This window comes from Chromobacterium sp. Panama (assembly GCF_003052555.1).
GTDB lineage: Bacteria > Pseudomonadota > Gammaproteobacteria > Burkholderiales > Chromobacteriaceae > Chromobacterium.
In genome coordinates this window covers 3,591,036-3,647,614 of sequence record NZ_QARX01000001.1, presented here as the reverse complement: position 1 = coordinate 3,647,614, position 56,579 = coordinate 3,591,036, and the positions used below count along the sequence as shown (strand labels likewise).

The window sequence follows — 56,579 nt, the reverse complement described above, 5'->3', positions numbered from 1 at the left end:
CGGCGTCGATTCCCATCGGCGTCGGCTCGCTGCTGGGCGCGCTGGTCTTCTATCTGTGGGGCAAGCCCATCACCGGCGGCGCCATCCTGGGCGCGATGCTGCTGGGCACGCTGTTCCCGGTGGCGATTGCCTGAGGAGGCGGCGATGGATGATTTGCTGATCAAGGACGCTTTGCTGGCCGACGGCTCGGTAATGGACATTGCGGTCCGCCACGGCAAGATCGCCGGGCTGGGGCGGCTGGACGGCCCGGCCCGGCGCACGCTGCGGCTGGACGGACGCTGGCGGCTTAGCGCCGGCTGGATAGACGGCCATGTGCATTGCAACCCGGCCTCGCCGATTTATCACGATGAGCCGGATCAGGTGGGCGTGGCCGGCGGGGTCACCACGGTGGTGGACGCCGGCAGCGTAGGGGCCGACGACGTCGCCGCCTTCCGCGAGCTGGCCGGCGCTTGCCGCACCGATGTGCGCGCCTTGCTGAACATCTCGCGCATCGGCCTCGTCACCCAGCATGAATTGGCCAATCTGGACGACGTCGACGTGGCGCTGGCCGGCGCGGCCATCCGCGCGCATCGCGATTTCATCGTCGGCATCAAGGCGCGGCTCAGCGGCAGCGTGGTCGGCGCCAACGGCGTCGCGCCGCTGGCGCGGGCCAAGGAGATACAGCGGCGCTTCGGGCCGCTGCCCTTGATGGTGCATATCGGCAACACCCCGCCGTCGCTGGACGAGATCGCCGAATGGCTGGAGCCGGGCGATATCGTCACCCACTGCTTCAACGGCAAGCCCAACCGCATCCTGGACGCCGCTGGCGTGCTGCGCGCCTCGGTGCGGGCGGCGATCGAGCGCGGCGTGCTGCTGGACGTCGGCCACGGCAGCGCCAGCTTCAGTTTCCGCGTGGCGCGAGAAGCCATGGCGCTGGGCCTGTACCCGGACACCATCAGCTCGGACATCTATTGCCGCAACCGCGTGGCCGGGCCGGTGTTCGGCCTGGCGGCGGTGATGTCCAAATTCCTGAGCCTGGGCATGCCGCTGGAGAGGGTGCTGGACTGCGTGACCCGGCGGCCGGCGGAAGCGCTGGGACTGGGCGGCAAAGGCCGGCTGGAAGCGGGCGCGGACGCCGATCTGACCATCTTCGACATTGAAACCGCGCCGCGGCCGCAGAGCGATAGCGACGGCGACACGTTGACCGGCGTGCGGCACCTGACGCCGCTGGCGGCGGTGGCGGGCGGCGTCTTGCTGCCCACCGAACAAGGAAAGGCTTGTCATGTCTTCGATCTATGAGCAGTACCAGCTTAAGCCGGTGATCAACGCTTCCGGCCGCATGACCCTGCTCGGCGTGTCCACGCCGGCGCCGGAAGTGAGGGCGGCGATGGCCCAAGGCCTGGAGCGCTATTTCGAGATGAAGGATCTGGTGGACAAGACCGGCGACTATATCGCCCGGCTGCTGGAGGTAGAGGCCGCGACGGTGGTGTCCTGCGCCGCCGCCGGCATCGCCCAGTCCGTGGCCGCCGTCATCGTCCGCGACGACCCGCGCCTGCTGGTGAATCTGCACGCGCAGCCGGTGGCCGGACCGCGTGAGATCGTGCTGCCCAAGGGGCACAACGTCAATTTCGGCGCGCCGGTGGGCGCCATGGTGGCGCTGGGCGGCGGCCAGGTGGTGGAGGCCGGCTGGGGCAATGAGTGCTCGGCCGCGCAATTGGAGGCGGCGGTCGGCCCCGGCACGGCGGCTATTTTGTATATCAAGTCCCACCACGCCTTGCAGAAAAGCGTGCTCGGCGTGGCCGAGGCCGCCGAGGTGGCGCGCCGCCGGAAGGTGCCGCTGATCGTCGACGCGGCGGCGGAGGAGGACTTGCGCGAGTATTACCGGCTGGGCGCGGACCTGGTGATCTACAGCGGGGCCAAGGCGATAGAGGGGCCGACCAGCGGCCTGGTGCTGGGCCGCCGCCAGTATGTGGAATGGGTCAAGCTGCAAAGCCAGGGCATAGGCCGGGCGATGAAGGTGGGCAAGGAGGGCATTCTGGGCCTGACGTGCGCGATAGAACGCTATCTGAAGCAGGACAAGGAAAGCGGGGCGGCGATGGCGGAGCGGCTGCGGCCCTTCATCGCCGGGCTGAACCAACTGGCCGGCGTCAGCGCGCGCCTGGTCTGGGACGCCGCCGGCCGCGACATCGCCCGCGCCGAGATCGCTTTCGACGCCAGCGCCACCGGCGTCAGCGCGGTGGCCGCCGCCGCCGCGCTGAAACAGGGCGAGATCGCCATTTATTTCCGGGAATACCGGGCCAACGAGGGCAAGCTGGAGGTGGACGCGCGCAGCGTGGACGCCGCTCAGCTGGAACAGATCGGCACGCGCATCCGCCGCTTGCTGACGGGAGAGAAGGCATGAAACTGGAACCCCATTTTTATCAGGACCGCGTTTGCTTGAATGTACTGGCTGGAAGCAAGCACAATGCCCGTCAGATTCATCAGGCGGCGGAAGGCCATGTGCTGGTGGGCGTGCTGTCGAAGAACTACGCCGACGTGGACAGCGCGGTGGCGGACATGCGTGAGTACGCGGCCTTGATAGACAACGCCTTGTCGGTGGGGCTGGGCGCCGGCGATCCGCGCCAGTCCGACATGGTCAGCGCCATTGCCGGCCAAGTGCAGCCGCAGCACGTCAATCAGGTGTTCACCGGCGTGGGCGCCAGCCGCGCGCTGCTGGGCCAGGCGCGTACCGTGGTCAACGGCCTGGTGTCGCCCAGCGGCATTCCGGGCCTGGTCAAGGTGTCCACGGGTCCGCTCAGCGCCGGCGCGCCGGTCTGCGCCGCGCCGGTGGACACCGCCATCGCCATGCTCAAGGATATGGGCGGCAGTTCGATCAAGTACTTCCCCATGGGCGGGCTGGATTGCCGCGACGAATACCTGGCGGTGGCGGAGGCCTGCGCGCGGCATGATTTCTGGCTGGAACCCACCGGCGGCATCACGCTGGAGAATTTCAGCGAGATCGTCCGCCTGGCGCTGGAGGCCGGCGTGCCCAAGGTGATACCGCATGTGTACAGTTCCATCATCGACGCCAGCGGCGAAACCCGGCCCGGCGACGTGGAGCGGCTGTTGTCGATGGTGAAAGCCTTGTTGTAGACGCGTCCGGGGAGGCCGGGCGCGGATGGGTTTAAGAAGGAGGCTCATGGTCAAATTCCCCTATCAACGGCTGGCCCAGGCCTTTGCCGCCCTGCAGGCGGAAGCGCTGCCGCAGGAAGAGCTGGCGCGCCGGCTGGCGGTGTCCACCCGCACCGTGCGCAACGACATCGACGCGCTCAACGCCATTCTGGCCGAGCACGGCGCGCGCTTCGTGCTCAAGCGCGGCGAGGGCTACCGGCTGCAGGCCGACGACCCGGAACGCTTCCAGCAGGTGCGGCCGCAGGCCGGCTCCGGCCGCGCCATTCCGCGTCAGGCCGGCGAGCGGGTGCATTATCTGCTGGCGCAGTTCCTCGGCTCCGCCTACGCCTTGAAGCTGCAGGATCTGGCCGACGCCTGGTGCGTCAGCCGCGCTACCTTGCAGACGGACATGGCCGAGGTGCGCGAGCGCCTGGCCGGCTACGGCCTGAGCATAGAGGCCAAGCCGCATTACGGCATGAAGCTGCTGGGCGCGGAATCCTCCATCCGCGTCTGCCTCAGCGATCTCTTGGCGCAGCTGGCGGCGGAGCGGGCGGACCATCCCTTGTTGAGCGCGGACCCGGTGCTGGCCGACGCGCTGGCGACGGTGCGCGCCGGCCTGCCCGGCTGCCTGAGCCGCGCCGGCGTCCGCCTCAGCGACGACGGCGCCCAGTTCCTGAGCTTTTATTGCGCGGTGGCGGCCAAGCGCATCGTCGACGGTTTTCCCTTGCAGGATTTCTCCTGTGAGGAAGCGCCGCCGGCGGCGGCCCAGGCCGCGACGCACATCGCCGGCCTGCTGCGGCGCATGAGCGGGGTGGAGATCGCCGCCGCCGAGCAAGCCTTCCTCTGCGTCAACATCGCCGCGCGCAGCCTGAGCGGCATATTGCCCAGCGCGATCAACGCCGACGACGCCGATGCGCTGGTCCGCTACATCCTCGACTACATCAACCGCCATTACCGCTACGATCTGCGCGCCGACCGGCAATTGCGCGACGATCTGGTCACCCACGTCAAAACCATGATCACCCGGGTGCGTTACCAGATCACGCTGGCCAATCCGGTGCTGGCTGACATCAAGCAGCATTACGCGCTGGCCTACGACTTCACGCTGGCGGCGGTGTCGAGTTGGGCCAAGCACTCGCCGTACCGGATCTCGGAGAACGAGATCGGCTATCTGGTGCTGCACATCGGCGTGGGGCTGGAGCGCCATTACCAGATCGGTTATCTGCGTCGGCCGCAGGCCCTGCTGGTGTGCGACGGCGGCAACGCCACGCTGCGCACGCTGGAGGCGGTGCTGCGGCGTCGCTTTCCGCAGCTGGAGGTGTGCGCCGCCTTGTCCTGTCAGGAGTACGAGGCGCTGGAGCATGTGGGCGCGGATTTCGTGGTGTCCACGGTGAGGCTGGAGGACAAGCGCAAGCCGGTGGCGCTGCTGTCGCCGTTTCCGTCGGATTACCAGCTGGAGCAATTGGCGCGGCTGGTGGCGGTGGACCGCACCCGGCCCTATATGCTGGAGCGCTATTTTTCCGCCCAGCATTTCTGGGTGGCGGAGCAGGGGCTGAGCCAGCAGGCGCTGTTCGAGCGCGTTTGCGGGCGGCTGCGCGAGGAGGGCTATGTCGACGCCGATTTCCTGCCTTCGGTGCGCGAGCGCGAGGACATCCTCAGCACCATGCTGGGCGACGGCATCGCCTTGCCGCACTCGCTGGGCTTGCTGGCGCGCAAGACCACGGTGTGCACCATCATCGCGCCTCACGGCATTGCCTGGGGGGAGGGCGGCGTGGCGCGGGTGATCTTCCTGCTGGCGATCAGCAAGACCGAGTACGAGGAAGCGATGGCGATCTATGAGCTCTTCGTTTCCTTCATGCGTCAGCGCGCCGGCGCCCGGCTGGTGGAGAGCCGCAGTTTCGAAGCGTTTCTGCGCAATGCCTTGCTATGTCTGCCCGACGCCTGAGCCAGGCGGGGCCGGCGTTTTCCTCGCTGTCAATCCATATTGTTTGGTTTATGTTTTTGTTGCGATTTGTATTGAATCCCGTTGTTTTTGTGCACTGCAAGGGGCGGAGTTCCAGCTTTTTTGTAACAGTTTGAAACTGTATATAGGTTCGAGTATTTACTTCATGCTTTCGTTCTAGATCACGCCATGTCTGCGCTTTGGCTCTATTTTCGTCATTGATCTGTAACAAGCTCTCTGGATTTACCCCGCGAGCGGCCGTTAACCTGGATCAAATTTGCCCTTGAAAGTTGGGGGCGAACTGTTTTTAATAGCGCCGCCTGGCTTCACAACCGGGATGCTCCCGCCGCTTTCTGCGCCGTCCAGGGCTTGCTTGCCCGCCGGAAGACGCGTCTCCGCCCGAGGGTTCGCCGGCTGTCAGCGTTGTGATGTCCCAGCAGGGGAAGGCCGCTTGTCGCCGTTTTCCTGTCGCGTCATCCACCCGGGGCGATTCGCGTCGCCCCTGTCGATTGATCATGCCGACCTTTCGATTTTGATCAGCTCGCGCTGCGAGTTCCGCATTGCTTTTTATTATGCCAATAGCATTTGCATGGCCGTCGGCCGCGCAAGGGCTTGCCGTTGCCGTCCGGTCATGAGCCGGGCCTGGATTACCGCCGCCGGGGCCGATGGCGCGCAGCCTTACGCGCCCGGGCGAGATAACAAGAATGTTCAACCCGTAAAGTCGTAAATGATGAGAAACCAAAGACCCTCACGCCTGTGGCGGGGACTTGCTGTAGCTTCGGCGCTGCTGCTCGCCGGGTGTCAAGGCGGAATCCTTGACCCCAAGGGCCCCGTGGCGGCGGAGCAGAAGTCCCTGATCATCACGGCAACCGCGCTGATGCTGCTGGTGGTCATCCCGGTGATCCTGATGACCTTCTTCTTCGCCTGGAAGTACCGCGCCAGCAATAAGGACGCCGTCTATGAGCCGAAATGGTCGCATTCGACCAAGATCGAGCTGGTGGTCTGGCTGATTCCCTGCATCATCATCGCCTTCCTCGCCGTGCTGACCTGGGAAACCACCCACAAGCTGGACCCGTACCGCCCGCTGGATTCCGACCAGAAGCCGATCGAGGTGCAGGTGGTGGCGTTGAATTGGAAATGGTTGTTCATCTATCCGGAGCAGCAGATCGCCACGATCAACGAGCTGGCCTTCCCCAGCAATGTGCCGGTGAACTTCAAGATCACTTCCGACGCGGCGATGAACTCCTTCTTCATCCCGCAATTGGGCGGCCAGATTTACGCGATGGCCGGCATGCAGACCCAGTTGCATCTGCTGGCGCATGAGCCGGGCGTGTACAAGGGCTTCTCCGCCAACTACAGCGGCGCCGGTTTCTCCGGCATGAAGTTCAACGCCGTCGCCACCAAGACGCCGGCGGAGTTCGAAGCCTGGGTCGCCAAGGTCAAGGCCTCCGGCAAGACGCTGGACGTGAACGGCTACCGCGGCCTGGTGCTGCCCAGCGAAAAGAACCCGGTGGCCTATTACGGCGCCGTCACCCCCTATCTGTTCCAGGGCGTGCTGCACAAATACATGACCGGCCGCACCTCGCTGGCCGCCACCGAGGCCGACGTGAAGCTGGCCGCTCTGGCCAAGAGCCTGTGCGAACCGCTGACGGTGAAGGAGTAATCAAGACATGCTGTTAGGCAAACTTACGCTGGACGCCATCCCCTTCCACGAGCCCATTGTGATGGGCGCGCTGGGCGGCGTCGGCCTGATCGGGCTGATGCTGGTGGCCCTGATCTCCAAAATGGGCAAATGGGGCTATCTGTGGCATGAGTGGCTGACTTCGGTCGACCACAAGAAGATCGGCGTGATGTACATCATCGTCGCCATGATCATGCTGCTGCGCGGCTTCGCCGACGCGCTGATGATGCGCGCGCAATTGGCCATCGCCACCGGAGGCAGCCACGGCGTGCTGCCGCCGGATCACTACGATCAGATCTTCACCGCCCACGGCGTGATCATGATTATCTTCATGGCGATGCCGTTCATGACGGGCCTGATGAACATCGTGGTGCCGCTGCAGATCGGCGCGCGCGACGTGGCCTTCCCCTTCCTGAACTCGCTGAGCTTCTGGCTGCTGGTGGCGGCGGTGATTCTGGTCAACCTGTCGCTGGGCGTGGGCAACTTCGCCCGCACCGGCTGGGTGGCCTATCCGCCCTTGGCCGGCATCGCCTTCAGTCCGGACGTGGGGGTGGATTACTACACCTGGGCCTTGCAGATATCAGGGATAGGGACGACGCTGACGGCGATCAACTTCCTGGTCACCGTGATCAAGATGCGCGCCCCCGGCATGAAGCTGATGGACATGCCCATCTTCACCTGGACCTGCACCTGGGCCAATGTGCTGATCGCCAGCTCCTTCCCCATCCTGACCGGCGCGCTGGCGATGTTGAGCCTGGACCGCTACCTGGACTTCCATTTCTTCACCGCGGAAGCCGGCGGCAACGCGATGATGTATCTGAACCTGTTCTGGGCCTGGGGCCATCCGGAGGTGTACATCCTGGTGCTGCCCGCCTTCGGCATTTTCTCCGAGGTGGTGTCCACCTTCACCGGCAAGCGCCTGTTCGGCCATAAGTCCATGATCTACGCCAGCGGCGCGATCTCCATCCTGGGCTTCATGGTGTGGCTGCATCACTTCTTCACCATGGGTTCCGGCGCCAGCGTCAACGCTTTCTTCGGCATCGCCACCATGATCATTTCGATCCCGACCGGGGTGAAACTGTTCAACTGGCTGTTCACCATTTACCGCGGCCGCCTGCGTTTTGAAACCCCCATCCTGTGGACGCTGGGCTTCATGGTCACCTTCTCCATCGGCGGCATGACCGGCGTGTTGATGGCGGTGCCGGGCGCGGACTTCGTGCTGCACAACAGCCTGTTCCTGATCGCCCACTTCCACAACACCATCATCGGCGGCGCGGTGTTCGGCTATCTGGCCGGCGTGACCTTCTGGTTCCCGAAAGTGTTCGGCTTCAAGCTGAACCCGAAACTGGGCAAGGCCTCGTTCTGGTTCTGGCAGATCGGCTTCATGTTCGCCTTCATGCCGCTGTATGTGCTGGGCTTCCTCGGCATGACCCGCCGCCTGAACTACACCACCAACCCGGAATGGGAGCCGTGGCTGTACCTGGCGCTGTTCGGCGCGCTCTTGATCGCCTGCGGCATCGCCTGCCAGTTGCTGCAGATCGTGGTCAGCATCCGCGACCGCAAGAAGCTGGCCGACGTCAGCGGCGACCCGTGGAACGGCCATACCCTGGAGTGGTCCACCTCGTCCCCGGCGCCGTTCTACAACTTCGCCAAGCTGCCGGTGGTGCATGACATCGACGCCTTCACCGATATGAAGGAAAAGGGCGTGGCTTACGCGGTGCCCAAGTCCTACGAGCCCATCCACATGCCGAAGAACACCGCGATGGGTGTCTATATCGGCGGCTTCACCACGGTGTTGGGCTTCGCCCTGATCTGGCATATCTGGTGGCTGGCCATCGTCGGCCTGGTGGGTATCGTCGGCTGCATGCTGGCGCGCGCCTACGACAACGATCTGGACTACTACGTGCAGCCGGAGGAAGTGGAGGCCATCGAGCGCGAGCGTTTCGAAAAACTGGGCATCGATGTGGACAACTACACCGAGCGCGACCCGGCCCAGCCGCACAAGGCGGCGCGTCCGACCACCACCGCGTAACAGGTTGAATCCGACATGACGACTTATGTAAAAGACGCGCACGAAGCGCACGACGACCACGAGCACCACGACAGCGGTTCGCAAACCGTGTTGGGCTTCTGGTTCTACCTGATGACCGACTGCATCCTGTTCGCCAGCGCGTTCGCGGCTTACGCCGTGCTGTTCCGCAATGTGGCGGAAGGCGTGTCCGGCAAGGAGATCTTCGATCTGCAATACGTGCTGGTGGAGACCGCGGCGCTGCTGCTGTCTTCCATCACCTACGGCTTTGCGATGATCGCCGGTCAGAAGGGCAATAAATCCGCGGTGCTGGGCTGGCTGGGCATGACCTTCCTGTTCGGCGCCGCCTTCATCGGCCTGGAAATCAACGAATTCCACCACCTGATCTCCGAGGGCCACGGCCCGCAGGTCAGCGCCTTCCTGTCGGCCTTCTTCGGCCTGGTGGGCCTGCACGGCCTGCACGTGACCGCCGGCCTGATCTGGATGGCGGTGATGATGATGGAAGTGGCCAAGACCGGCCTGACCGGCCGCGCGATGACGCGTCTGAACTGCCTGTCGCTGTTCTGGCACTTCCTCGACATCGTGTGGATCTGCGTGTTCACCGTCGTCTACCTGAAAGGAGCCATGGGATGAGCCAGGCACATCAACACGCCGCCCACGGCAGCGTGAAAAGCTATCTGATCGGCTTCCTGCTGTCGGTGGCGCTCACCGCCATTCCGTTCTGGATGGTGATGGGCGGCGCCTTCACGCCGCAGGCGACGGCGATCGGCATCTTCGCGCTGGCGGTGGTGCAGATCGTGGTGCATCTGAAGTATTTCCTGCATCTGGACTTCAGCAAGGAGGGCAAGCTCAATACCTTCTCCTTCCTGTTCACCGGCATGGTCATCGTGCTGCTGGTCGGGCTGTCGATCTGGATCATCTACACCGCCGACGCGCTGATGATGCGCTGAGGCGGGTTTGAGAGAGACCGTCTTGACATTCAAGCGCTATCTGCAGGTGACCAAGCCGGGCATCATCTTCGGCAACCTGATCTCGGCCGTCGGCGGTTTTCTGCTGGCGGCCCAGGGCAGGGTTGACTGGAGCTTGCTGCTGGCCACCCTGGCCGGCCTCTCGCTGGTGGTGGCGTCCGGCTGCGCGATCAACAACTGCATAGACCGGGACATCGACGCCAAGATGGCCCGCACCCGCAAGCGGGTGCTGGTCACCGGCGCGATGAGCGCGCGGGCGGCGTTGGCCCATGGCCTGCTGCTCGGCCTGGCCGGCTTCTACGCGCTGTGGCGTTGGACCAATCCGCTGGCCTTCGGCTGCGTGCTGTTCGGCTTCGTCATCTATGTGGGGGTGTACAGCCTCTATATGAAGCGCCATTCGGTGTACGGCACCCTGGTGGGCAGCTTGTCCGGCGCGGTGCCGCCGGTGGCCGGCTATTGCGCGGTGACCGGCCGTTTCGACGCCGGCGCGGCCATCCTGCTGCTGATGTTCTGTCTGTGGCAGATGCCGCATTCCTACGCCATCGCCATCTTCCGTCTGCAGGATTACCAGGCGGCGGGGATTCCGGTGCTGCCGGTGGTCAAGGGCATTTCCAGCGCCAAGCGCCAGATCGTGCTCTACATCCTGGCCTTCGGCGCCGCCACCGCGATGCTGGCCTTCGGCGGCTACGCCGGCTACGGCTATCTGGCGGTGGCCGGGGCCACCAGCCTGTGGTGGCTGAAGATGGCCTTGTCCGGCTACAAGCGCAGCATCGACGACCGCGTCTGGGCGCGTCAGCTGTTCTTCTTCTCCATCGTCACCATCACCGCGTTGTCGGTGATGATGGCGGTGGATTTCCGGCAGCCGGAACGCCAACAGCTGGCCGGTTTGAGCGCGTCCGCGCAGTCCTGAACGGAAGCAAGCCAAGACAAAGCGCGGGTCGCGGCCCGCGCTTTTTTCATGGCTGAGCGGCTAGAGGCCGATCAAACGTCGTCGGCCGCGACGCTGACCAGCAGCTGGTCGGCGGCGACGATGTCGCCCACCCGGCAATGCAGCGCGCTGACGACGCCGGCGCGCGGCGCGTAGATGCGGTTTTCCATCTTCATCGCCTCGACCACGGCCAGCACCTGATTGGCCTCCACCCGCTCATTGACCGCCACCGGCAGCGCCACCACCGTGCCCGGCATCGGCGAGGCCACCCGCTGGCCGGCCTCGGCGTCCGCCTCGGCGGCTTCCGGCTGCTCCGCCTGCAAGCGCAGCCGATGGCCGGCCACCGTCAACTCCATGTCGTCGCCGCAGGGCAGGGCGCTCCATTGCCGCCCGTCCACCTCGCCGCGCCACAGCTCGCCGTCGCGGCGCAGTTCCACGCGCAGGCTCCGCTCTCCCACCGCCGCGCGGACCTGGGCGCCTGAGCGTTCCAGCAGCCGGGCCTGCCAGCGCGAGGCGCCGGCGCGATAGCTCAGCCGGCCCAAGGGCGCGTCCGGGTCCAGCGCGGCGCGGTCGTGCGGGCCGATGCCGCCCTGCCAGGGCGAGGACGATTCGACGCAGGCCAGGGTCAGTTCGACGGCGGCGGCGCAGGCGACGGCCTCGGCCAGCGGCGCGGCTTCCGGCGCGGCGGCGAGCTGGTCGACCAGATGGGTGTCCAGCTGGCCGGCCCGCACCCGCGGCTCGCGCAGCAGCCGCTCGATGAAGCCCAGATTGGTGCTCAGGCCCGGCAGCGCGGTGTCGCGCGCGGCGGCTTGCAGCGCGTCCAAGGCCGCGGCGCGGCTGCCGCCGTGGGCGATCAGCTTGGCCAGCATCGGGTCGTAGAAAGCCGGCACCTCGCCGCCGTCGCTGTCGAAGGCCGCGTCCACGCGGCAGCCTTGCGGCCAGCGCGCCAGCAGCGCCTTGCCCGGCATGGGCGCGAACTCGCGCAGCGGGTCTTCGGCGTAGACCCGGCATTCGATGGCGTGGCCGTCGGCGCGGATCTCCTCCTGGCGCAGCGGCAGGGCTTCGCCGGCGGCGACGCGCAACTGCCATTCCACCAGATCCAGTCCGGTGACGGCCTCGGTGACCGGGTGCTCCACCTGCAAGCGGGTGTTCACCTCAAGGAAATAGAACTGGCCGTCTGGCGCCAGGATGAATTCAAAAGTGCCGGCGTTTTGGTAGCCGATGGCCGCCGCGCCGCGCACCGCGGTGTCCAGCAGCGCGGCGCGGGTGGCGGCCGGCATCGCGCAGGCCGGCGCCTCCTCGATGATTTTCTGGTGGCGGCGCTGCAAGGAGCATTCGCGTTCGAACAGATGCGCCACATTGCCGTGTCGGTCGCCGAACACCTGCACTTCCAGATGGCGCGGCCGCGCGATATAGCGCTCCACCAGCAGCCGGCCGTCGCCGAAGCTGGAGCGGCCGACGCGCACCGCGGCGTCCACCGCCTCGCGCAGCGCGGCTTCTTCCCACACCACTTGCATGCCCTTGCCGCCGCCGCCGGCCACCGGCTTGAGGATGACCGGATAGCCGATCTCGGCGCAGCTCTCCAGAATCAGTCCGTAGGACTCGGTGGCTTCCGCCGAGCCCGGCGTCACCGGCACGCCCGCCGCCGCCATCAATTGGCGCGCGCGCGCCTTGTCGCCCATCTGGGCGATGGTGTCGGCGTCGGGGCCGATGAAGACCAGGCCGGCGGCGGTCACCGCGCGGGCGAAGTCGGCGTTTTCCGACAGGAAGCCGTAACCGGGATGGATGGCCTCGCAACCGCTGTCCAGCGCCGCGGCGATGATGGCCTCGCCGTTCAGATAGCTGGCGCTGGACGGGGCCTCGCCTATCCAGCGCCGCTCCGCGGCCCCTTCCAGGTGCGCGGCACCGGCGTCGGCCGTGGAGTAGACTGCGACATGCTCGATGCCGAGCCGCCGGCAGCTGCGGGCGATGCGGCGCGCGATCTCGCCGCGGTTGGCGATCAAAATTCGTTTGAACATGGTGTTTACATCCTGAATACGCCGAAGCGGGTGTCTTGGACCGGGGCGGCGGCGGCCAGCGCCAGGCTGAGCGCCAGCCATTCTCGGGTCTGGGCCGGGTCGACGATGGCGTCCACCCACATGCGGGCCGCCACGTACAGCGCCTGGCCCTGGCGCTCGTAGGCGTCGCGGATCGGCCGCTTGAAGTTTTCCTCTTCTTCCGGCGTCCAGGCCTTGCCCTGTTTTTCCAATTGCTCGGCGCGGATCAGCGCCAGCACCGTCGCCGCCTGTTCGCCGCCCACCACCGTGGTCTTGGCGTTGGGCCACATCGCCATCAACTGCGGGCCGATGGCGCGGCCGCACATGGCCAGATTGCCGGCGCCGTAGCTGCCGCCGATCAGGATGCTGAACTTGGGCACGCGGGCGCAGGAGGCGGCGTTGACCATCTTGGCCCCGTGTTTGGCGATGCCGCCGGCCTCGTATTCCGCGCCCACCATGAAACCGTTGATATTGTGCAGGAACAGCAGCGGAATGCCGCGTTGGGCGCAGAGTTCGATGAAGTTGGCCGCTTTTTGCGCGCTTTCCGAGAACAGCACGCCGTCGTTGATCAGCACGCCCACCGGATAGCCGCCGATGTGGCCGGTGCCGCACAGAATGGTGGCGCCGAAACGGGCGCGGTATTCGGCGAAGGCGGAGTCGTCCAGCAGCCGGGCCAGGATTTCCCGCGCCGGAATATGCTCGCGCGGGTTGGCGCTGACGATGCCGGCCAGTTCCGCCGGATCGTAACGCGGCGGCCGCGGCGCTTGCGGCGGCGCGTACTGCCGGCCGCGGCCGCGGCGCGCGACGATGTCCCGCATCAGCCGCAGCGCGTGTTCGTCGCTGAGCGCGTAGTGATCCGCCACCCCGCTGTCGCGGGCGTGCACATCGGCGCCGCCCAGGGTTTCCGCGTCCACGATCACCCCGGTGGCGGCGCGCACCAGTTGCGGGCCGCCCAGGAAGATGGAGCCGTTGCCGCGCACGATGATGGTTTCGTCGCTCATCGCCGGGATGTAGGCGCCGCCGGCGGTGCAAGAGCCGAGCACCGCCGAGATCTGCGGCAGGCCCAGCGCCGACATCTCGGCGATATTGCGGAAGATGCGGCCGAAGTGCTGCTCGTCCGGGAAGATGTCTTCCTGCAAGGGCAGGTAGACTCCGCCGGAATCCACCAGATAGAGGCAGGGCAGGCCTTGCTCTCGGGCGATCTGCTGGGTGCGCAGATGCTTGCGCAGCGTCAGCGGGTAATAAGTGCCGCCCTTGACCGAGGCGTCGTTGGCGAACACCGCCACCGCGTGGCCGGCGACGATGCCGATGCCGGTGACGATGCCGGCGCAGGGCACCGCGTGCTCGTACACGTCGTGGGCGGCCAACTGGCCGATCTCCAGAAAGGGCGTGCCGGGGTCCAGCAGCAGGGATAGGCGTTCGCGCGGGGACAGCTTGCCCTTGGCCGCTTGCTTGGCGCGCGCCTCCGGACCGCCGCCTTGCAAGGCGGCGTCGCGGGCGGCGGCGATGCGCTCGCGCAGCTGGCGGTAGGCTTCGGCGTTGCGTTCAAACGTCTCGCCGGAGGCGGGAACGCGGGATTCGATACGGGACATGGAAGAGCTTCCTCGATTCAGGCGGCGCGCGCGCGCACCTTGAACAGCACTTGCGACAGGGTCAACAGGCCCAGGGCGGCCACCGCCAGCGTCCAGGCGCCGTCGTGATGCAGCAGCACCGAGACGGTGGCGGCGATGCCGGCCAGCCCCTGCTGCAGGAAGCCGCACAGCGCCATCGCGTGCGCGCCGTGCTCCTTGGCGTCGCTGACGGCGGTGGCCATGCTGTTGGGGAACAGCACCGCCTGGCCGAAAATGGTCAGGCAGTAGAGGCCGATGAACAGCCACAGGCCGGGCAGGCGCTCCAGCAGGCCCAAGTGCCAGCCCAGCAGCATGGCCAGCGTGGCCGCGGCCAGCAGCGCCGCGCCGGCGCGCATCAGGCGCAGCCCGCCCACGCGGGCCACCAGGCGGTTCACCACCATGGCGCCGCTGAAATAGGACAGGCCGATCAACAGTCCGACGTTGCCGAAGCCGGCCACCGCCAGGCCGAAGTGCTCCTGAAACACGAAGGGGCTGACCTCTTGCAAGGTCACCGTGGTGGCGAAGCCCAGGCCGCCGGCGCAGGCCGGCCACAGAAAGCCGGGCCGGCGCAGAATGCGCCAGTACGGGCTGGGGCCGGAGGCCGCGGCGGCCGGGCGGCCGGCTTGCAGCGGCAGGCCCATGGTCAGCAGCGCCGCCACGGCGCCGGTGACCGCCATCAAGGCGAAGCCGGCTTCCCAATGACTGTATTTGCCGATCAGGCCGCCGATGAACTGGCCGCCGCCCAGCGCGGTGATGAAGGCGATGGAGAGCACGGACAATTTGCGCGCCAGATCGTCGCCGCGCCAGTGATCGCGCACGATGATGCGGGCGATGATGGCCGCGCCGCCGCCGGCGATGCCCTGCGCCACGCGCAGCGTCAGCAGCTCCGCGGCGTTGGACACGAAGGCGAGCAGCAGGCTGCAGACCACGAACAGCGCCAGCGAAATCAGCAGCGGTCCGCGCCGGCCCCAGCGGTCGGCCGCCGAGCCCCAGAACAGCACCGGCAAGGCCGCGCCCACCACATAGCCGGAAATCGACATCTCCACCAGGCTCTGGCTCATCGCCAGCTCCCGCATCACCGCCGGCAGCGAGGGCAGATACACGGTGGTGGCCATCTGCGCCATGAACACGATCAGGCAGGCCAGCGCCATCAGCCGGCCGGCCGGCTGCGCCAGCGCCGCGGGCGGCGCGGTCAGGGTTTTCTCATTCATGGGCGGCTCGCAACTGATTGAGGCAGGCGGCGAAGCGTTCGATCTCCTGCGTGGTCATATTGGCGCGGATCATGATGCGCAGGCCGGCGCGGCCCTTGGCGATCACCGGGAAGAAGATGGGCGAGGTGTAGAAACCGTCTTCCAGCAAGCTCTTGGCGTAGAAGATGGTGTTTTCCTCAGAGCCGATGGAGACGAAGCGGATGGGTAGCGGCTCGCCGCTATTGTCCGAGGCCACATGCTGGTCGAACAGGCGGATATTGTCCTGCAGCCGTTGTTGCAGACGCGGCAGCTCCTCGGAGCGGTGAATGGCCGCCGACTGGATGATGGCGCCCAGGCCGGCGGTGTTGATGCGTTGCGACCAGGTCACCGGCCCGCCGAAGCGGGTGGCCAGCTTGCGGCGCTGGGCGTCGTGGCGCGGGCCCAGGAAGATGGCGCCGCCGGACGCGCCGAAGCCCTTGTTCAGCGAGGTGACGATCAAGGTGCGCTCATTGATGCCGCCCATGGTTTCCAGCACCAGGCCGCGGCCGTGGCGGCCCAGCGTGGACAGGCCGTGGGCTTCGTCGAAGAACAGGAACAAACCGTATTTGTCCTGCAACGCCAGCAGCTCCGGCACCGGAGCCATGCCGCCGGTGCTGTAGACCCCGTCGGCGACATAGGCCACGCGCGCATGAGTCTTGCACAGGTCTTCCAGCGCGTTCAGATCGTTGTGGCGTATGGTCTGGATCTCGGCCTCGTCGGCGCAGATCGGCTTCATCATGTTCAGGCAGAAGTGGGCGTTCTTGTCGAACACCATCAAGGGCGGCACGTCTTCGGTCAGCGCGCCGGAGGCCAGCAGGGGCAGGGCGGCCGCGGCGGCGGCGGCGCAGGACGGCACGGTCAGCGTTTCCGCGTCCACCAGCTCCGCCAGCGCGTCCTCCGCCTGCTGCAGAATGTCGAACTGCACCCGGATGCGCGAAATCGAGGTGTTCAACGAGCCGGTGTTCAATACCGCGTCCGCCGCCGCCTGCAGGATGTCCGGGTGCGAGTCCAGGCCCAGATAGGAATAGGACGACATATTGACGAAGCGCTTGCCGTTGGCCACCGCCTCATGGCGGCCGTCGCCCAGGTTGCGGGTGACGATATTGGCCAGGCCGGCCTGGGTGGTGATGTCCCAGAAGCTGTTGCTCAACTGGATGGCTTTTTTGATATTGGCGTGTTGATGCATGTTTCCCCCCTCGTATGGTTTGACGGCGGCCGTCAAGGCCGCCTCGTCCGGCCTATACCCGTTCCAGAATCAGCGCCAGGCCCTGTCCCACGCCCACGCACATGGTGCACAGCGCGTAGCGCTTGCCGCCGGCCTGCAGCTGCGCGGCGGCGGTCAGCGCCAGCCGGCTGCCGCTCATGCCCAGCGGGTGGCCCAGCGCGATGGCGCCGCCCTTGGGGTTCACGCGTTCGCAATCGTCGGGCAGGCCCAGCGCGCGGGTGACCGCCAGCGCCTGGGCGGCGAAGGCCTCGTTCAGTTCGATGACGTCGATGTCCTCGATGCCGAGGCCGGCCTGGCGCAGCGCCTTGCGGCTGGCCTCGATCGGGCCCGCGCCCATGATGCGCGGCGCGATGCCGGAGCTGGCCGAGGCCAGCACCCGCGCGCGCGGACGCAGGCCGTGGCGTTGCGCCGCCGCGGCCGAGGCGATGATCATCGCCGCCGCGCCGTCGTTGACGCCGGAGGCGTTGCCGGCGGTGATGCTGGACTCCGGGCCGAACAGCGCCTTGAGCTTGGCCAGATCCTCCAGAGAGGTCTGGCGCGGATGCTCGTCGCGGCTGACGATCAGCGGGTCCTGCTTGCGGCGCGGGATCGTCACCGGGATGATCTCCTCGGCGAAGAAGCCGGTTTCCAGCGCGGCGAAGTAACGCTGCTGGCTGCGCAGCGCGAAGGCGTCCTGATCCTGGCGGCTGACGCCGAATTCGCGCGCCACGTTCTCCGCCGTGGCCGGCATGGTGTCCACGCCGTATTGTTTCTCCATCGCCGGATTGACGAAGCGCCAGCCTATGGTGGTGTCGTAGATCTGCATGTCGCGGCCGAAGGCTTTGTCCGACTTCGGCATCACGAAGGGCGCGCGCGACATGGACTCCACGCCGCCGGCGATCAGCAGCTCGGCCTCGCCGGACTTGACGGCGCGCGCCGCCAGCGCCACCGCGTCCAGGCCGGACGCGCACAGGCGGTTCACGGTCAGGCCCGGGACGCTCTCCGGATAGCCGGCCAGCAGCAGGCTCATGCGGGCCACGTTGCGGTTGTCCTCGCCGGCCTGGTTGGCGCAGCCCAGGATCACTTCGTCTATCGCCGCCGGGTCCAGGCCCGGATTGCGCTCCAGCAGCGCGCGCAGCGGCGCCGCGGCCAGATCGTCGGCGCGCACGCCGGACAAGGCGCCGCCGAAGCGGCCGATGGGGGTGCGCACGGCGTCGCAGATGAAAGCGTCGGTCATCGCGGTCTCCTCTCAGCTCAAGCTGGTTTGCGGTTGCAACAGCGCGGACAGCAAATCGCGCGCGGCGTCGATCTCGTCGGCGCAAACGTGGTGGGGCATGTCCGGGTAAACGCGGAAATCCACCTCGGCGCCGGCGCGGCGGAAGGCCTCGGCGCTGCGTTCAATGCGCTCCAGCGGCATCCAGCTGTCGCTGTCGCTGGTGCCGAAGAAGGCCGGGAAATCCAGCGCCGCGGACGGCGCGCCCCAGGCCGCCTCGTCGGGGCCGAACAGGCCGCCGGAGAAGGCGATCAGCCCGCCTATCGGGCGTGGGCGGCGATAGATGAATTCGGCGGCCAGGCAAGCGCCCTGGGAGAAGCCCATCAGCACGATCCGGCTGTCGGCGAAGCCGTAGCCGCGCAGTTCCTCGATGGTGGCCTCGACGCAGTCCAGCGCCTGGTCCAGCGAGGGCTGATTGCTCTCCAGCGGCGCCATGAAGCTGTGCGGATACCAGGTGCGGTCCTTGGCGATGGGCAGAATGTAGGCGACGTCGGCCAGGTCGATGGCCTCGCCGTTCTTGTAGGCGTCCTGGGCGCTCTGGCGGCGGCCGTGCAGCAGCACCACGGCGAGCTTGGCCTGGTTCAGCGGCGCGCCGTAGATTTCCAGGCCGTGTTCTTTATGCGGATTGGGATCGATTGTGCTCATGTAGTGTGTCCTTTAGTGGATGCCCAGAATTTGCTTGGCTTCGGCGGGGGAGGCGATCTCGCGGCCGACTTCGCCGGCCAGGCGCGCCAGGCGCTCCACCAATTGGGCGTTGTCTCGGGCCAGTTCGCCGTAGCGGTAATAGACGTTGTCTTCCAGGCCGGTGCGCACATGGCCGCCCAGCAGCAGGGTGTGCAGATTGATCGCCAGCTGGTGTTTGCCTATGCCCAGCGCCGACCACACGCTGTCCTGCGGAATGCTTTCGACGAAATGCAGCAGGTTTTTGCAGGTGGCGGCCGCGCCGCCCTGTATGCCCATGGCGAAGCTGAAGCACAGCGGGCCGCTCAGATAGCCGTCTTCCTGCAGTTTCAGCGCCTCGCCGATGATGCCCTGGTGATAGACCTCGATCTCCGGCTTGGCGCGGTATTCGCGGATGTCCAGCGCCAGCGCGCGGGCCAGCTCCGGCGGATTGATGAAGGGCTTGCTGCCGTGGTTGACCGAGCCGCAGTTGAAGGAGGCGATGTCCGGACGGAAGGACAGATGGTTCCAGGCTTCCTTCTTCTCCAGTTGCGGCGGCAGATTGAGGCCGGAGGTGCTCAGATTGATCAGGATGTCGCAGCGCTCGCGGATGCGGCGGACGATATCGCCGTAGATGTCCGCGTCGTAGCTGGGCGTGCCGTCCGGGTTGCGGGCGTGGATGTGGACCACCGAAGCGCCGGCGTTCCAGCATTCATAGGCGGCCTGGGCGATTTCTTCCGGCGAAAACGGTACGCCGGGATGTTTCTGCCGGCTGGTGATGCCGCCGTTGACGGCGGCGGTGATGATGAGTTTTTGCATGGTGGGAACGCTCATGTGAATGAAAGAGGAAAAAGCTGCGGTGTTCAGATCTTGTCGCCGACGGGCGCGGTTTGCGGCTGCGCGGCGGCGTCCGGGCGCTTGGACACCAGATAAATGCCGACGCCGATCAGCACGCCGCCGATCAGCTCATGCAGCGACAGCGAATAGCCGAAGGCGGCGAAGGAAATCAGGGTGGCGAATAGCGGGGACAGAAACAGGAAACCGCTGGTGCGCACCGCGCCGCCCAGGTCCAGCGCCATGAACCACAGCGCCATCGCGCCGGTGGTGGCCGGCAGCGCCAGCCACAGGAAGGCGGCCAGCACCCGCTCGCTGTGAGGCAGTGTCGGGACTTCGCCGCCGGCCCAGGCCAGCAGCGCCAGGCAGGCCGAACCCACCAGCATCTGCCAGAAGGTCAGCGCCCAGACGTTGATCACGATGCGGCTGCCCTTGATCACCAGCGTGGACGCCGCCCAGCAGGCCGCGCCGCACAGCACCAGCGCGTCGCCGGCGCCGAAGCCGTCCAGCTTGTTCAGGCCGATGCAGACGGCGACGCCGAAGAAGGCCAGGACCAGGCCGACGGCGGCCAGAGGGTGGATTTTTTCCTTCAGCGCCAGCCGCGACATCAAGGCCACGATCAGCGGGGTGCAGGCCATCAGAATGGCGGCCTTGGCCGGGGTGGTGCTGCGCAGCCCGATATTGAGAAAGCCCATCGATCCGGCGGTCTGCAACAGGCCGATCAAGGCCAGCACGCCCCAGGGGCGAGGGCGGACGAAGGCGCGCGGATAGCGGAAGCGCTGCCACAGCAGAATGGGCACGATGCCGGCGGCGGCGGCGGTGAAACGCGCCACCGCGGCCCACAAGGGCGGCATTTCCGACAACACGATCTTGGAGGTGGGAAAGGTGGAGCCGAACAAAAAGGTGGCGGCCAGAATCAGCAGCCAATAGCGTTTGGCGTCGTAGTTGGGATGGGACATGGTCACCTGGCCAGACGGCGGTTTCAATAGCCATTTATCATATTGAAACGGTTTGGTTCAGGCTTCTTGCAAGCGGACAATTGCTGCTTCAAAACGGACAATTATGCTGCGCTGCGGCAAAGCCGTGTCGGCGCGCGGGTCCGCGGGGCGGAAAAGAGGCGGTTCAAAGCCTCGCTCTTGCCGGCTGGGCTTTGAACCGCGGATGGGATCAGGAGAAGTACTGGCTGGGGGCCGCGTTCATGATGCGGCGGAACATGGAGGAAAACGCGCCGGGCGTTTCATAACCCAGATCGGAGGCGATCAGGGTCACCGGCTCGCCGGCGCCCAGCCGCGGCAGGGCCGAGATCGCGCACACTTGCTGACGCCAGTACAGATAAGACACGCCCAGCTCCTGCTGGAACAGCCGCGCCAGCGTGCGGCTGGACGCGCCCACCAGTTCCGCCCATTCGTTAAGCCCGCGCCGGTCGCCGGGATTGGCCAGAATCGCCGAGCACACCCGCTGCAAACGCTGATCGCTCAGCGGCGGCAGCGGCAAGGCCGTTTCCCCCGACCATTCGATTTCGTCGATCAGCACGTCCAGCAAGCGGCCTTCTTTTTGATCGGCATGGGGAATGCCGCGCGTGCGCATCAGGCGGATGATGAGTTCCCGCATCAGCGGCGAAATGGCGATGGCTTTGGAGTGGCGCGGCAATTGCGCCAGATAGTGCGGGGACTGGATGTACAGGGTGCGCAGCGACACCGTGCCGCGGGCGCGCATGCTGTGCTCCACCGCGGGCGGCATCCAGACGCCGCGCTGCGGCGGCACCAGCCACAGACCGTCGGCGGTGGACAGTTCCATCACGCCGGAAACGGCGAAAATCAGCTGGCCTTCGCGGTGTTGGTGGCGGCCGACTTGATGACCGCTGGGAAAGTCCTTGGACATGCTCCACGCGGCGAAGTCCGGTAGGACGGCGTTGGATTCTATGGCCATGCGCTTGCTTTCTTATTTGAGGGTAGCCCGGTTCCGAGCGGCTTGCGGCCCTGTTGTGCGGGCGTCTTCAGCCGTCGGTTCAGGCTCATGATACTGCAGCGCACAAAATATTCATACAGTATAAATTGTGTCTATTTCAATGCGAATGCCTTGGGGCGGCGGAGCCGCCCGCCGCAGGGACAAAAGAAAACACCGCGGCCGGAGGGCCGCGGTGCGCAGGAGGAGGGGTAAGAAGAGCGATGCTTCGTCAGAAGCTCAGCCCAAAACCGCGCGCGTAGCGCAGCGCGCCCGGCTGGCCGTTTTCGTCCAGCGCGTGGATGGCCACCGGCAGCTTGCCACCGGGCGGATTCGCGCCCAGCATCACGTCCACCAGCGCCGGCATGGACGGCCCGCGCAGGCCGTTCTCATAGCCGTAGTAGGCGTAGGTGGCCAGCGTGGCGTCGGCCAGATCGTCGTAATTGATCACGTCGTAAGGCGCGCGCAGGGTCACGTGTATCAGCTTCTTGCCTTGCCGCTTGGCGTATTCCATCGCATTGCGCATTTGCTGCGCCTCGCTGAGCGGCGGCGCGGACAGGCTGCGGGCGAAGCGGGTCCGCAGCGCGGGCAGGTCTTCCGCCACATTGAAGACCAGGGAACCGTTGCCGGCGGCCGGCGCCGGCTCGGCTTGCAGGCTGCGCTTCATCCGCGGCGCGATGGCCGGCGCGTTGGGGTCGCCGTTGCGTTCCACCGGGCTGACGCCGGTGGCCAGGGTGCCGATGACGACCACGTCGGCCTGATCGATCGCCTGTTTCTGCGCCTCCCACGGCGTGGCGCTCAATTTGGCGCCGCTGACCTGGCGATAGCCCTTTTCATCGAAGCGGCGACGCATCGCCTCGGCCTGTTCGCCCCAGGGCGTCAGGATGAAGATGCGCTGGCTGGGCGAGCGCAGCGGCAGCGCCGCGCCCTGATTGCGCAGCAGGGTGATGGATTGCCGGGTGATTTTAGCTTCCACCGCGCGATGCTCCGCGCCGCCTATGGTGCTCAGCGCCGGCAGCGGCTTGGCCTCGCCGGCCGGGGTAACCTCGTTGCGCAGCTTCATCGCCACGATGCGCCGCGCCGAGCGGTCCAGTTCGGCGCGGTCTATCCGACCGTCCGCCACCGCGGCGGCCACCTGGTCTATCAATTGACGCAGCCGGCCGGCCTGCGCGGCGGTGCGGAACTCCGTGGGCATCAGCGCGATGTCCACATCGGCCTGGAACACCTTGATCACCGCGTCGGCCTGCTCGAAGAAATCGCTGATGCCCTTCATGTCCAGCGCGTCGGTGACAGTGACGCCCTGGTAGCGCATCTCGCCGCGCAGCAGATCGTGCTGGATTTTGCGCGACATCGTCGCCGGCGCGATCATGCGTTCGCCGTTGCGGGCGGTGATTTGGCTGCTGTCCAGCGCCGGGTACTGGATGTGGGCGGTCATGATCATCTCCGGCGGCTGGCCGGAGGCGATGGCCTGGCGGTAGGGCGCCAGGTCGATGGCGTAGGCGTCGGCGCGCGACTTGTTCACCACCGGCAGGCCGTAATGGGAGTCGGTGGCGGTGTCGCCGTGGCCGGGGAAGTGCTTGAAGGAGCCGATCACGCCTTGCTCGCGCATGCCCTGCGTCGTGGCCTGGCCCAGCAGGCTGATGGTGGCCGGATCGTCGCCGTAGGCGCGGACATTGATCACCGGATTGAGCGGATTGCTGTTGACGTCCACGTCCGGCGCGAAGTTGACGTTGAAGCCGACGGCGCGGATCTCGGCGGCCAGCACGCGTCCGGAGTCGCGGGCGAGGTTGCTGTCCCGCGTCGCTTCATAGGCGGCGCCCAGCGCCATATTGCCGGGGAAGCTGGTGGCCAGCGGGCGCGGTAGGCGGAAGACATTGCCGCCTTCCTGGTCCGAGCCGATCAGCAGGCTGACCGGGCTGTTCTGCGGCCGCGCCCGGCGGATCTGCTCGGACAGACGGCGGGTTTGCTGCAAATCGCTCAGATTGTTGGCGAACAGAATCACGCCGCCGATGGCGTTGTCGCGCAGCGCGCGGCTGGCGGCGTCCGGCAGTTCGGTCATGCCGGCGGTGCAGGCGGGCTGATCGTCCGGGCACCAGTAACGGAAGGCCATCATGATTTTCTGGCCGATCTTCTCGCGAACGCTCATCTGTTCGACGATGCGCGCGGCTTGCTGCTCGACGCTGGGCTGCTCAAGGCAGCCGCTCAGCAGCGCTGGCAACAGCATCAGCGCCGGCAGGCGCAGGGAAAGTGGTTTGGACATGGTTCAACCTTGTGCTGAAGTGGAGGCATCCGGAATGACGGGCAGGCCCGTCTTGCCGCTGGCGACGCAGGTCCGGCGGCGAGGCCGGACCTGCGGACAGCCGTGGAGGCTGGGATATCTTTTTGTGAATATATTCATTTGTGAATGGTTTTTGTTAGTAATGAATTGCGCGTCGGACGCCCCTGCCAGGGCGCGCTCGGCGCGAAGAAGCGCTCGCCAAGACTAAAGCTTATGAAATTCAATTTTTGAAAAAGTTGCCTGCGGCGAGGAATTGCCTGGGGCTGTGCGACGCATCTACTTGATTGCTCGGCGTTTTTGTCTCAATGCTTGACCCTGGATCGGCTACGGGAGGATAATTCATGCCTTTTTTCAAACGCTTAGCGCGATGGCGGGCCGGCTGGCCGCCAACGCTGAGCGGCGATTGGCTTTCGGGTGGATAGGGATACGATGCAGGACAGCGGAGTGAAGCATTCTAGGGTTCCGGAGAGCGGCGGCCTGCCGTCGCGCCGGCTGTCGGTGGCGCCGATGCTGGATTGGACCGACCGTCACTACCGCTATTTCGCGCGTCAGATCACCCGGCATGCCTGGCTCTACACCGAGATGGTCACCACCGGCGCGCTGCTGCACGGCGACGTCGAACGCCATCTGCGTTTCGACGAGGCGGAGCACCCGCTGGCGCTGCAACTGGGCGGCAGCGAGCCGGCGGAGCTGGCGCGATGCGCCAGGCTGGCGGCGGAATGGGGCTACGACGAGGTCAACCTGAACGTGGGCTGCCCGTCGGAGCGTGTGCAAAAGGGCGCTTTCGGCGCCTGTCTGATGGCCGAGCCGCAATTGGTGGCCGACTGCGTCAAGGCGATGCGCGACGCGGTGTCCATCGACGTGACGGTCAAGCACCGCATCGGCATCGATCGCATCGAGCATTACGATTACCTGAGCGATTTCGTCGGCCAGGTGGCGGACGCCGGCTGCCGCACCTTCATCGTCCATGCGCGCAACGCCATCCTCAAGGGCCTGAGCCCCAAGGAAAACCGCGAAATCCCGCCCCTGAAGTACGATTACGTCTACCGGCTGAAGCAGGAGCGTCCGGATCTGGAAATCCTGATCAACGGCGGCGTCAAGAATCCGGCCGAGATCGACGAGCATCTGCGTCATGTGGACGGCGTGATGGTGGGGCGCGAGGCCTACCACAATCCCTGGCTGATGGCCGATTGGGACCAGCGCTACTACGGCGCCGGCGCCGCGCCGGAGCGTGAACAGGTGGTGGCCGCGATGATGCCCTATGTGGCGGCGCGCCTGGCCGAGGGCCACAAGACGCGCAATATCGCCCGCCACATCCTGGGCCTGTTCCAGGGCATTCCCGGCGCGAGAAACTGGCGGCGCATGCTGTCCGACGCCAAACTGCTGGACGGCGCCGACGAGCGTCTGCTGCAACAGGCCTTGGAAGCGACGCTGGGCGCCGCCCGCCGCGCGGAATCAACAGAATAAACCGCCTGGCCGCCGCGGCCAGGAACGGATTCGCGGCGCCGGGGTCTGCTGTAGCAAGGCGAGAGCGCTGTTCTTGCTGAGGCAGGGCCCGACGCCGCCATATTAAGAACGTGTTGACGATCCAAGGAGCAAGTGCGAGACAAGGCGGAAGCCGCGCGTGGCGCAAGAGCGTCTCGACGCCGCGTCAGCTCCCGCGAAGCGCTGCGGATCGTGAACAGGTTCCAAGTCGCGGGACTTCCCAAGGGGGAGCCCGCCATGGCGGCTTGCCGCCTTTTCTGTTCGCCATGCTGGTCATGGCCGTCTGGAGGTGAATCTGAATTGAAACCGCTGAAGCTTGTCCTATTGTCCTCCATCCTGTCGTCCGCCGTCTGGGCCGGACCCAAGGACGTCTTGCACATCTATAACTGGAGCGGCTCCTTGTCGGACGCCATCCTCCGCCAGTTCGAGAAAAGCTGTGATTGCCGCGTGGTGCAGAATTACTACGGCGACAATGAGGAAATGCTGGCCAAGCTGGCGGCCGGGGCCAAGGGCTACGATATGGTGTTTCCGTCCAGCTTCGTGATCGAGGCGATGAGCAAGCAGAAGCTGCTGCGGCCGCTGGATCACGCCAAATTGCCGAATCTGAAGAATGTCGACCCGGCCTATTTGTCCCAAAGCTACGATCCGGGCAACCGCTACACCGTGCCCACGGTGCTGTCGCTGACTTCGGTCGGCTACAACGCGGAGCGTCTGCAGAAACTGGGCATCGACCCGCACAGCTGGTCGGTGATCTTCGATCCCAAGGTGCTGCAGAAGATCAAGGGCAAGGTCACGGTGCTGGACAGCTCGCGCGAGGTGTTCGCCGCCGCGCTGTTCTACCTGGGCAAGAACCCCAACACCGCCAGCCAGGCCGATTATCGCGCGGCGCAGGCGGTGATCAAGCAGGCCAAGCCCTACTGGGCCACCTTCTCCAACGCCAGTTATCTGAAAGAGCTGGCGGTGGGCAATATCTGGGTGTCGCTGGGCTACTCCACCGAGTTCTTCCAGGCCGCCGAGGACGCGCGCCAGGCCAAGCGCCGCTTCCGCATCGCCAATGTGGCGCAGAAGGAAGGCAATGAGCTGGGCGTGGACACCATGGCGGTGCTGGCCAGCGCCAAACGCCCGGACCTGGCGCATCAGTTCATCAACTTCATGCTGGACGGCAAGAATGCCGCCCAATTGACCAACCTCAACGGCGCCACCAATCCGGTCAAGACCGCCGCGCCCTTTTTCCGCGCGGATTTGAAAAGCCATCCGGTGATCGATCCGACGCCGGACACCGTGAAAAAATGGACGGTGCTGCGCGAACTGACGCCGGCGGAGCGGCGTTCGCTGGCGCGGATGTGGACGGAAGTGAAGGTCAGCCGTTAAGCTTGTCTTTAATAGATATTCCGCAGCCCCGGCATCGTCGGGGCTGCGTCGCATTCGATGGAGTTCTCATGTTCGACAAATTAGTGATGGCCAGCAACAACGCCGGCAAGTTGAAGGAATTCGCCGCGCTGATGGCGCCGCTGGGCATACAAGTGATTCCGCAGGTGGAACTGCAAGTGCCGGAATGCCCGGAACCGCACCACACCTTCCTGGAAAACGCGCTGGAAAAAGCGCGTCACGCCAGCCGCGTGAGCGGCTTGCCCGCGCTGGCCGACGACTCCGGCATCTGCGTCGAGGCGCTGTCCGGCGCGCCGGGCGTGTACTCGGCTCGCTACGCCGGCGAACCCAAGTCCGACGCCGCCAACAACGCCAAGCTGGTGGCGGCGCTGCAGGGCGAGGCCAATCGCCGCGCCTGGTATTACTGCGTGCTGGTCTTGGTGCGCCACGCCGACGATCCGCAGCCGCTGGTGGCGGACGGCATGTGGTTCGGCGAAGTGCGCGACGAGGCGGCCGGCGCCGGCGGCTTCGGCTACGACCCGCATTTCTGGCTGCCGCAGCACGGCTGTAGCGTGGCGGAGATGGACGCGGCGGAGAAAAACCGCGTCAGCCACCGCGGCCAGGCGCTGCAAGCGCTGCTGGCCAAGCTGCGCGCGCTGGCATGAAGCGGGTCCCTTCGTTCAGCGCCCGGCCGGCGCGGCTGGAGCCGCAAGGAGCCGCGACGTGCAGGTGAGCAAGATTTCGCTGTCCGCGCTTGGGCTGGGCGGTCAAGTCGGCTTGAAAGAGCTGCCGCCGCTGTCGCTCTACATCCATTTCCCGTGGTGCGTGCGCAAATGCCCGTATTGCGACTTCAACTCGCACGAGCCCAAGAGCGGCTTCGACGAGATGGCCTATGTCGACGCCTTGCTGCGCGATCTGGAATTCAGCCTGCCCGAGGTCTGGGGCCGTCCGCTGAGCAGCATCTTCATGGGCGGCGGCACCCCCAGCCTGTTCTCGCCTCAGGCGATGGACGCGCTGCTGGCCGGCGTGCGCGCGCGTATGCGGCTGCAGCCGGACGCGGAAATCACCATGGAGGCCAATCCCGGCACCTTCGAGGCCGAGCGTTTCCGCGGCTACCGCGAGGCAGGCATCAACCGGCTGTCCATCGGCATCCAGAGCTTCAAGCCGGCGCATTTGCAGGCGCTGGGCCGCATTCACGACGGCGAGGAAGCGCGTCGCGCCATCGACATCGCGCTGAGCCACTTCGACAACGTCAATCTGGACCTGATGTACGCGCTGCCGGGGCAGACCCTGGACGAAGCGCTGGCCGATCTGGACACCGCGCTGTCCTACGGCATCACCCATCTGTCCGCCTACCATCTGACGATAGAACCCAACACCCTGTTCGCCGTGGAGACGCCGCGCAATCTGCCGGACGACGAAGTCTCCGCCGACATGCAGGAGGCGATAGAAGCCCGGCTCGCCGCCGCCGGTTTTGAGCATTACGAGACCTCGGCCTTCGCGCGGCCGGGCCGCCGCGCGCGCCACAATCTCAACTACTGGCAGTTCGGCGACTATATCGGCATCGGCGCCGGCGCCCATGGCAAGATCAGCAGCCATGCCGGCATCGTGCGCCAGATGCGCTACAAGCAGCCGGCCGCCTACCTTCAGGCGGTGGCCGAGGGCAAGCCCCTGCAAAATAGCCGCAAGGTGGGGCGGAGCGAACTGCCCTTCGAATTCATGATGAATCTGCTGCGGCTGACCGAAGGCTTCGAATTGCGCCTGTTCCAGGAGCGCACCGGCCTGCCGCTGTCCGTCATACAATCCGCCTTGACGCAAGCCGAGGCGCAAGGCCTGATCGCGTGCGACGCCGTGATGTTGCGGCCCACGCTCAAGGGCCAGCGTTTCCTCAATGATTTATTAACCCTGTTCCTGAAAGAAGGAGATGAATAATGGCTAAGGAAATCATCCACACCGACAAGGCTCCGGCCGCCATCGGCGCTTACTCGCAAGCCGTGAAAGCCGGCAACACCGTTTACCTGTCCGGCCAGATCCCGCTGGACCCGGCCACCATGAACGTGGTGGAAGGCGGTTTCGCCGCTGAAACCCATCAAGTGTTCAAGAACATGAAGGCCGTGTGCGAAGCCGCCGGCGGCAGCCTGGACCAGATCGTCAAGCTCAACGCCTATCTGACCGACCTGTCCAATTTCGCCACCTTCAACGAAATCATGGGCCAGTACTTCAGCCAGCCCTTCCCGGCGCGCGCTGCCGTCGGCGTGGCCAGCCTGCCCAAGGGCGTATTGGTGGAAGCGGAAGCGGTTCTGGTACTCTAAACCTGCTTACGATCTGCTGCGCTTCGTGAGACGTGGCACGGTGAGTACGTCTTCAAAATGCTCATGTACCGTGTGTACATTCCGCTTTTTCAGCCGTTTTCGCCTTGTCTCGCCTTGGCTCGCGAGATCGTAAACAGGTTCTGAGCGGCCCAACTGCTCCAAATGTCAGACCACAAGGCGGCCCAGGCCGCCTTTTTTCATGTTAACTATCCGTGTCCCTCATCTTCGCCGCGGAGGTCGCATGAGAGTCCGGATCGCGCTATTGCTATTGCTGCCGGGCCTGGCCTGGGCCCAGGTTTACAAATGTCGGAGCGTGGACGGCCGGCTGGCCTACAGCGATCGGGCTTGCGCCGACGGCGGCGCGGCGGAAACCTTCCAGCCGCCGCCGCTCAATGTGGTGGAGCAAGACGAGCGCCAGCGCCGCGAGGCGGCCAAGTACCAGGACCAAGGCCGGCGCTGGGCCGCCGACGAGGCGCGCGAGGCCAGGAGGCGCCAGGCGCAGCAACGCCGCGACGAGCGCGCGCAGGCGCGGGAACTGGACAAAGCGCGCCGCCGCTGTCATGGTCTGGAGCTTCAGCAACGGCGCTTGCGGCAGTCCGCGGCGGCGGCGCCGGCCAGGAAATCCCTGGCCGAGCGCTTGGCCGGCGTGGAAGAGAAACTGGCCGCGGCGGCGTGTCATCGATTCCAGGAGGGGGCATGAGCGGGTATTCGTTCGAATTGGTCAATGTGTTCGCCGAGGAGCGCTTCGGCGGCAATCCGCTGGCGGTGTTCACCGACGCCAGCGGGCTGGACGAGCGCGAGATGCAGCTCCTGGCCAGACAGATGAATCTGTCGGAAACCGTATTCCTGTTTCCGGACGGCGAAGCGGCGGCGCGCTTGCGCATCTTCACGCCCAGCCAGGAGCTGCCCTTCGCCGGCCATCCCACCCTGGGCGCGGCGGCGGTGCTGCACTGGCGCGGCGAACTGGATTCCCGCTTTCAGTTGCGCACCAACGCCGGCCTGATCCCCATCCTCCACAGCGACGGCGTTTACACCTTGCGGGCGAATCCGCCAAGCGCGCGCGACGCCGGCCTCAGCCGCGGCCAGGCCGCGGCGATGCTGGGGCTGGACGAGGAGGACATCGCGCTGGAGCCGACATGGGTGGACACCGGCAGCGAACAATTGCTGATCCGCGCCGCCAGCGCCGGCGCGGTGCTGCGCGCCCGCCCGGTGCACGCCTTGCTGTTGCGCGACGCCACCTTGCGGCCGGGGCGCAGCGTCGCCTATCTGTGGCATGAGGACGGCGGCGTCGCCACCGTGCGGCTGTTTTTCGAACAGCAGGGCGCGGTGCTGGAAGATCCCGGCACCGGTTCGGCCTGCGCCAATCTGGGCGGCTGGTGCGCGCTCAACGGCCTGGGGCCCTTGCAGTGGCGGGTGGAGCAGGGCGCGGCGCTGGCGCGGCCCAATGTACTGCACCTGCAAGTGGACGCCGCGGGCGAGATTCTGGTGGGCGGGCGGGTGTTGCGGATAGGCCGCGGCGAGATCTCCCTGTGAGTTGCATCGTCCCTCGTTTCCATTCTTGACGTCGGCATTGGCTGTTGGCATCCTAGAGCCGCTGCTCCAAACCAACGTTTCTTTTCGGCGTGCCGGCGGTTCCGGGGCGGCGTTCAGATAATTAAAAGGCCGCTGCGGCCGCCCGTTCGCGGCGCGGCCTCGCGGTCCGATTCGCGAGGAAATCAAGATGAGCAAATTCGCCAAAGCCGCCTGCCTGGCGTCCGCGCTGGGCCTGTTCAGCCAGATGGCGCTGGCCGACAGCGCCGCCGGCGTCTGGAAGACGATAGACGACGAAACCAAGCAGGCCAAGGCCCTGGTGCAGATCACCGAAAGCGCCGGCGGCGAGCTGAACGGCAAGATCATCAAGCTGTTCGCCAATCCGGAAGCGGTGTGCGACAAGTGCGAAGGGGACCGCAAAGGCAAGCCGGTCAACGGCATGCAAATCCTGTGGGGCCTGAAGAAGGACGGCGCCGAGTGGGGCAGCGGCAAAATCCTGGATCCCAAGTCCGGCAAGATCTACACCTCCGGCGCCAAGCTGATCGAAGACGGCAAGAAGCTGCGCGTGCGCGGCTACATCGGCCCCTTCTTCCGTTCCCAGGTGTGGGAGCGCCAGTAAGCGCAAGGGCCGCGACGCGGCGCGCGTGAGCAAGGCGGAAGCGCGAACAGCTTCCGCCTTTTTCTTTATTGGGTACAATCGCTGCTGATGAGCTCCCTAATCGACCCCGCCAATCAGCCGCCGGCCGTGGCGCCGGCGCTGGCCAAGAAGCTGGAAAAGCTGGGCATACGCCGCCGTTTCGATCTGGTCCTGCATCTGCCGCTGCGCTATGAGGACGAGACCCATCTGTACGCCATCGCCGACGCGCCTTACGGCCAGGCGGTGCTGGTGGAGGGCGAGGTGATCGCCCATGAGATCCAGTTCCGACCGCGCCGCCAACTGGTGGCGCGCATCGAGGACGCCAGCGGCAGCCTGGTGCTGCGCTTCATTCATTTCTACCCCAACCAGGTCAAGCAATTCACCACCGGCAACCGGGTGCGCGCGCTGGGCGAGATCCGCCGCGGCTTCGCCGGCGACGAGATGGTGCATCCCAAGATCCGCGAAGTGGGCAACGGCGCGCCGCTGGCGGACAGCCTGACGCCCATCTATCCCACGGTCAACGGCCTGACCCAACCGGCGCTGCGCAAGCTGATCCACGCCGAGCTGGACAGCCAGCCGCTGGGCGAGACGCTGCCGGAGGAGCTGGCCGCGCCGCTGCGGCTGACGCCGTTCGCCGAGGCGATCCGCCTGCTGCACCTGCCGACGCCGGACTACAGCGCCGGCCAGCTGGCCGATCCGGCCCTGCCGGCCTGGCAGCGGCTCAAGTTCGACGAGTTGCTGGCGCAGCAGCTGTCGATGCGGCTGGCCTATCGCGCGCGCAGGCTGGGCCGCGCGCCGCCCTTGCGCGGCGACGGCGCCTTGAGCCGGGCGCTGGCCGAGCGCCTGCCGTTCACGCTGACCGGCGCGCAGCAACGCGCCTTGGCGGAAGTCCGCGCCGACCTGACCCAGCCGCACCCGATGCACCGGCTGTTGCAAGGCGACGTGGGCAGCGGCAAGACCATCGTCGCGGCCCTGGCGGCGCTGACCGCGATCGAATCCGGCTACCAGGTGGCCTTGATGGCGCCGACCGAAATCCTGGCCGAGCAGCATTTCCTCAAGCTGTCCGCCTGGCTGGAGCCGCTGGGCGTCCCGGTGCGCTGGCTGGCCGGCAGCCTGCGCAAGAAGCAGAAACAGGAGGCGATGGCGGCCATCGCCAGCGGTGAAACGCGGCTGGCGGTGGGCACTCACGCGCTGTTCCAGGACGAGGTGGCTTTTGAGCGCCTGGGCCTGGTCATCGTCGACGAACAGCATCGCTTCGGCGTGGGCCAGCGGCTGGCGCTGAAAGAGAAGGGAGGCGAGCCGCATCAGCTGATGATGTCGGCGACGCCGATTCCGCGCACGCTGGCGATGAGCTTCTACGCCGACCTCGACGTGTCGGTGATAGACGAATTGCCGCCCGGGCGCACGCCCATCGTCACCAAGCTGATCAATAGCGCGCGCCGCGAGGAGATCGTCGCCCACGTGGCCAAAACCTGCGCCGACGGGCAGCAGGCCTATTGGGTGTGCCCGCTGATCGAAGAATCGGAAACCCTGCAATTGCAGACCGCGGTGGACACCCACCAGCAACTGACCGCCGATCTGCCGCATTTGGGCGTGGGCCTGGTGCACGGCCGGATGAAGGCGGACGAAAAGGCGGCGGTGATGGCGGCCTTCGCCCGCAACGAGCTGCAAGTGCTGGTGGCCACCACGGTGATCGAGGTGGGCGTGGACGTGCCCAACGCCAGCCTGATGGTGATCGAGCACGCCGAACGCATGGGCCTGGCCCAGTTGCATCAATTGCGCGGCCGGGTGGGGCGCGGCAGCGCGCGCAGCGTCTGCGTGCTGATGTTCGACAACCCCTTGTCGGACTTGGCCAAGGCGCGCTTGAAAGTGATTTACGAGAATGTTGACGGTTTCGAGATCGCGCGCCAGGATTTGCTGATCCGCGGCCCCGGCGAACTGCTGGGCGCGCGTCAGAGCGGCCTGCCCATGCTGCGTTTCGCCAACCTGGAAGAGGATCTGGAACTGCTGGAAGCGGCGCGCGAGCTGGCGCCCTTGCTGCTGGAGCGCCATCCGCAGGCGGTGGACGCTCATCTGGACCGTTGGCTGGCGGGGCGCGAGCAGTTTCTCAAGGCTTGAGTGCGCCATGAATCGGGCAAAAAAAAAGCGCCTCGGCTGGGGGGCTGAGGCGCAAAGGGATTGCTGCAAACAACAAAGGAGAAACCATGATGAAGCGAGCAAATATTAGCAATTTATAAAATATTGGCACAAGCAATCCGGGCTTAAAGCTTGACCCAGGTCAATCGAAAATTTTCCGGGCGGAAATGCCAAAAGAAAAAGCCACCGCGATGCGGTGGCTTTGTTTTTTTCCGGCAGCCTTAAACAGAGGCTGAAAGACCGTGACCGGACTTGATTACAGCCAGAGCGAGGCCACGTAGTACAGTCCGCCCGCCAGCAGCATGGACACCGGCAGGGTGAACAGCCAGGCCAGCGCGATGGAGCGGATGGTGGACATCTGCAGGCCGGCCTTGTCCGCCACCATGGTGCCGGCCACGGCGCTGGACAGCACCTGGGTGGTGGACACCGGGAAGCCGAACTGGCTGGCGAGGCCGATGGAGATGGCGGCGGTCATCTGCGCCGACACGCCCTGGGCGTAAGTCATGTCCTTCTTGCCTATGCCTTCGCCCACGGTCTTCACCACGCGGCGCCAGCCCACCATGGTGCCGATGCCCAGCGACAGCGCCACGGCGACGATCACCCAGGTGGGCGCGTATTCGGTGGTGGTGGTCAGATCCTTGCGCAGGTTCTGCAGCATCTGCTTGTCGTCGGCGGACAGCTTGGGCAGCGCGGAGGCCTTCTTGGCGGCGTCGTCCAGGCACAGCAGCTCGGTGCGCACGTTCCAACGCTGTTCCGAGCTCAGCGCGTGGTAGTCGCCGCCGTCGCCCATGGTGCTCAGCAGGCGCTTGACGGTGTCGCCGGTTTCCAGCGGATGGCACTCGTACTGGCTGCTGCCCTTGGACGGCACGATGATCTTGCTCAGTTCGACCTGATGGCGTTCATAGAACTTCTGCAGGTGAATGGCGGCGTCGCGGGTGCGGTCCAGCTGGTAAGGCGTGCTGTCCAGATCCAGCACGAATTTGGCCGGCACGATGCCGATCAGCACCAGCATGATCAGGCCCACGCCTTTTTGGCCGTCGTTGGAGCCGTGGGCGAAGCTGACACCCATGGACGACACGATCAGCATGAAGCGGGTCCAGAACGGCGGATGCTTGCGGCCTTCCACCTGCTGGCGTTGGTAGGGGGTTTTGTGCACATTGCTGTGAGGCCGGTAGCGCCGCAGCAGAATGACGATCAGCGCGGCGAGCAAGGCGCCCACCACGGGCGAGGCCAGCAGCGAGGCGCCGACGTCGATGGCCTTGCTCCAGTTGATGCCGTGGGACAGCGAGGTGCCGTGGATCAGGCTATTGGCCACGCCCACGCCCAAAATGGCGCCGATCAGCGTGTGGCTGCTGGAAGCGGGCAGACCGAAATACCACGTGCCCAGGTTCCAGGCGATGGCGGCGGTCAACAGCGCGAACACCATGGCCATGCCGCGGGTGGTGTTGATCGAGATCAGCAGGTCCACCGGCAGCAGGTGCACGATGGCGTAGGCGACGGCGAGGCCGCCGGTGATCACGCCGAGGAAGTTGAAAATGCCGGAATAGAACACCGCGAGACGCGGTTTCATCGATTGGGTATAGATAACGGTTGCCACCGCGTTGGCGGTGTCATGGAAGCCGTTGATGAACTCAAAGGCGAGCACGAAGCCCAGGGAAAGCACCAAGGTGATGGCGACGTGGGTCTCAAGCCCGGAAAACAGGTCCAACATGGTGAAATGTGCACGCAGTATCGTAAAGGCGGGATTGTTGTGTCCAAGGCCAATGCCGTCAAGTACTTATAAAAAAAAAATAAATGGTGTCGCATTTGCCGGAAAAGCATGCGGAATCGCCTTGACAGACCGGGCTGGGAGAACGGCGGATTTAAGCTGTTTTTTGCCGCCGTCATGTGCTTTTGCCCGTGTGGAAACGCCAACGGCCGTCATGCCGGAAACGGTCATGACGGCGGTCTGCGAGCCGGGGCGGAATCAGCCGAACTTGCCGGTGATGTAGTCCTCGGTGGCCTTCTTCTGCGGGGTGGTGAAGATGGAGTCGGTGTCGCCGAACTCGATCAATTCGCCCAGATACATATAGGCGGTGTAGTCCGACACCCGCGCCGCCTGCTGCATATTGTGGGTGACGATGGCGATGGTGTAGTCCTCTTTGAGCTCATGAATCAGCTCTTCGATGTGGGCGGTGGAAATCGGGTCCAGCGCCGAAGTGGGCTCGTCCAGCAGCAGCACTTCCGGCTTGGACGCCACCGCGCGCGCGATGCACAGCCGCTGCTGCTGGCCGCCGGACAGCGAGTTGCCGGACTGCTTGAGCTTGTCCTTGACCTCGTCCCACAGCGCGGCCTTGCGCAGCGCCCATTCCACCCGGTCCTCCATCTCGCCCTTGGACAGTTTTTCGTAGAGCTTCACGCCGAAGGTGATGTTGTCGTAGATGGACATCGGGAACGGGGTGGGCTTCTGGAACACCATGCCCACCTTGGCGCGCAGCAGGTTGACGTCCACGTCGCGGCCCAGGACGTTGTGGCCGTCCAGCAGGATGTCGCCCTCGGCGCGCAGGCCGGGGTAGAGCTCGTACATGCGGTTGAAGGTGCGCAGCAGCGTGGACTTGCCGCAGCCGGACGGGCCGATGAAGGCGGTGACCTTGCGCGAGGCGATTTCCAGCTGGATGTTCTTCAGCGCGTGGAAATTGCCGTAAAAGAAGTTCAGATTCTTGACCTGAAGCTTGGAGTGGATTTCAGCCATGGTCTGCAAGCCTTAATGCGATTGGTTTTTCTGGCTGCCCATCCAGCGGGCAACGATGTTCAGCGTCAGCACGCTGAAGGTGATCAACAGGGAGCCAGCCCAGGCCAGCTTGTGCCAGTCCTCGTACGGGCTCATCGCGAACTGGAAGATCACGATGGGCAGGTTGGCCATCGGCTGGTTCATATTGCTGTTGAAGAACTGGTTGTTCAGCGCGGTGAACAACAGCGGCGCGGTTTCGCCGGAAATGCGCGCCACCGCCAGCAGGATGCCGGTCAGCACGCCAGCCTTGGCCGAGCGCAGGGTGACGTGCAAGGTGACTTTCCACTGCGGCGCGCCCAGCGCGGACGCGGCTTCGCGCAGGCTGCCCGGCACCAGGCGCAGCATGTTCTCGGTGGTGCGCACCACCACCGGAATCACCAGGATGGCCAGTGCGAAGGAGCCGGCCCAGCCGGAAAAGTGGCCGACCGACACCACGTAGACTTCGTAGATGAACAGGCCGATGACGATGGACGGCGCGGACAGCAGGATGTCGTTGATGAAGCGGGTGGCCGGCGCCAGCCAGCCGCGCTGGCCGAACTCGGCCAGATAGATGCCGGCCAGAATGCCGATGGGCGTGCCGAACAAGGTGCCGAAGCCGGTCATCATCAGGCTGCCGTAAATGGCGTTGGCCAGGCCGCCGGTGCTGCCCGGCGGCGGGGTGCTGGAGGTGAACACCTCCCAGTTGAGCCCGGACAGGCCGTGCTGCAACAGGGTGGTCAGAATCCAGAACAGCCAGAACAGGCCGAAGGCCATGGTGAACATCGAGGCGCCCATATTGACGCGGTTCACCAGCCGGCGGCGGCGATAGACGCTGCTGTCGGCTTTGGCGGCGATGGCGGACTGGGGCGGGCGCAGGGCGGAATTCATAACGGTTTGGCTCATGCGGTTAGCGTCTCTCATGCTCAGGAAGGACGACCTTCCTGTTTCTTCAGGCGCAGCAACAGCAGTTTAGAACACGCCAGCACCACGAAGGTGATGAAGAACAGAATCAGGCCCAGTTGAATCAGGGAGGAGAGATACAGCTCGCCGTTGGCCTCGGCGAACTCATTGGCCAGCGAGGAGGCGATGGAATTGCCCGGCTCGAAGAGGCCGGCGGCGAAACGGGTGGAGTTGCCGATGACGAAGGTCACCGCCATGGTCTCGCCCAGCGCGCGGCCCAGGCCCAGCATGATGCCGCCGACCACGCCGGTCTTGGTATAGGGCAGCACCACGTAGCGCACCACTTCCCAGGTGGTGGAGCCCAGGCCGTAGGCGGACTCCTTCAGCATCACCGGCACCACTTCGAACACGTCGCGCATCACCGAGGCGATGAAGGGAATGATCATGATGGCCAGGATCAGGCCGGCGGTGAAAATGCCTATGCCCATCGGCGCGCCCTGGAACAGCACGCCCAGCAGCGGCACCTCGCCCAGGGTGTCGATCAGCAGCGGCTGCACGTGGTCGGCGAAGATGGGCGCGAACACGAACAGGCCCCACATGCCGTAGATGATGGACGGGATGCCGGCCAGCAGTTCCACCGCGATGCCCAGCGGCCGCTTCAGCCAGGTGGGGCACAGCTCGGTCAGGAACAGGGCGATGCCGAAGCTGACCGGCACGCCGATCAGCAAGGCGATGAAAGAGGTGGCCAGGGTGCCGAAGATGGGCACCAGCGCGCCGAACCGCTCATTGACCGGGTCCCAGTCGCTGGTGACCAGAAACTTGAAGCCGAAGGCGTGGATGCTCGGCAGCGCGCCGATCAACAGCGAAATCAGGATGCCCACCAGCAAGGCCAGCACCAGGAAGGCGAAAAAACGGGTGACCCAGCGGAACAGATTGTCCAGCAATAACTGGGTTTTGATTTGCTGCGGATTGCTCAACTTTTGCATATGCATGCTCATTTATCAGACAAAAAGCCGGGGAGCGCGTCCCCGGCCGCTTGCGTGCATTGTATGCGGCTCAGTTCCACACCGGCTTGCCGCCGTTGTCGGCAATTTGCTTCCAGCTGGCGCGGATCACGCCCTTGATCGCGTCCGGCATCGGGATGTAGTCCAGATCCAGCGCGGTCTTGTCGCCGTTCTTGTAAGCCCAGTCGAAGAACTTCAGCACCTCGCCGCCTTGCGCCGGCTTGTCCTGCTTCTTGTGCATCAGGATGAAGGTGGCGCCGGCGATCGGCCAGCTGTCCTTGCCCGGCTGGTTGGTCAGCAGCAGGTAGAAGCCCGGCGCTTTTTTCCAGTCGGCGTTGGCGGCGGCGGCCTTGAAGCTGGACTCGTCCGGCTTGACGAAGCTGCCGGCCTGGTTCTGCATCAGGCCGAAGGCCAGCTTGTTCTGCTTGGCGTAGGCGTATTCCACGTAGCCGATCGCGCCCTTGATGCGGGTCACGTAGTTGGCCACGCCCTCATTGCCCTTGCCGCCCACCGGGTTGCCTTTCCAGCTGACCGCGGTGTTGGAGCCCACTTCCTTGGCCCAGTCCGGAGAGACCTTGGACAGGTAGTTGGTGAAGATGAAGGTGGTGCCGGAGCCGTCGGAGCGACGCACCACGGAGATGCGCAGGTCCGGCAGCTTGACGCCGGGGTTCAGCTTGGCGATGGCCGGGTCGTTCCACTTGGACACCTTGCCCAGGTAGATGTCGGCCAGCAGCGGGCCGGTGAACTTCACTTGTCCCGGGGTGATGCCGGGCACGTTCAGCACCGGCACCACGCCGCCGATCACGGTGGGGAATTGGGTCAGTCCGGATTTTTCCAGCTCTTCCGGCTTCAGCGGCATGTCGGACGCGCCGAAATCCACGGTTTTGGACTGGATCTGCTTGATGCCGCCGCCGGAACCGATGGATTGATAGTTCAGATTATTATTGGTGCCGGCCTTGTAGGCGGCGGCCCATTTGGCGTACAGCGGGTACGGGAAGGTGGCGCCCGCGCCGGTGATGTCGGCGGCCACGGCCGCGCCGGACAGGCAGACGGAACCCAGTACAAACGATGCGGCCAGACGAACAGACTGTTTCATGCCTACTCCTGAGAATGGATGAGGTGCGTGGTGATGGGCGCATGCTAAGGCTGAAATTTTTCAGGAATATTACAAGTCGTCGAAACGGCTTCGTTTGCGGACAATCAACATCAGCCGGATGCCGGTTTGAGCCAAGATGGCGGCTGCGGATATAATCGGCGGATATTCAAGAATCGCGGGAGGCGGAGATGGCCGGCAAGCTGGTGATTGGCAACTGGAAGATGAATACCCGCGCCGACAGCGCGCAGACGCTGCTGCAGGCGCTGCTGGCGGACGAGACGAGCAACCGCGACTGGGTCGGCGTGGCCGCGCCGGCGGTCTACCTGGCCGGCCTGGGCGAGCGGCTGCGCGGTCAGGCCTTGCGCCTGTGCGCGCAGGACGTCAGCGCCTTCGATCAGGACGGCGCCTTCACCGGCGAGACCAGCGCCGCGATGCTGGCCGACATCGGCTGCGCTTACACCCTGGTGGGCCACTCGGAGCGCCGCCAGTACTTTGGCGAGAGCAACGCGGTTCTACTGAAGAAGATGCGCGCCGCCATCGCCGCCGGCCTGGTGCCGGTGCTGTGCGTCGGGGAAACGCTGGACGAGCGCGAGGCGGGCCGTCAGTTGGAGGTGATTAGAGATCAGCTTGCGCTTCTGTCCGAGATAGACCATGGTGAATACGTTGTGGCTTATGAACCGGTCTGGGCCATCGGCACCGGCAAGGTGGCGACGCTGGCGCAAATCGCCGAAATCCACGGCGCGATCAAAAATTGGTGCTTGCAAAACGTCAAGGCCTCCGATAATATTCGCGTCCTCTACGGCGGCAGTGTCAAGGCAGAGAATGCCGAAGCGATTCTGGCGACTGAAAATGTCGACGGAGCCCTTGTTGGAGGGGCATCTCTGGACGCCGGTTCATTCAGGGCAATTTGCCAAGCCGCAGGAAAATTGATATAGTATGGAACTTATTAAGACGCTTATCTGGATTGTAAATATCCTGTCTGCAGGGACTATTATCGTGCTGGTTTTGATGCAGCACGGCAAAGGCGCGGACATGGGAGCGGCTTTCGGTAGCGGCTCTTCCGGTAGCTTGTTCGGCGCGTCTGGTTCTGCGAATTTCTTGAGTAGGACAACCGCTGTCGCAGCGGCCGTGTTCTTCTCGACTTCCCTTGCTCTGGTTTTTCTGTCTGGGGGCGGAAAAAGCGATTTGGGCGTAATGGGGACCAAGGTTGAACAGGTTGCACCGCAAATCCCGGCCGGTGTGCCTAGCGATAAAGCTTCGGGTACGGCATCGAAAATACCGGAGTAACAATTAAAGCTTGCTGTGCCGACATGGTGAAATTGGTAGACACGCTATCTTGAGGGGGTAGTGGCGAAAGCTGTGTGAGTTCGAGTCTCACTGTCGGCACCACCATTCAAAAACAGGCCACCGGGACTCCGGTGGCCTGTTTTATTTGGAGCCAAGGGGGGTAACCCCCTTTTTTGTGGGGGTGTACGGGAAATGCTGCAAAATTACTTTCCCATTCTGCTGTTTGTCATGGTCGGACTGTTGGTCGGCGTAGGCCCTATTTTATTGGGCAAACTGCTGGCTCCCAATCGTCCCGATCCTGAGAAACTGTCTCCGTATGAGTGCGGCTTCGAGGCTTTCGAAGATGCCCGCATGAAGTTTGACGTCCGCTATTATCTGATAGCCATCCTCTTCATCCTGTTCGACCTCGAGGTCGCCTTCCTGCTGCCGTGGGCGGTGGTGTTGAAGGAGCTGGGGACCTATGGTCTGGGCGTCATGGTGGAGTTCCTGGGAGTATTGACCCTGGGCTTCGTCTACATGTGGAAAAAAGGAGCTCTGGAATGGGAGTAGAAGGTATTCTGGAGAAGGGGTTTGTCACCACGACGGCTGACAAGCTCATCAATTACACCCGAACCGGTTCGCTGTGGCCGATGACCTTTGGTCTGGCCTGTTGCGCGGTCGAGATGATGCACGCCGGCGCGGCGCGCTACGACCTGGACCGTTTCGGCATCGTGTTCCGTCCCAGCCCGCGCCAGTCCGATCTGATGATCGTGGCCGGCACGCTGTGCAACAAGATGGCTCCGGCCCTGCGCAAGGTTTACGACCAGATGGCCGAGCCGCGCTGGGTGATCTCGATGGGGTCCTGTGCCAACGGCGGCGGCTATTATCATTATTCCTATTCAGTCGTGCGCGGCTGCGATCGCATCGTGCCGGTCGACGTCTACGTGCCCGGCTGTCCGCCAACTGCAGAGGCCTTGCTGTACGGCATCATTCAGCTGCAGAACAAGATCAAACGCACCAACACCATCGCCCGCTAAGGTAGAAACTTATGGCCTCCAAGAAAATGGAAGCGTTAGGGTCGGCTGTGCAGCAGGCGCTGGGCGACAAGCTCGTGCAAAGCACGCTGGCTCTGGAAGAGCTGACCATTGTATGCAAGGCGGCGGATCTGATCGCCGTGGCGACCACGCTGCGCGATCACGCCGACCTGTCTTTTGAGCAATGCATCGATTTGTGCGGCGTGGACTACAGCGCATACCGCGACGAGGTATGGGACGGTCCGCGCTTCGCCGTTGTCTACCACCTGTTGTCGGTCAAGCACAATCAGCGCATCCGCCTGCGCGTGTTCGCCGAAGACGACGCCTTCCCGGTGGTCGACTCGGTCGTCGGCGTCTGGAGCGGCGTCAACTGGTTCGAGCGCGAAGCGTTCGACCTGTTCGGCATCGTTTTCGACGGCCACCCCGACCTGCGCCGCATCCTGACCGACTACGGTTTCGTCGGCCATCCGTTCCGCAAGGACTTCCCGCTGTCCGGTCACGTGGAAATGCGTTACGACCCGACACAACAGCGCGTGATCTATCAGCCGGTGACCATCGAGCCGCGCGAAATCACGCCGCGCATCATTCGCGAGGAGAACTACGGTGGCTGAAATCCGTAACTACACCCTCAACTTCGGCCCGCAGCACCCGGCCGCGCACGGCGTGTTGCGCCTGGTGCTGGAACTGGACGGCGAAGTCGTCCAGCGCGCCGACCCGCACATCGGCCTGCTGCACCGCGGCACCGAAAAGCTGGCCGAGAGCAAGACCTTCATCCAGTCGCTGCCTTATATGGACCGTCTCGACTACGTGTCCATGATGTGCAACGAGCACGCTTACTGCCTGTCCATCGAGAAGCTGCTGGGCATCGAAGTGCCGGAACGCGCGCAATACATCCGCGTGATGTTCGCCGAGATCACCCGTCTGCTGAACCACTTGCTGTGGATTGGCGCGCACGGCCTCGACATCGGCGCGATGACCGTGTTCCTGTACGCCTTCCGCGAACGCGAAGACCTGATGGACTGCTATGAGGCGGTGTCCGGCGCGCGCCTGCACGCGGCTTACTTCCGTCCCGGCGGCGTGTATCGCGATCTGCCGGACAGCATGCCGCAGTACACCGTCTCCAAGATCAAGAACGCCCGCGAACTGGCCCGCCGCAACGAAGGCCGCCAGGGTTCGCTGCTGGACTTCATCGACGAGTTCACCCAGCGCTTCCCGGGCTATGTGGACGAGTACGAGACCCTGCTGACCGACAACCGCATCTGGAAACAGCGCACCGTCGGCATCGGCGTGGTGACGCCCGAGCGCGCGCTGAACCTGGGCCTGACCGGCCCGATGCTGCGCGGCTCCGGCATTGCCTGGGATTTGCGCAAGAAGCAGCCCTACGATGTGTATTCCAAGCTGGATTTCGACATCCCGGTGGGCGTCAACGGCGATTGCTATGACCGCTACCTGGTGCGCGTCGAGGAAATGCGTCAGTCCAACCGCATCATCCGCCAGTGCGTGGAATGGCTGCGCAAGAACCCGGGCCCGGTGATCACCGACAACCATAAAGTGGCGCCGCCTTCGCGCGAAGGCATGAAGGCCAATATGGAAGACCTGATCCACCACTTCAAACTGTTTACCGAAGGCATGCACGTGCCGGAGGGCGAGGCTTATGTGGGCACCGAACACCCGAAAGGCGAGTTCGGCGTCTACCTGGTGTCCGACGGCGCCAACAAGCCGTACCGCCTGAAGATCCGCGCGCCCGGCTACGCCCACCTGGCGGCGCTGGACGAGATGGCCAAGGGCCATATGATCGCCGACGTGGTGGCCATCATCGGTACGCAGGATATCGTGTTTGGGGAGATTGACCGCTGATGCTGTCCGCTGAATCGCTAGCCAAAATCGATCGCGAAGTCGCCAAATATCCCGCCGACCAGAAACGGTCCGCGGTGATGGGCGCCTTGCGCATCGCGCTGACTGAACGTCGCGAAGCGGGCTCCGCTCCGGAGGAGCGTTGCCTGAATACCGAGGTGATCGAGTTCGTCGCCAACTACCTGCAGATTCCGCCGGTAGCCGCGTACGAAGTCGCCACCTTTTACAATATGTACGACATGAAGCCGGTTGGGCAGTACAAGATCACTGTCTGCACCAACCTGCCCTGTGCCTTGTCCGGCGGCGTCAACGCCGCCGAGTACATCTCCAAGAAGCTGGGCGTCGCCATCGGCGAAACCAGCGCCGACGGCAAGTACACCTTGCTGGAAGGGGAGTGCATGGGGGCCTGTGGCGACGCGCCGGTCTTGCTGGTCAACAACCACAAGATGTGCAGCTTCATGACGCCCGAAGCAATCGATAAGAAACTGGCGGAGCTGAAATAATGGCAATCTTCGTCAATGGCGTGATTTTCGATGGCGTCGACACTTCCGACCCCCATTGCTGGCAACTGAGCGCCTACGAGGCGCGCGGCGGCTACCAGGCGCTGCGCCGCATCCTGGACAGCAAGATGGCCCAGGAAGACGTGATCGCCGAAGTGAAGAATTCCGGCCTGCGCGGCCGCGGCGGCGCGGGTTTCCCCACCGGCCTGAAGTGGAGCTTCATGCCGCGCTCCTTCCCGGGCGACAAATACGTGGTGTGCAACACCGACGAGGGCGAGCCGGGCACTTTCAAGGACCGCGACATCCTGCGCTTCAATCCGCATTCGCTGATCGAAGGCATGATCATCGCCGGTTACGCGATGGGCACCAAGGCCGGCTACAACTACATCCACGGTGAAATCTTCGCCGAGTACGAGCGTTTCGAAGAAGCGCTGGACGAAGCGCGCAAGGCGGGCCTCCTCGGCGAGAACATTCTGGGTTCCGGCTTCAACTTCGACCTGTTCGCCCATCACGGCTACGGCGCCTACATCTGCGGCGAGGAAACCGCGCTGCTGGAATCGCTGGAAGGCAAGAAGGGCCAACCGCGCTTCAAGCCGCCGTTCCCGGCCAGCTTCGGCCTGTACGGCAAGCCGACCACCATCAACAACACCGAATCGTTCGCCTCGGTGCCCTTCATCATCCGCGACGGCGCGCAGCCCTTCCTGGAAAAGGGCAAGCCGAACAACGGCGGCACCAAGCTGTTCTCGGTGTCCGGCCACGTGAACCGTCCGGGCAACTACGAAATCCCGCTGGGCACCCCGTTCTCCGAACTGCTGGAAATGGCCGGCGGCATGCGCGACGGCAAAAAGCTCAAGGCGGTGATCCCGGGCGGCTCGTCCGCGCCCATCCTGCCCGCCGACGTCATGATGCAGTGCACGATGGACTACGACAGCATCGCCAAAGCCGGCTCGATGCTGGGTTCCGGCGCCGTCATCGTGATGAACGAAGACGTGTGCATGATCAAGGCGCTGGAGCGTCTGGCCTACTTCTACCATGAAGAATCCTGCGGCCAGTGCACGCCGTGCCGCGAAGGCACCGGCTGGCTGTACCGCGTGATCCATCGCATCGCCAACGGCCAGGGCCGTCCGGGCGATCTGGAGCTTCTGGATTCCGTGGGCAACAATATGGCGGGCCGCACCATCTGTGCGCTGGCCGACGCCGCCGTGTTCCCGGTTCGCAGTTTCACCAAGCATTTCCGTCACGAGTTCGAGTACGCGATCGAACACGGAAAGACCTTGGTGGACCACAAATGGTGTTGAGCGATGCTTGAAATCGAAATCGACGGAAAAAAACTGACGGTCCCGCAAGGCAGCACCGTCATGGAAGCGGCCCACTCGGTGGGCACGTACATTCCGCACTTCTGCTACCACAAGAAGCTGTCCATCGCGGCCAACTGCCGCATGTGTCTGGTGGAAGTGGAAAAAGCGCCCAAGCCGCTGCCGGCTTGTGCCACCCCGGTGACCGACGGCATGAAGGTCCATACCCACTCCGACATGGCCAAGAAGGCCCAGGCCGGCGTGATGGAATTCCTGCTGATCAACCATCCGCTGGATTGCCCGATCTGCGACCAGGGCGGCGAATGCCAGTTGCAGGATCTGGCCGTGGGCTACGGCAACTCCTCCTCGCGCTATCAGGAAGAAAAGCGCGTGGTGGTGGGCAAGGACATGGGCCCGCTGGTCTCGGCGGAAGAAATGTCGCGCTGCATTCACTGCACCCGTTGCGTGCGCTTTACCGAGGAAGTCGGCGGCTTCCAGGAAATCGGCATGGCTCATCGCGGCGAGTTCTCCGAGATTCTGCCCTTCCTCGGCAAGACCGTGGATTCGGAAATCTCCGGCAACGTCATCGATCTGTGCCCGGTGGGCGCGCTGACCTCCAAGCCGTTCCGCTACAGCACCCGCGCCTGGGAGCTGTCGCGCCGCAAATCGGTCAGCCCGCACGACGGCCTGGGCTCCAACCTGATCGTTCAGGTCAAGAGCAATGAAGTGATGCGCGTGCTGCCGCTGGAAAACGAGGCCATCAACGAGTGCTGGATCGCCGACCGCGACCGCTTCTCCTACGAGGGCTTGAACTCGGCCGAGCGTCTGAAGCTGCCGATGATCAAGTTCGACGGCCAGTGGCACGAGACCGACTGGGAAACCGCGTTGAACTACGTGGTGAAGGGCTTGAACGGCGTGTCCGCCGATCACGGCAAGGACGCCATCGGCTTCCTGACCAGCCCGCACTCCACCACCGAAGAACTGCATCTGGCGCAAAAGCTGGCGCGCGCCTTCGGCGTGGAAAGCATTGATTACCGTCTGCGCCGCAGCGACTTCGCCGCCGACGCGGCCAAGCAGGGCGCCGAGTGGCTGGGTTCCGGCATTGCCGATCTGGTCGCGGCCAAGTCGGTGCTGGTGGTCGGCTCCACGCTGCGCAAGGAACAGCCGCTGCTGACCTCGCGTCTGCGCACCGCGGCCAAGAAAGGCAGCGAGCTTAACATTATCCATGTCGCCGACGACGAGCTGCTGATCAAGATCAACGCCAAGCTGATCGTATCGCCGCTGGCGCTGGTCAACGGCTTCGCCCAGGTGCTGAAGGCCGTGGCCGAGATCAAGGGCGGCGAAACCGCCGTCGATCTGTCCGCGGTGCAAGTGTCCGCCGAGGCGCGCCGCATCGCCGAGAGCCTGAGCGGCGCGGAAACCGCCGCCGTGGTGCTGGGCAACGTGGCGCAACACCATCCGGCGTTCAGCCAACTGCTGGCCGTGGCGCAGGAGATCGCTCGCCTGAGCGGCGCCCGCTTCGGCGTGCTGTCCGAGGCCGCCAACAGCGTGGGCGCGGAACTGGCGGGCGCGCTGCCGCAAGGCGCGGGCGCCAACGCCGCCGCGATGATCGCCCAGCCGAAGAAGGCTTACGTGCTGCTGAACACTGAAGTCGAGTTCGACAGCTACAACCCGCAAGCCGCCGTCGCCGCGATGAAGCAGGCCGCCACCGTGATCGCGCTGACCGCGTTCAAGGGCCAGGGCCTGCTGGATTACGCCGACGTGCTGCTGCCGATCGCGCCGTTCTCCGAGACCGCCGGCTCCTTCGTCAATATGGAAGGCAAGCTGCAGAGCTTCAACGGCGTGGTGCGTCCGCTGGGCGAAGCCCGCCCGGCCTGGAAAGTGCTGCGCGTACTGGGCAATATGCTGAATCTGTCCGGCTTCGACTTCAACAGCGCCGAGGAAGTGCGCGCCGAGCTGCTGGCCAAGGGCGACATCGCCGCGCGCCTGAACAATGCGCTGAGCCCGCTGAACGTCGCGGCCGCCGCGGCCGCCGGCGTGGCGCGCATCGGCGAAGTGCCGCTGTACCAGGCCGACGCCGTCTGCCGCCGCGCCGAGTCGCTGCAACAGACCCGCGACGCGGCCGAGCCGGTGGCTTCCGCCCACAGCGGCCTGCTGCAGAAGCTGGGCATCGCCGTCGACAGCACCGCATTGCTGAGCCAGGGTTCCGGCCAGGCGCGCGTGCGCATCGTCGCCGACGACAGCCTGCCGCAGGATACGGTCCGCATCGCCACCGCTCACGCGGCCACGCTGGCGCTGGGCGGCATGTTCGACGCTATCGAGATCACCCAGGGGTAAAGCATGGAGTTCTTGCAAGGTATTCTTGGCACTGACGCGGGGCTCGTGGTTTGGACCCTGTTGAAGATCATCGCCATCGTATTGCCGATGCTGCTGTGCGTCGCCTACCTGACCTATGCCGAGCGCAAGGTCATCGGCTTCATGCAGATCCGCATCGGCCCCAACCGGGTAGGCCCGCTGGGCCTGCTGCAGCCGATCGCCGACGCGGTCAAGCTGCTGATGAAGGAAATCATCCTGCCCACCAACTCCAGCAAGGGCCTGTTCCTGCTGGCCCCGGTGCTGTCCATCGCTCCGGCGCTGGCGGCCTGGGCGGTGATTCCCTTCACCGACAAGCTGGTGCTGGCCAACGTCAACGCCTCGCTGCTCTACATCCTGGCGCTGACCTCGATGGGCGTGTACGGCGTGATCATCGCCGGCTGGGCGGGCAACTCCAAGTACTCCTTCCTCGGCGCCATGCGTTCCGCCGCCCAGATCGTGTCCTACGAACTGGCGATGGGCTTCGCGCTGATCGGCGTGCTGATGGTGTCCAGCAGCCTGAACCTGGTGGAGATCGTCCAGCAGCAAGGGCAGGGCATGGCCGGCGGTTCCGTGTTGTCGTGGAACTGGCTGCCGCTGTTCCCGCTGTTCGTGGTCTACCTGATCTCCGGCGTGGCCGAAACCAACCGCGCGCCGTTCGACGTGGCCGAGGGCGAATCCGAGATCGTCGCCGGTTTCCACGTCGAGTACTCGGGCATGGCCTTCGCCATCTTCTTCCTGGCCGAATACGCCAACATGATCCTGGTCGCCGCGCTGACCGCGCTGCTGTTCCTCGGCGGCTGGCTGTCGCCGTTCCCGGCGTCCTGGGGCATTCTGGGCGCGGGCGGCTTCTTCTGGCTGGCGCTTAAAGTGGCCATGGTGCTGTTCTGCTTCCTGTGGTTCCGCGCCACCTTCCCGCGTTATCGCTACGACCAGATCATGCGTCTGGGCTGGAAGGTGTTCATCCCGGTGACCCTGGTGTGGATCCTGGTGGTGGGCGTCTGGATGATGACCCCGCTGTCCTTGTGGCACTGAGACGGGGATAGGTGAAAAGATGAATTCGATCCGAAACTTTTTCAAGACCTTCCTGCTGGTGGAGCTGGTCAAGGGCCTGATGGTCACTGGCCGCTACTTCTTCGCCCGCAAGATCACGGTCCAGTTCCCTGAAGAGAAGACGCCGATTTCGCCGCGCTTCCGCGGTCTGCACGCGCAGCGCCGCTACGCCAACGGCGAAGAGCGCTGCATCGCCTGCAAACTGTGCGAGGCGGTGTGCCCGGCGATGGCGATCAGCATCGAGTCCGAGCAGCGCGACGACGGCACCCGCCGCACCACGCGCTACGACATCGATCTGACCAAGTGCATCTTCTGCGGCTTCTGCGAGGAAGCCTGTCCGGTGGACGCCATCGTGGAAACCCACATCTTCGAATACCACGGCGAAAAACGTGGCGACTTGTACTACACCAAGCCGATGTTGCTGGCGATCGGCGACAAGTACGAGGCCGAGATCGCCGCCAACAAGGCGGCCGACGCCAAGTATCGCTAAGGGGGGGTCATGAACTTCACACTGTTTGTCTTCTATGTTCTGTCCGCCATCCTGGTGTTCGCGGGCATCCGCGTGGTGACGGCCAAGAACCCGATTCACGCGGCCTTGTTCCTGGTGCTGGCCTTCTTCAACAGCGCCGGCCTGTGGCTGCTGATGGAAGCCGAGTTCCTGGCCATCACCCTGGTGGTGGTGTATGTGGGCGCGGTGATGGTGCTGTTCCTGTTCGTGGTGATGATGCTGGACATCAACATCGAGAAACTGCGCGAGGGCTTCTGGAGGAATCTTCCGGTCGCCGCCGCCGTCGGCATCATCATGGTGTTTGAAATGGCGATGATTCTGGCCAGCCCCAGCGCGCGGCTGGACGCCTACCAGGCGGCCGCGCCGCTGGCGGCGGACTTCAGCAACGTCAAAGTGCTGGGTCGCCAGCTGTACACCACGTATCTGCTGCCTTTCGAAGTGGCGGCGGTGGTGCTGCTGCTGGCCATGGTGGCCGCCATCGGTCTGACCATGCGCAGCCGCAAGGACACCAAAGCTATCGATCCGGCGCTGCAGGTCAAGGTCAAGCGCAACGACCGCGTGCGTCTGGTGAAGATGCAGGCCGAACAGCCTGCTGAAGAATCCACGGTGGAGGAGGCCTCCGAGGCCGAATCCGGTAAGCAACAGGCCTGACGGCCAATCAACATAAGGGAGGAAATGTGCTGACACTGACTCACTTCCTGGTGCTGGCCGCAATCCTGTTTGCCATCGGCGTGCTGGGCGTTTTCCTGAACCGGAAAAATCTGATCGTGCTGCTGATGGCCATCGAGCTGATGCTGCTCGCGGTGAACTTCAATTTCATCGCGTTCTCGCATTACCTGTCGGATACGGCGGGCCAGATCTTCGTATTCTTCATCCTGACGGTGGCCGCGGCCGAAGCCGCGATCGGTCTCGCCATCCTGGTGGTGCTGTTCCGCAATCTGCGCACCATCAACGTTGAAGACTTGGGCAGCCTCAAAGGCTAAGGCAAACCGGAACCTACACAAAGCACACAAGCATGGATATGAAGAGCTTATACCTGCTGATTGCACTCGCCCCGCTGGCGGGTTCCATCATTGCAGGCCTATTTGGATGGGCCATCGGCCGGCGCGCTTCGCACGTCGTGACGATAGCCGGCGTGGCGCTGTCCGCCGCGCTGTCGCTCAAGGTGCTTCACGCCTTCCTGACCGGGCAGGCTGAAGTGTTCAACGGTCCGGTTTACACCTGGCTGACGGTGGGAGGCTACGAATTCTCCGTAGGCTTCCTGGTGGATTCGCTGACCGCGATGATGCTGGTGGTGGTGACCAGCGTGTCGCTGATGGTGCACATTTACACCATCGGCTACATGCAGGAAGACCCGGGCTATCAGCGTTTCTTCAGCTATATCTCGCTGTTTACCTTCTCGATGCTGATGCTGGTGATGAGCAACAACTTCATCCAGCTGTTCTTCGGTTGGGAAGCGGTGGGCCTGGTGTCCTATCTGCTGATCGGCTTCTGGTTCAAGCGTCCGACCGCGATCTACGCCAACCTGAAGGCTTTCCTGGTCAACCGCGTCGGCGACTTCGGCTTTCTGCTGGGCATCGGCCTGGTGCTGGCCTACTTCGGCGGCTCGCTGAACTACAGCGATGTGTTCGCCGCCGCTCCGGCGCTGGCTAACAAGACCATCAGCCTGATTCCGGGCACCGAATGGTCGCTGCTGAGCGTGACCTGCATCCTGCTGTTCATCGGCGCGATGGGCAAATCGGCGCAGTTCCCGCTGCACGTCTGGCTGCCGGACTCGATGGAAGGCCCGACGCCGATCTCGGCGCTGATCCACGCGGCCACGATGGTGACCGCCGGCATCTTCATGGTGTCGCGGATGAGCCCGCTGTTCGAACTGTCCGACACCGCGCTGAACGTGATCATGGTCGCCGGTTCCATTACCGCGCTGTTCATGGGCTTCCTCGGCGTGGTCCAGAACGACATCAAGCGCGTGGTGGCTTACTCTACGCTGTCGCAGCTGGGCTATATGACCGTGGCGCTGGGCGCCTCGGCCTACTCGGTGGCGATGTTCCATGTGATGACCCACGCCTTCTTCAAGGCGCTGCTGTTCCTGGCGGCGGGCTCGGTGATCATTGGCATGCATCACGATCAGGACATGCGCAATATGGGCGGCCTGCGCAAGTACATGCCCATCACCTGGCTGACTTCGCTCTTGGGTTCGCTGGCCTTGATCGGCACGCCGTTCTTCTCCGGCTTCTACTCCAAGGACTCCATCATCGAGGCGGTGCACGCGTCCAATCTGTCCGCGGCCGGTTTCGCCTACTTCGCGGTGATCGCCGGCGTGTTCGTCACCGCCTTCTACTCCTTCCGCATGTACTTCCTGGTCTTCCACGGCAAGGAACGCTGGATGGAGAAGAAGGACGATCATCACGATCACGGCCATGACGATCACGACCATCACCATGGTCTGGGTCCGAACGACAAGCCGCACGAGTCCCCGTGGGTGGTGACCCTGCCGCTGGTGCTGCTGGCGATTCCGTCGGTGCTGGTCGGTTACTTCGCGATCGAGCCGCTGCTGTACGGCGACTTCTTCAAGGGCGTGATCGCCGTCAACCACGAACTGCATCCGGCGATGGAAGAGATCGCCCGCGAGTTCCACGGCGCCGCCGCCATGGGCGTGCATTCCTTGAGCACGCTGCCGCTGTGGCTGGCCTTGGCCGGCGTGGCCACCGCCTGGTTCTTCTACATGAAGGCGCCGCAGATTCCGGCCGCCATCAAGCAGAAGTTCAGCCTGGTGAACAAGATCCTGGAAAACAAGTACTACCTGGACGAGATCTATTTCGCCGTGTTCGCCAAGGGCTCGCGCGCTCTGGGCACCTTCTTCTGGAAGGTGGGCGACATGTTGCTGATCGACGGCCTGTTGGTGAACGGCACCGCCAAGCTGGTGGCGACTTTCTCCGGCTTCATCCGCCGCGCTCAGACCGGTTTCATCTACAGCTACGCCACCGCGATGATCATCGGGGTGCTGGCGCTGATGACGATGTGGTTCTGGCAACTGATCTGGCGTTGAGCCCGGGCTCCGGGATTGGAATAACAACTTGGGTTTGACTATGTTCACAAATCTATTGTCTCTGGTGATCTGGACCCCTATCGCGGCCGGGTTGCTGGTGCTGGCTACGGGGGGCGATCAGCGCGCGTCGCTGGCGCGCTGGCTGGCCGCGGCGGGAGCCCTGGCGGGCTTCCTGCTGTCGCTGCCGCTGTTCACCGAGTTCAACAACCTCAGCGGCGGCATGCAGTTCGTCGAGATGAAGCCGTGGATCGAATCCCTCGGCATCAACTATCACCTGGGCGTGGACGGCATCTCGATGCTGTTCGTGGTGCTCAACAGCTTCACCACCTTGCTGGTGGTGGTGGCCGGCTGGCAGGTGATCCAGAAGCGCGTGTCGCAGTACATGGCCGCCTTCCTGATCATGTCCGGCCTGATCAACGGCGCCTTCGCCGCGCTGGACGCCATCCTGTTCTATGTCTTCTTCGAAGGCATGCTGATTCCGATGTATCTGATCATCGGCGTCTGGGGCGGCCCGCGTCGCGTGTACGCGTCGATCAAGTTCTTCCTCTACACCTTGCTCGGCTCGCTGCTGATGCTGGTGGCCTTGATCTACCTGTACTTCCAGGCCGGCAAGTCCTTCGACATTCAGGCTTTCCACGACATCGCCAAGATCCCGCTGACGGTGCAGATTCTGCTGTTCGTCGCCTTCTTCCTGTCCTTTGCGGTGAAGGTGCCGATGTGGCCGGTGCACACCTGGCTGCCGGACGCCCACGTGGAAGCGCCGACCGGCGGCTCCATGGTGCTGGCCGCGATCACGCTGAAGATCGGCGCTTACGGCTTCCTGCGGTTCGTGCTGCCCATCCTGCCTGACGCCGCGCGCGAGCTGTCCGGCGTGATGGTGGCGCTGTCGCTGGTGGCGGTGGTCTACATCGGCCTGGTGGCGCTGGTGCAGTCCGACATGAAAAAGCTGGTGGCTTATTCCTCCATCTCGCACATGGGCTTCGTCACCCTGGGCCTGTTCCTGTTCACCGGTTCCGAATTGAACCAGTGGGCGGTTGAAGGCGCGCTGGTGCAGATGGTGTCCCACGGCTTCGTCTCCGCCGCGATGTTCTTCTGCATCGGCGTGATGTACGACCGCGTGCACAGCCGCAACATCGCCGACTACGGCGGCGTGGCCAACAAGATGCCCATCTTCGCCGCCTTCATGATGCTGTTCGCGATGGCCAACTCCGGCCTGCCGGCCACCTCCGGCTTCGTCGGCGAGTTCATGGTGATCATGGGCGCGGTGCAAGTGAACTTCTGGTACGCGGTATTGGCCGCCACCACGCTGATCTTCGGCGCCGCCTACACCTTGTGGATGTACAAGCGCGTGATCTTCGGCGAGGTGGGCAACAGCCATGTGGCCGAGCTGTCCGACGTCAACAAGCGCGAGTTCCTGGTGCTGGCCATCCTGGCCATCGCGGTGCTGGGCATGGGCCTGTATCCGCAAGCCTTCGTCGAGAAAATGCACCTGTCGGTCAATGACCTGATCCTGCATGTCTCGCAGAGCAAGCTGTAAGCGCGGAAGGAATGGAAACAATGAATTGGGCTGATCTCAACCTGATACCGGCAATTCCCGAGATGTTCCTCGCCGGCGCGATTCTGTTCGTGCTGATGGCGGACCTGTTCGTTTCGGACGAAAAGCGCGGCATCACCCTGGGCCTGACCCTGCTGAGCCTGTTGGGCGCGGCGGTGGCGCAGGTGATGACTTTCACCGCGCAGCCGGTGGTCACTTTCTCCGGCATGTTCGTCGCCGATCCGATGGGCGGCGTGGTCAAGCTGGCCATGTACGCGGTCACCGCCATCGTGCTGATCTACAGCCGGCAGTACACCGCCGACCGTCAGCTGTTCAAGGGCGAGTACTTCTCGCTGGCCCTGTTCGCGCTCTTGGGCATGAACCTGATGGTGTCGGCCTCGCACTTCCTGACCCTGTACATGGGCCTGGAACTGCTGTCGCTGGCCTTGTACTCGCTGATCGCGCTGCAGCGCGATTCCGTGCAGGCCACCGAGGCGGCGATGAAGTACTTCGTGCTGGGCGCGCTGGCCTCCGGCCTGCTGCTCTACGGCATCTCCATGGTTTACGGCGCCACCGGCTCGCTGGAACTGGCGACGGTCGCCAAGTCCATCGCCGCGCATAAGGCCAACGACGTGTTGCTGGTCTTCGGCCTGGTCTTCATCGTGGCCGGCCTGTCCTTCAAGCTGGGCGCGGTGCCGTTCCATATGTGGGTGCCGGACGTTTACCACGGCGCGCCGACTTCGGTGACGCTGATGGTGGGCGCGGCGCCCAAGCTGGCGGCCTTTGTGTTCACGCTGCGCATCCTGGCCCAGGGCCTGGACGCGCTGGTGGCGGACTGGCAGCAGATGCTGGTGATCGTGGCCGCGCTGTCCATGGCCATCGGCAACATCACCGCCATCGTACAGACCAACATCAAACGGATGCTGGCCTATTCGACGATCTCGCACATGGGCTTCCTGCTCCTGGGCGTGCTGGCCGGCACCAAGGTCGGCTACTCGGCGGCGCTGTTCTACGCGCTGAGCTATGTGCTGATGTCGCTGGTCAGCTTCGGCATGCTGCTGGCGCTGTCCCGCGCCGGTTTCGAATGCGAGAAGGTCGACGATCTGAAGGGCCTGAACAGCCGCAACAGCTGGTATGCGCTGCTGATGCTGCTGACCATGTTCTCCATGGCGGGCATCCCGCCGCTGGTGGGCTTCTACGCCAAGTTCGCGGTGATCAAGGCCATCGTCGACATCGGCATGATCAAGCTGGCCATCTTCGCGGTGCTGATGTCGGTGATCGGCGCGTTCTACTACCTGCGCGTGGTGAAGGCGATGTACTTCGACGACGCCGAAGACCGCAGCGACATCGTGGTGCGCGGCGACATGAAACTGGTGCTGTCGCTGAACGCGCTGGCCTTGCTCTTCATCGGCCTGCTGCCGGAGCGCGCGATGGAGCTGTGCCTGCAAGTCGTGCGTCAATCGCTCACCGTGATTTAAGGCCTGTCCACCATGCAATCCAGCGTCATCGTTTTGCTGATCGTCGCCCTGGCGGCGGCGAACCTGCCGTTCCTGACCCAGAAAGTGGGCGGAGTGTGGAAAGTGGCCAACAAGCATTTTGGCTGGCGCTTTCTGGAATTGACGGCGCTGTATCTGCTGGTGGGCGGTTTCGCCTACCTGCTGGAAAGCCGGCTGATGCCGGTGCAGTCGCAGAACTGGCAGTTCTACGTGACCACCTTGTCCTTATTCCTGGTGTTCGCGTTTCCGGGCTACGTCTATCGCTACTTCTGGCGGCGACGGGCCTAGCCGGGCTGGGCGGACGCAATACGCGGCGCGGACGGGATCTCCCGTCCGCGCTGTTTTTTTTGGGGAAGGGCGCGGCGGCGTAGCGAGGCCCGCGCGATGAGACGAAGGGAGAGGACGGGATGTTGAAAGTGATTGCTCAGGACTTCATTCAGCCGGACCGCGTGGTCGAGGTGATGCCGCTGTATCGCGAACTGGTGGAGAAGACGCGGCAAGAGCCGGATTGCATAGGCTATGAGCTGTTCATCGATCAGAAAGACCCCGGCCATTTCGTCTTCATCGAGACCTGGCCGGACAGGGAGGCGCTGGATCGGCATTGCCAAACCGAACATTTTCGGCGGCTGGTGCCGCAGATCGACAGCCGGCAGCGACAGGCGGGCACCTTTTTGCTGATGGACGCCTTCGCCGAGGCCGGCAGCTGATTGAAAAAGGCGCCGCGTTGCGGCGCCTTGCTTAGAACGTGTTTACGATCTTGCGAGCAAGAGCGAGACAAGGCGAAAATCGTTGAGAAAGCGGAATGGTCAAGCGGTACATGAGCATTTCGAAGCGGGCACTCATCGTACAATGTCTCTACCGACGCGTAGCAGATCGTGAACAGGTTCTTAGTAAAAGCGGGCCTCGCCCTGCGGCCGGCTCTTGAAGCGCTTGTGCAGCCAGAAGTACTGGTCCGGGATTTCGCGGACGCGCTGCTCCAGGAAGGCGTTCATGCGGCGGGTGTCGGCCTCGACGTCCTCGCTGGGGTAGTCGTCCCACGGCGGGTAGAACTCCAGCTCGAAGCGGTCGCCGACGCGGCGGGCGATGGCCGGCACCACCTTGGCGCGCGCCAGCTTGCTGATGCGGGACAGGCCGGTGATGGTGGCGGCCTTGACGCCGAAGAAGTCGACGAAGACTGAGTCGCGCACGCCGAAGTCCTGGTCCGGCAGATAGAGGAAGGGCGCGTGGTCCTTGCGCATCGCCTTGATGATGGGGCGCAGGCCCTCCTGGCGGGACACGATGTAGGCGTTGTCGTAACGCTGGCGGCCCTGATAGATCTGGCGGTCCAGCGCTTCGTTCTTCTGGTGGGAGTAGACGCTGACCAGCGGGATGTGCTGGTTCAGCGAATACACGCACATTTCAAAGCCGATGAAGTGAGGGTAGAACAGAATCACGTCTTCGCCGCGTTCGCGCAGTTCGGTGACGTAGTGCAGATTCTTGATCTCGACCAGCTTGTCGATGCGCGCGGCCGAACTCCACCAGACCACGCCGTACTCCAGCACCATGCGTATCATGTGCTGGAAATTGCGGCGGATCAGCCGGCGGCGTTCCGCCACCGGCATCTCGGGAAAGCACAGGCGCAGATTGATCATGCCGACGCGGCGGCGGTCGCGCGCCAGACAGTAGGCGACATTGCC

General features: G+C 64.5%; 54 protein-coding genes and 1 tRNA gene (2 of these 55 cut by a window edge). 38 read left to right on the top strand and 17 right to left on the bottom strand.

What is annotated here, in order from left to right; translation table 11 throughout:
* The 10 genes from DB032_RS16520 to cyoE all read left to right on the top strand — a co-directional run.
* Positions 1–134: the end of a DUF4310 family protein gene (locus tag DB032_RS16520; protein ID WP_233246725.1), read on the top strand. 520 nt of this gene lie to the left of the window's left edge; only the last 134 of its 654 coding nucleotides appear in the window; its start codon lies off the left edge, out of view; the stop codon is at positions 132–134.
* A gap of 10 nt (positions 135–144) precedes the next feature.
* Positions 145–1,278 carry an amidohydrolase/deacetylase family metallohydrolase gene (locus DB032_RS16515; RefSeq protein WP_107800431.1) on the top strand — a complete coding sequence of 378 codons (1,134 nt, stop codon included), beginning with the start codon at positions 145–147 and terminating at the stop codon, positions 1,276–1,278.
* The gene (locus DB032_RS16510; protein WP_107800430.1) at positions 1,262–2,380 is read left to right on the top strand and encodes a DgaE family pyridoxal phosphate-dependent ammonia lyase; all 1,119 of its coding nucleotides are present in this window, start codon (positions 1,262–1,264) and stop codon (positions 2,378–2,380) included. Before DB032_RS16515 ends, DB032_RS16510 begins: the two co-directional genes overlap by 17 nt.
* Positions 2,377–3,111 carry a KDGP aldolase family protein gene (locus DB032_RS16505; protein WP_081545444.1) on the top strand — a complete coding sequence of 245 codons (735 nt, stop codon included), beginning with the start codon at positions 2,377–2,379 and terminating at the stop codon, positions 3,109–3,111. Before DB032_RS16510 ends, DB032_RS16505 begins: the two co-directional genes overlap by 4 nt.
* 46 nt (positions 3,112–3,157) lie before the next feature.
* Positions 3,158–5,074, top strand: coding sequence for a transcription antiterminator (locus DB032_RS16500; protein ID WP_107800429.1), 1,917 nt, complete (start codon positions 3,158–3,160; stop codon positions 5,072–5,074).
* 724 nt (positions 5,075–5,798) lie between these two features.
* A complete protein-coding gene (gene cyoA / locus DB032_RS16495) occupies positions 5,799–6,734 on the top strand; it encodes a ubiquinol oxidase subunit II (protein WP_319792906.1) in 936 nt (311 codons plus the stop codon).
* Positions 6,735–6,741: 7 nt separating this feature from the next.
* Complete coding sequence (gene cyoB / locus DB032_RS16490; RefSeq protein ID WP_107800428.1) at positions 6,742–8,784, top strand: cytochrome o ubiquinol oxidase subunit I; 2,043 nt, start codon at positions 6,742–6,744, stop codon at positions 8,782–8,784.
* 15 nt (positions 8,785–8,799) lie between these two features.
* Positions 8,800–9,414 (top strand): cytochrome o ubiquinol oxidase subunit III, encoded by a 615-nt coding sequence (gene cyoC, locus DB032_RS16485; protein ID WP_107800427.1) that lies wholly within the window; start codon positions 8,800–8,802, stop codon positions 9,412–9,414.
* Complete coding sequence (gene cyoD / locus DB032_RS16480; RefSeq protein ID WP_107800426.1) at positions 9,411–9,731, top strand: cytochrome o ubiquinol oxidase subunit IV; 321 nt, start codon at positions 9,411–9,413, stop codon at positions 9,729–9,731. The genes cyoC and cyoD overlap by 4 nt, the downstream gene beginning before the upstream one ends.
* A 22-nt stretch (positions 9,732–9,753) precedes the next feature.
* On the top strand, positions 9,754–10,659 hold the full coding sequence (cyoE, locus tag DB032_RS16475; protein ID WP_048408832.1) for a heme o synthase: 906 nt from the start codon (positions 9,754–9,756) through the stop codon (positions 10,657–10,659).
* A 71-nt stretch (positions 10,660–10,730) separates the two neighbouring features.
* Here cyoE and DB032_RS16470 read toward each other — a convergent pair whose 3' ends face one another.
* From DB032_RS16470 to DB032_RS16425, 10 genes are all read right to left on the bottom strand, one after another.
* Entirely contained in the window at positions 10,731–12,695 is a 1,965-nt protein-coding gene (locus tag DB032_RS16470) for a biotin carboxylase N-terminal domain-containing protein (RefSeq protein ID WP_107800425.1), read from the bottom strand.
* Between the two features lie 5 nt (positions 12,696–12,700).
* Positions 12,701–14,305, bottom strand: coding sequence for a carboxyl transferase domain-containing protein (locus tag DB032_RS16465; RefSeq protein WP_107800424.1), 1,605 nt, complete (start codon positions 14,303–14,305; stop codon positions 12,701–12,703).
* Positions 14,306–14,322: 17 nt separating this feature from the next.
* Complete coding sequence (locus DB032_RS16460; RefSeq protein WP_199225923.1) at positions 14,323–15,534, bottom strand: MFS transporter; 1,212 nt, start codon at positions 15,532–15,534, stop codon at positions 14,323–14,325.
* Positions 15,527–16,738 (bottom strand): aminotransferase class I/II-fold pyridoxal phosphate-dependent enzyme, encoded by a 1,212-nt coding sequence (locus tag DB032_RS16455; RefSeq protein WP_107800423.1) that lies wholly within the window; start codon positions 16,736–16,738, stop codon positions 15,527–15,529. The genes DB032_RS16460 and DB032_RS16455 overlap by 8 nt, the downstream gene beginning before the upstream one ends.
* A 52-nt stretch (positions 16,739–16,790) precedes the next feature.
* A complete protein-coding gene (pcaF, locus tag DB032_RS16450) occupies positions 16,791–17,993 on the bottom strand; it encodes a 3-oxoadipyl-CoA thiolase (protein WP_107800422.1) in 1,203 nt (400 codons plus the stop codon).
* A gap of 12 nt (positions 17,994–18,005) precedes the next feature.
* A complete protein-coding gene (locus DB032_RS16445; protein ID WP_107800421.1) occupies positions 18,006–18,674 on the bottom strand; it encodes an alpha/beta hydrolase in 669 nt (222 codons plus the stop codon).
* Positions 18,675–18,686: 12 nt separating this feature from the next.
* Positions 18,687–19,508 (bottom strand): 3-keto-5-aminohexanoate cleavage protein, encoded by an 822-nt coding sequence (locus DB032_RS16440; protein ID WP_048415426.1) that lies wholly within the window; start codon positions 19,506–19,508, stop codon positions 18,687–18,689.
* Positions 19,509–19,552: 44 nt separating this feature from the next.
* The gene (locus DB032_RS16435) at positions 19,553–20,482 is read right to left on the bottom strand and encodes a DMT family transporter (RefSeq protein WP_107800420.1); all 930 of its coding nucleotides are present in this window, start codon (positions 20,480–20,482) and stop codon (positions 19,553–19,555) included.
* A gap of 208 nt (positions 20,483–20,690) precedes the next feature.
* Positions 20,691–21,452, bottom strand: a complete 762-nt coding sequence (locus DB032_RS16430) for a helix-turn-helix domain-containing protein (protein ID WP_199225921.1) — start codon at positions 21,450–21,452, stop codon at positions 20,691–20,693.
* A 247-nt stretch (positions 21,453–21,699) separates the two neighbouring features.
* Positions 21,700–23,727 (bottom strand): glycoside hydrolase family 3 protein, encoded by a 2,028-nt coding sequence (locus DB032_RS16425; RefSeq protein WP_107800419.1) that lies wholly within the window; start codon positions 23,725–23,727, stop codon positions 21,700–21,702.
* Between the two features lie 462 nt (positions 23,728–24,189).
* Between DB032_RS16425 and dusA the strand changes: the two genes are divergently transcribed.
* The 9 genes from dusA to recG all read left to right on the top strand — a co-directional run bounded on the left by dusA (position 24,190) and on the right by recG (position 33,195).
* Positions 24,190–25,212 (top strand): tRNA dihydrouridine(20/20a) synthase DusA, encoded by a 1,023-nt coding sequence (gene dusA, locus DB032_RS16420; RefSeq protein ID WP_255411658.1) that lies wholly within the window; start codon positions 24,190–24,192, stop codon positions 25,210–25,212.
* Positions 25,213–25,530: 318 nt separating this feature from the next.
* Positions 25,531–26,601 carry a PotD/PotF family extracellular solute-binding protein gene (locus DB032_RS16415; protein WP_107800417.1) on the top strand — a complete coding sequence of 357 codons (1,071 nt, stop codon included), beginning with the start codon at positions 25,531–25,533 and terminating at the stop codon, positions 26,599–26,601.
* A 68-nt stretch (positions 26,602–26,669) separates the two neighbouring features.
* Complete coding sequence (rdgB, locus tag DB032_RS16410; RefSeq protein ID WP_107800416.1) at positions 26,670–27,263, top strand: RdgB/HAM1 family non-canonical purine NTP pyrophosphatase; 594 nt, start codon at positions 26,670–26,672, stop codon at positions 27,261–27,263.
* Between the two features lie 79 nt (positions 27,264–27,342).
* Positions 27,343–28,530 (top strand): radical SAM family heme chaperone HemW, encoded by a 1,188-nt coding sequence (gene hemW, locus DB032_RS16405; protein ID WP_370445219.1) that lies wholly within the window; start codon positions 27,343–27,345, stop codon positions 28,528–28,530.
* Complete coding sequence (locus DB032_RS16400; RefSeq protein ID WP_043642167.1) at positions 28,530–28,910, top strand: RidA family protein; 381 nt, start codon at positions 28,530–28,532, stop codon at positions 28,908–28,910. The genes hemW and DB032_RS16400 overlap by 1 nt, the downstream gene beginning before the upstream one ends.
* A 241-nt stretch (positions 28,911–29,151) precedes the next feature.
* Positions 29,152–29,610 carry a DUF4124 domain-containing protein gene (locus DB032_RS16395; RefSeq protein ID WP_158274328.1) on the top strand — a complete coding sequence of 153 codons (459 nt, stop codon included), beginning with the start codon at positions 29,152–29,154 and terminating at the stop codon, positions 29,608–29,610.
* Entirely contained in the window at positions 29,607–30,443 is an 837-nt protein-coding gene (locus DB032_RS16390) for a PhzF family phenazine biosynthesis protein (RefSeq protein ID WP_107800413.1), read from the top strand. Before DB032_RS16395 ends, DB032_RS16390 begins: the two co-directional genes overlap by 4 nt.
* A gap of 187 nt (positions 30,444–30,630) precedes the next feature.
* On the top strand, positions 30,631–31,059 hold the full coding sequence (locus DB032_RS16385; protein ID WP_107800412.1) for a DUF2147 domain-containing protein: 429 nt from the start codon (positions 30,631–30,633) through the stop codon (positions 31,057–31,059).
* A gap of 87 nt (positions 31,060–31,146) precedes the next feature.
* Positions 31,147–33,195, top strand: a complete 2,049-nt coding sequence (gene recG, locus DB032_RS16380; protein ID WP_107800411.1) for an ATP-dependent DNA helicase RecG — start codon at positions 31,147–31,149, stop codon at positions 33,193–33,195.
* A gap of 274 nt (positions 33,196–33,469) precedes the next feature.
* Here the strand turns inward: recG and DB032_RS16375 are convergent, their stop codons facing one another.
* From DB032_RS16375 to pstS, 6 genes are all read right to left on the bottom strand, one after another.
* Positions 33,470–34,924 carry an inorganic phosphate transporter gene (locus DB032_RS16375; RefSeq protein WP_107800410.1) on the bottom strand — a complete coding sequence of 485 codons (1,455 nt, stop codon included), beginning with the start codon at positions 34,922–34,924 and terminating at the stop codon, positions 33,470–33,472.
* Positions 34,925–34,990: 66 nt separating this feature from the next.
* Complete coding sequence (locus DB032_RS24190; protein WP_158274327.1) at positions 34,991–35,152, bottom strand: hypothetical protein; 162 nt, start codon at positions 35,150–35,152, stop codon at positions 34,991–34,993.
* Positions 35,153–35,179: 27 nt separating this feature from the next.
* The gene (gene pstB, locus DB032_RS16370; protein ID WP_043590752.1) at positions 35,180–35,944 is read right to left on the bottom strand and encodes a phosphate ABC transporter ATP-binding protein PstB; all 765 of its coding nucleotides are present in this window, start codon (positions 35,942–35,944) and stop codon (positions 35,180–35,182) included.
* A gap of 12 nt (positions 35,945–35,956) precedes the next feature.
* Positions 35,957–36,850, bottom strand: coding sequence for a phosphate ABC transporter permease PstA (gene pstA, locus DB032_RS16365; protein ID WP_233246796.1), 894 nt, complete (start codon positions 36,848–36,850; stop codon positions 35,957–35,959).
* A 35-nt stretch (positions 36,851–36,885) separates the two neighbouring features.
* Entirely contained in the window at positions 36,886–37,848 is a 963-nt protein-coding gene (gene pstC / locus DB032_RS16360) for a phosphate ABC transporter permease subunit PstC (protein ID WP_107800408.1), read from the bottom strand.
* A 70-nt stretch (positions 37,849–37,918) separates the two neighbouring features.
* A complete protein-coding gene (pstS, locus tag DB032_RS16355) occupies positions 37,919–38,962 on the bottom strand; it encodes a phosphate ABC transporter substrate-binding protein PstS (protein WP_107800407.1) in 1,044 nt (347 codons plus the stop codon).
* Between the two features lie 188 nt (positions 38,963–39,150).
* Between pstS and tpiA the strand changes: the two genes are divergently transcribed.
* The 19 genes from tpiA to DB032_RS16260 all read left to right on the top strand — a co-directional run bounded on the left by tpiA (position 39,151) and on the right by DB032_RS16260 (position 55,610).
* Positions 39,151–39,897 carry a triose-phosphate isomerase gene (tpiA, locus tag DB032_RS16350; RefSeq protein WP_107800406.1) on the top strand — a complete coding sequence of 249 codons (747 nt, stop codon included), beginning with the start codon at positions 39,151–39,153 and terminating at the stop codon, positions 39,895–39,897.
* Position 39,898: 1 nt separating this feature from the next.
* Positions 39,899–40,249, top strand: a complete 351-nt coding sequence (gene secG / locus DB032_RS16345) for a preprotein translocase subunit SecG (protein WP_107800405.1) — start codon at positions 39,899–39,901, stop codon at positions 40,247–40,249.
* 17 nt (positions 40,250–40,266) lie between these two features.
* Positions 40,267–40,351 (top strand) — tRNA-Leu (locus tag DB032_RS16340).
* A gap of 90 nt (positions 40,352–40,441) precedes the next feature.
* Positions 40,442–40,798, top strand: a complete 357-nt coding sequence (locus tag DB032_RS16335; RefSeq protein WP_019103472.1) for an NADH-quinone oxidoreductase subunit A — start codon at positions 40,442–40,444, stop codon at positions 40,796–40,798.
* Positions 40,789–41,265: an NADH-quinone oxidoreductase subunit B family protein gene (locus tag DB032_RS16330; protein ID WP_019103471.1), complete on the top strand. Its 477-nt coding sequence runs from the start codon at positions 40,789–40,791 to the stop codon at positions 41,263–41,265. The genes DB032_RS16335 and DB032_RS16330 overlap by 10 nt, the downstream gene beginning before the upstream one ends.
* Before the next feature lie 11 nt (positions 41,266–41,276).
* Positions 41,277–41,873 carry an NADH-quinone oxidoreductase subunit C gene (locus tag DB032_RS16325; protein ID WP_107800404.1) on the top strand — a complete coding sequence of 199 codons (597 nt, stop codon included), beginning with the start codon at positions 41,277–41,279 and terminating at the stop codon, positions 41,871–41,873.
* Complete coding sequence (locus tag DB032_RS16320) at positions 41,866–43,119, top strand: NADH-quinone oxidoreductase subunit D (protein WP_107800403.1); 1,254 nt, start codon at positions 41,866–41,868, stop codon at positions 43,117–43,119. Before DB032_RS16325 ends, DB032_RS16320 begins: the two co-directional genes overlap by 8 nt.
* The gene (nuoE, locus tag DB032_RS16315; protein WP_107800402.1) at positions 43,119–43,619 is read left to right on the top strand and encodes an NADH-quinone oxidoreductase subunit NuoE; all 501 of its coding nucleotides are present in this window, start codon (positions 43,119–43,121) and stop codon (positions 43,617–43,619) included. Before DB032_RS16320 ends, nuoE begins: the two co-directional genes overlap by 1 nt.
* Positions 43,619–44,914, top strand: coding sequence for an NADH-quinone oxidoreductase subunit NuoF (nuoF, locus tag DB032_RS16310; protein WP_107800401.1), 1,296 nt, complete (start codon positions 43,619–43,621; stop codon positions 44,912–44,914). The genes nuoE and nuoF overlap by 1 nt, the downstream gene beginning before the upstream one ends.
* A gap of 3 nt (positions 44,915–44,917) precedes the next feature.
* Positions 44,918–47,248: an NADH-quinone oxidoreductase subunit NuoG gene (gene nuoG / locus DB032_RS16305; RefSeq protein WP_107800400.1), complete on the top strand. Its 2,331-nt coding sequence runs from the start codon at positions 44,918–44,920 to the stop codon at positions 47,246–47,248.
* 3 nt (positions 47,249–47,251) lie between these two features.
* Entirely contained in the window at positions 47,252–48,298 is a 1,047-nt protein-coding gene (gene nuoH / locus DB032_RS16300; protein ID WP_048413406.1) for an NADH-quinone oxidoreductase subunit NuoH, read from the top strand.
* Positions 48,299–48,317: 19 nt separating this feature from the next.
* Positions 48,318–48,806 (top strand): NADH-quinone oxidoreductase subunit NuoI, encoded by a 489-nt coding sequence (nuoI, locus tag DB032_RS16295; protein WP_019102197.1) that lies wholly within the window; start codon positions 48,318–48,320, stop codon positions 48,804–48,806.
* A 9-nt stretch (positions 48,807–48,815) separates the two neighbouring features.
* Complete coding sequence (locus DB032_RS16290) at positions 48,816–49,475, top strand: NADH-quinone oxidoreductase subunit J (protein WP_107800399.1); 660 nt, start codon at positions 48,816–48,818, stop codon at positions 49,473–49,475.
* Between the two features lie 26 nt (positions 49,476–49,501).
* Positions 49,502–49,807, top strand: a complete 306-nt coding sequence (gene nuoK, locus DB032_RS16285; RefSeq protein WP_019102195.1) for an NADH-quinone oxidoreductase subunit NuoK — start codon at positions 49,502–49,504, stop codon at positions 49,805–49,807.
* A gap of 32 nt (positions 49,808–49,839) precedes the next feature.
* Positions 49,840–51,873 (top strand): NADH-quinone oxidoreductase subunit L, encoded by a 2,034-nt coding sequence (gene nuoL, locus DB032_RS16280; RefSeq protein ID WP_107800398.1) that lies wholly within the window; start codon positions 49,840–49,842, stop codon positions 51,871–51,873.
* 40 nt (positions 51,874–51,913) lie between these two features.
* Positions 51,914–53,410, top strand: coding sequence for an NADH-quinone oxidoreductase subunit M (locus tag DB032_RS16275; protein WP_107800397.1), 1,497 nt, complete (start codon positions 51,914–51,916; stop codon positions 53,408–53,410).
* Positions 53,411–53,430: 20 nt separating this feature from the next.
* Entirely contained in the window at positions 53,431–54,885 is a 1,455-nt protein-coding gene (nuoN, locus tag DB032_RS16270) for an NADH-quinone oxidoreductase subunit NuoN (RefSeq protein ID WP_048413409.1), read from the top strand.
* Positions 54,886–54,897: 12 nt separating this feature from the next.
* A complete protein-coding gene (locus tag DB032_RS16265) occupies positions 54,898–55,191 on the top strand; it encodes a DUF2818 family protein (protein ID WP_107800396.1) in 294 nt (97 codons plus the stop codon).
* Between the two features lie 119 nt (positions 55,192–55,310).
* The gene (locus tag DB032_RS16260) at positions 55,311–55,610 is read left to right on the top strand and encodes a putative quinol monooxygenase (RefSeq protein WP_107800395.1); all 300 of its coding nucleotides are present in this window, start codon (positions 55,311–55,313) and stop codon (positions 55,608–55,610) included.
* 180 nt (positions 55,611–55,790) lie between these two features.
* Here the strand turns inward: DB032_RS16260 and DB032_RS16255 are convergent, their stop codons facing one another.
* Positions 55,791–56,579, bottom strand: the 3' portion of a protein-coding gene (locus DB032_RS16255; RefSeq protein WP_107800394.1) for a lipid A biosynthesis lauroyl acyltransferase. It continues 78 nt past the right edge of the window; 789 of the gene's 867 nt are visible here — the last part of the coding sequence; the start codon falls outside the window, past its right edge — the gene reads right to left on this strand; its stop codon occupies positions 55,791–55,793.

Coding starts and splice junctions, on each gene's coding strand:
- pstS (WP_107800407.1), bottom strand. CDS start 38,962: ATGAAACAGTCTGTTCGTCTGGCCGCATCGTTTGTACTGGGTTCCGTC.
- tpiA (WP_107800406.1), top strand. CDS start 39,151: ATGGCCGGCAAGCTGGTGATTGGCAACTGGAAGATGAATACCCGCGCC.
- nuoH (WP_048413406.1), top strand. CDS start 47,252: ATGGAGTTCTTGCAAGGTATTCTTGGCACTGACGCGGGGCTCGTGGTT.
- DB032_RS16265 (WP_107800396.1), top strand. CDS start 54,898: ATGCAATCCAGCGTCATCGTTTTGCTGATCGTCGCCCTGGCGGCGGCG.
- DB032_RS16425 (WP_107800419.1), bottom strand. CDS start 23,727: ATGTCCAAACCACTTTCCCTGCGCCTGCCGGCGCTGATGCTGTTGCCA.
- DB032_RS16400 (WP_043642167.1), top strand. CDS start 28,530: ATGGCTAAGGAAATCATCCACACCGACAAGGCTCCGGCCGCCATCGGC.
- DB032_RS16460 (WP_199225923.1), bottom strand. CDS start 15,534: ATGAATGAGAAAACCCTGACCGCGCCGCCCGCGGCGCTGGCGCAGCCG.
- DB032_RS24190 (WP_158274327.1), bottom strand. CDS start 35,152: ATGACCGTTTCCGGCATGACGGCCGTTGGCGTTTCCACACGGGCAAAA.
- DB032_RS16440 (WP_048415426.1), bottom strand. CDS start 19,508: ATGCAAAAACTCATCATCACCGCCGCCGTCAACGGCGGCATCACCAGC.
- pstC (WP_107800408.1), bottom strand. CDS start 37,848: ATGCAAAAGTTGAGCAATCCGCAGCAAATCAAAACCCAGTTATTGCTG.
- cyoA (WP_319792906.1), top strand. CDS start 5,799: ATGATGAGAAACCAAAGACCCTCACGCCTGTGGCGGGGACTTGCTGTA.
- pstB (WP_043590752.1), bottom strand. CDS start 35,944: ATGGCTGAAATCCACTCCAAGCTTCAGGTCAAGAATCTGAACTTCTTT.
- DB032_RS16510 (WP_107800430.1), top strand. CDS start 1,262: ATGTCTTCGATCTATGAGCAGTACCAGCTTAAGCCGGTGATCAACGCT.
- cyoB (WP_107800428.1), top strand. CDS start 6,742: ATGCTGTTAGGCAAACTTACGCTGGACGCCATCCCCTTCCACGAGCCC.
- DB032_RS16325 (WP_107800404.1), top strand. CDS start 41,277: ATGGCCTCCAAGAAAATGGAAGCGTTAGGGTCGGCTGTGCAGCAGGCG.
- DB032_RS16470 (WP_107800425.1), bottom strand. CDS start 12,695: ATGTTCAAACGAATTTTGATCGCCAACCGCGGCGAGATCGCGCGCCGC.
- DB032_RS16430 (WP_199225921.1), bottom strand. CDS start 21,452: ATGGCCATAGAATCCAACGCCGTCCTACCGGACTTCGCCGCGTGGAGC.
- DB032_RS16515 (WP_107800431.1), top strand. CDS start 145: ATGGATGATTTGCTGATCAAGGACGCTTTGCTGGCCGACGGCTCGGTA.
- secG (WP_107800405.1), top strand. CDS start 39,899: ATGGAACTTATTAAGACGCTTATCTGGATTGTAAATATCCTGTCTGCA.
- DB032_RS16275 (WP_107800397.1), top strand. CDS start 51,914: ATGTTCACAAATCTATTGTCTCTGGTGATCTGGACCCCTATCGCGGCC.
- DB032_RS16465 (WP_107800424.1), bottom strand. CDS start 14,305: ATGTCCCGTATCGAATCCCGCGTTCCCGCCTCCGGCGAGACGTTTGAA.
- DB032_RS16260 (WP_107800395.1), top strand. CDS start 55,311: ATGTTGAAAGTGATTGCTCAGGACTTCATTCAGCCGGACCGCGTGGTC.
- DB032_RS16500 (WP_107800429.1), top strand. CDS start 3,158: ATGGTCAAATTCCCCTATCAACGGCTGGCCCAGGCCTTTGCCGCCCTG.
- DB032_RS16290 (WP_107800399.1), top strand. CDS start 48,816: ATGAACTTCACACTGTTTGTCTTCTATGTTCTGTCCGCCATCCTGGTG.
- DB032_RS16385 (WP_107800412.1), top strand. CDS start 30,631: ATGAGCAAATTCGCCAAAGCCGCCTGCCTGGCGTCCGCGCTGGGCCTG.
- nuoG (WP_107800400.1), top strand. CDS start 44,918: ATGCTTGAAATCGAAATCGACGGAAAAAAACTGACGGTCCCGCAAGGC.
- nuoF (WP_107800401.1), top strand. CDS start 43,619: ATGGCAATCTTCGTCAATGGCGTGATTTTCGATGGCGTCGACACTTCC.
- nuoL (WP_107800398.1), top strand. CDS start 49,840: ATGGATATGAAGAGCTTATACCTGCTGATTGCACTCGCCCCGCTGGCG.
- DB032_RS16455 (WP_107800423.1), bottom strand. CDS start 16,738: ATGCATCAACACGCCAATATCAAAAAAGCCATCCAGTTGAGCAACAGC.
- DB032_RS16390 (WP_107800413.1), top strand. CDS start 29,607: ATGAGCGGGTATTCGTTCGAATTGGTCAATGTGTTCGCCGAGGAGCGC.
- pstA (WP_233246796.1), bottom strand. CDS start 36,850: ATGAATTCCGCCCTGCGCCCGCCCCAGTCCGCCATCGCCGCCAAAGCC.
- nuoI (WP_019102197.1), top strand. CDS start 48,318: ATGAATTCGATCCGAAACTTTTTCAAGACCTTCCTGCTGGTGGAGCTG.
- DB032_RS16505 (WP_081545444.1), top strand. CDS start 2,377: ATGAAACTGGAACCCCATTTTTATCAGGACCGCGTTTGCTTGAATGTA.
- rdgB (WP_107800416.1), top strand. CDS start 26,670: ATGTTCGACAAATTAGTGATGGCCAGCAACAACGCCGGCAAGTTGAAG.
- DB032_RS16375 (WP_107800410.1), bottom strand. CDS start 34,924: ATGTTGGACCTGTTTTCCGGGCTTGAGACCCACGTCGCCATCACCTTG.
- DB032_RS16395 (WP_158274328.1), top strand. CDS start 29,152: ATGAGAGTCCGGATCGCGCTATTGCTATTGCTGCCGGGCCTGGCCTGG.
- DB032_RS16330 (WP_019103471.1), top strand. CDS start 40,789: ATGGGAGTAGAAGGTATTCTGGAGAAGGGGTTTGTCACCACGACGGCT.
- pcaF (WP_107800422.1), bottom strand. CDS start 17,993: ATGACCGACGCTTTCATCTGCGACGCCGTGCGCACCCCCATCGGCCGC.
- DB032_RS16335 (WP_019103472.1), top strand. CDS start 40,442: ATGCTGCAAAATTACTTTCCCATTCTGCTGTTTGTCATGGTCGGACTG.
- recG (WP_107800411.1), top strand. CDS start 31,147: ATGAGCTCCCTAATCGACCCCGCCAATCAGCCGCCGGCCGTGGCGCCG.
- cyoC (WP_107800427.1), top strand. CDS start 8,800: ATGACGACTTATGTAAAAGACGCGCACGAAGCGCACGACGACCACGAG.
- nuoN (WP_048413409.1), top strand. CDS start 53,431: ATGAATTGGGCTGATCTCAACCTGATACCGGCAATTCCCGAGATGTTC.
- cyoD (WP_107800426.1), top strand. CDS start 9,411: ATGAGCCAGGCACATCAACACGCCGCCCACGGCAGCGTGAAAAGCTAT.
- nuoE (WP_107800402.1), top strand. CDS start 43,119: ATGCTGTCCGCTGAATCGCTAGCCAAAATCGATCGCGAAGTCGCCAAA.
- DB032_RS16445 (WP_107800421.1), bottom strand. CDS start 18,674: ATGAGCACAATCGATCCCAATCCGCATAAAGAACACGGCCTGGAAATC.
- DB032_RS16435 (WP_107800420.1), bottom strand. CDS start 20,482: ATGTCCCATCCCAACTACGACGCCAAACGCTATTGGCTGCTGATTCTG.